The organism is Croceicoccus sp. (genome assembly GCF_983967925.1).
Genome location: NZ_CFETID010000006.1, coordinates 1 through 55,173, shown reverse-complemented (window position 1 = coordinate 55,173; position 55,173 = coordinate 1). Strand labels below are relative to the sequence as shown.

Sequence of the window (55,173 nt, the reverse complement as noted above, 5' to 3'; positions counted from 1 at the left end):
AGGGCAAGAGCAAGCGCTGGAAGGGTGCTCCCTACAAGCGCAGCGACGTGAAAAAGGCGATTGTGACGCTGGCTGAAGGTCAGTCGATCGACGTCACCGAAGGCGTACGGGGCTAATCATGGCACTCAAGAACTACAAACCGACGAGCCCGGCCCGCCGCGGCCTCGTGCTGGTCGACAAGTCGGGGCTCTACAAGGGCAAGCCCGTCAAGTCGCTGACCGAGGGCAAGCGCAAGACCGGTGGCCGTAACAACAAGGGCCATGTCACCTCGCGCGGCATCGGCGGCGGTCACAAGCAGAAGTACCGCTACATCGACTTCAAGCGCCGGAAGTGGGACATGCCCGCGACCGTCGAGCGCATGGAATATGACCCGAACCGCACGGCCTTCATCGCGCTGGTGAAGTACGAGGACGGTGAGCAGGCCTATATTCTGGCGCCGCAGCGTCTGGCTGTCGGCGACACCGTCGTCGCCGGTGAGAAGACCGACACGAAGCCCGGTAACGCCATGTTGCTGAGCCAGATGCCGGTTGGCACGATCTGCCATAACCTGGAGATGAAGCCGGGCAAGGGTGGTCAGATCGCTCGTTCGGCCGGTGCATATGCCCAGGTCGTCGGTCGTGACCGCGGTCTCGTGATCGTTCGTCTGAACTCGGGTGAGCAGCGCTATCTACGGGGCGATTGCATGGGTACGGTTGGCGCGGTTTCGAACCCCGACAACTCCAACCAGACGCTGGCAAAGGCCGGTCGTCGTCGCTGGATGGGCAAGCGCCCGCTGACCCGCGGTGTTGCGAAGAACCCGGTCGATCACCCGCACGGTGGTGGTGAAGGTCGCACGTCGGGTGGCCGTCATCCGGTTACGCCTTGGGGCAAGCCGACCAAGGGTGCCCGCACGCGTCACAACAAGCAGACGGACAAGATGATCATCCGGTCCCGTCACGCGAAGAAGAAGAGGTAAGACCCATGGCACGTTCGCTTCGCAAGGGTCCGTTCGTCGAGCTTTCGCTGCTGAAGAAGGCAGAGGAAGCGCAGGACAAGAACAGCCACGCGCCGATCAAGACCTGGTCGCGCCGCTCGACTGTTCTCCCGCAGTTCGTTGGCCTGACGTTCAGCGTCTACAATGGTCAGAAGTTCATCCCCGTGTCCGTTAACGAGGACATGGTCGGCCACAAGCTTGGTGAGTTCGCACCCACGCGCAACTTCCCCGGCCACGCCGCAGACAAGAAGGGCAAGCGCTGATGAGCAAGCAGAAAGCTCCGCGTCGCGTCGCCGAGAATGAGGCGCTGGCCGTCGGGACCACGATCCGTGGCTCGGCCCAGAAGCTCAATCTCGTTGCGGGCCTGATCCGCGGCAAGAAGGCCGAGGAAGCGTTGAACATCCTCTCGTTCTCGAACAAGGCGATGGCTGTCGATGCTCGCAAGGTGCTCGCCAGTGCGATCGCCAACGCCGAGAACAACCACAACCTGGACGTCGATGCCCTGGTCGTTGCGGAAGCATCGGTCGGCAAGTCGATCACCATGAAGCGTTTCCACACGCGGGGCCGTGGCAAGTCCACGCGTATCCTCAAGCCGTTCAGCCGGCTGCGCATCGTGGTCCGCGAAGTCGAGGAGGCCTGATCATGGGTCACAAAAGCAATCCGATCGGCCTGCGTCTGCAGATCAACCGCACTTGGGAAAGCCGCTGGTACGCCGAAGGGCGCGACTATGCCGGTCTGCTCAAAGAAGACATCGAGATCCGCAAGTTCATCATCGACTCGCTGCCTCAGGCCGCGATCTCGAAGGTGGTGATCGAGCGTCCGGCCAAGTTGTGCCGCATCTCGATCTATGCGGCTCGTCCCGGTGTGATCATCGGCAAGAAGGGCGCGGACATCGAAAAGCTTCGTTCGAAGCTGGCCGCGATGACCGACAGCGAAGTGAAGCTGAACATCGTCGAGATCCGCAAGCCCGAGATCGACGCCAAGCTTGTCGCGCAGGGCATCGCCGACCAGCTCATCCGCCGCGTGGCTTTCCGCCGTGCGATGAAGCGGGCGATGCAGTCGGCCATGCGCCTTGGCGCCGACGGCATCAAGATCATGTGCGGTGGCCGTCTAGGCGGGGCCGAGATCGCCCGCGTCGAGCAGTACCGTGAAGGTCGTGTGCCGCTGCACACGCTTCGCGCCAACATCGATTATGCCGAAGCCGAGGCGCTGACCGCCTATGGCATCATCGGCATCAAGGTGTGGATCTTCAAGGGTGAGATCCTGGGTCATGATCCGATGGCGCAGGACCGCCTGATGATGGACGCCCAGACCTCCGGCGTGCGACCGGCTCGCTAAGGACAGGCTAAGGTAAGAGCAATGCTGCAACCGAAAAAAACCAAGTTCCGCAAGGCGTTCAAGGGCAAGATCCATGGCAATGCCAAGGGCGGCACCGATCTGAACTTCGGCTCGTACGGGCTGAAGGCGATGGAGCCTGAGCGTATCACCGCACGCCAGATCGAAGCGGCTCGCCGTGCGATCACGCGTCACATCAAGCGCCAGGGCCGTCTCTGGATCCGCGTCTTCCCGGACGTGCCGGTTTCGAAGAAGCCTGCCGAAGTCCGTCAGGGTAAAGGCAAGGGTTCGGTCGAATACTGGGCTGCTCGCGTGAAGCCGGGCCGCATCCTGTTCGAACTCGACGGGGTTGCCGGTCCGCTGGCTGCCGAAGCGTTCGAGCGCGCTGCGATGAAGCTGCCGATCAAGACCAAGGTCGTTGCCCGTCTTGGCGACACCTCGCACCTCGGAGGCGAATAATGGCCAACAAGACCGAAGACCTGCGCGCCAAGACCGACGATCAGTTGACCGCTGATCTGACGGATCTCAAGCGCGAGGCGTTCAACCTGCGCTTTCAGGCCGCGACCAATCAGATCGAGCGTCCTGCTCGGATCCAGGAAGTCCGCCGCCAGATCGCGCGCATTAAGACGCTGCAGGGCGAACGCGCCCGCGCAGCGAACTAAGGAGCCAACCGATGCCGAAGCGTATCCTGATCGGGACGGTTGTTTCCGACAAGACCGACAAGACGGTGGTCGTGAAGGTAGAGCGTAAGGTGAAGCACCCGCTCTACGGCAAGATCATCCGCCGTTCGAAAAAGTATCACGCGCACGACGAAGACAACACCTATCGCCCCGGCGAATGGGTGCGGATCGAGGAAACGGCGCCTATGTCCAAGCTGAAGACGTGGAAGGTCATCGACCGCGTCGGTGGCAAGGCGGATAGTGCGTTTGAAGCCGATCTGGACGTCGAAGCCGCGGGCAACTGAGCCCGCATTAGAGTTTTGGAACTGCCGGGCGGAATGTCCCGGCAAGCCGAGAAGAAGGAACCGGATCGATGATCCAGATGCAGTCAAACTTGGATGTCGCTGACAACAGCGGCGCCAAGCGCGTCCAGTGCATCAAGGTGCTGGGCGGATCAAAGCGCCGCACCGCGAGCGTTGGCGATGTCATCGTCGTCTCCGTCAAGGAGGCGCAGCCCCGTGCCAAGGTCAAGAAGGGCGACGTTCATCGCGCCGTGATCGTCCGCACCCGTAAGGACGTTCGTCGTCCCGATGGTAGCGTGATCCGCTTTGACTCGAATGCGGCAGTCCTCGTGAACAAGTCCGAGGAGCCGATTGGCACTCGTATCTTCGGCCCTGTCGTGCGCGAACTGCGCGGCAAGGGTTTCATGAAGATCATCTCGCTTGCTCCGGAGGTGCTGTAATGGCGTCCGCAAAGATCAAGAAGGGTGACAGCGTCGTCGTGCTTTCGGGCAAGGACAAGGGCAAGACCGGTACGGTCGCCCAGGTCATGCCCAAGGACGGCAAGGTCGTGGTGGAAGGCGTGAACGTCACCACCCGCCACCGCAAACCCACCCAGACGAACCCGCAGGGCGGCATTGACCGCGCGCCTGCGCCGATGGCGATCAGCAAGGTCGCCGTTGCCGATCCGAAGGATGGCAAGCCCACCCGCGTCCGTTTCGAAATGAAGGACGGCAAGAAGGTGCGCGTTGCTGTCAAGTCCGGAGAGACGATCGATGGCTGATAAGTACACCCCGCGTCTTCGCGCGAAGTATGACGAGGAAATCGTCAAGGCCATGACCGAGAAGTTCGGTTATGCGAACCGCTACGAAGTGCCGAAGCTGGAGAAGATCACGCTCAACATGGGCGTGGGCGAGGCGAGCCAGGACAAGAAGAAGGTCCAGACCGCCGCAGCCGAGATGGAACTGATCGCCGGCCAGAAGCCCGTGATCACCAAGGCGAAGAAGTCGATCGCGCAGTTCAAGCTGCGCGAGGGCATGCCGATCGGTTGCAAGGTGACCTTGCGCCGCGAGCGCATGTACGAGTTCCTCGACCGCTTGGTCACCATCGCAATGCCCCGCATCCGCGACTTTCGTGGTCTGAACCCGAAGTCGTTCGATGGTCGCGGCAATTACGCGATGGGTCTGAAAGAGCAGATCATCTTTCCCGAGATCAGCTATGACCAGATCGAAAAGGTGCGTGGCATGGACATCATCGTGACCACCACTGCAAAAACCGACGACGAAGCCCGCGAGCTTCTGCGTCTGTTCGGATTCCCGTTCCCGGCCCCCGAGACTGAGGGTGCGTCGGAAGAGAAGGAAGCGGCGTGAGCCGCCCCGGAAAGAGAGCTTAAGTCCATGGCGAAACTGAGTTCCGTGAACAAGAACGAGCGTCGCAAGAAGCTTGTGAAGAAGTACGCGAACCGCATCGCGAAGCTGAAGGCGATTGCCGACGACGAGTCGCTTGATGACGGCGAGCGTTGGCTTGCCCGCCTGAAGCTGGCCGAGGTGCCCCGTAACGGCAACCCGACCCGCGTGCGCAACCGTTGCACCACGACCGGCCGACCCCGCGGTTACTACCGCAAGTTCGGTCTCAACCGTATTGAGCTGCGCGATCTGGGCAACAAGGGCCTGATCCCGGGCCTGACCAAGTCGAGCTGGTGAGGAATTAACCTATGGCGATGACCGATCCCCTGGGTGATATGCTCACCCGTATCCGCAACGGCCAGCAGGCGAAGAAGGATTCCGTCCTTTCGCCGGCGTCGAAGCTGCGTGCGAACGTACTCGAAGTGCTCCAGCGCGAAGGCTACATCCGTGGCTACAGCGAAGATGCTTCGGGTAAGCACCCCGCGCTGCGGATTGAACTGAAGTATTTCGAGGGCGAGCCTGCGATCAAGCATCTCGCTCGCGTCTCCAAGCCCGGTCGCCGGGTCTATTCGGGCTCGAAGGAGCTTCCGAATGTCCGTGGCGGTCTTGGCATCACCATCGTCTCCACGCCGAAGGGTGTGCTCTCGGACGCCGAAGCGCGCACCGAGAACGTGGGCGGCGAAGTGCTGGCGGAGGTGTTCTAATGAGCCGCATCGGTAAAAAGCCGGTCGCGATCCCCAACGGCGTCGAGGCGAAGATCGCCGACAACGTCTTGAGCGTGAAGGGTCCCAAGGGCACCCTGACCATGGGGCTGACCGATCAGGTTACCTATGAAGTCAAGGATGACGCTATTGCCGTCACTCCCGTCAACGACACCAAGAAGTCTCGCTCGTTCTGGGGCATGCAGCGTACGCTGGTCGCCAATCTGATTGACGGTGTGACCGAGGGTTACTCGAAGACGCTGGAGATCAAGGGCGTCGGCTATCGTGCACAGGCTCAGGGCAAGAAGCTCAAGCTTCAGCTCGGCTTCAGCCACGATGTCGATCTTGACGTGCCCGAAGGTGTCGAGGTCAAGACCCCGGACCAGACGACCGTCATCATCTCAGGCATCGACAAGCAGGCCGTGGGCCAGTTTGCAGCCGAGATCCGCCGCTGGCGCAAGCCCGAGCCTTACAAGGGCAAGGGCATCAAGTACCAGGGCGAGTATATCTTCCGCAAGGAAGGGAAGAAGAAGTAAGATGGCCAAGCTTTCTCTTTTCGAACGCCGCCGTCGTCGCGTGCGTACTGCGCTGCGGGCCCGCTCGGGCGGCAAGCCGCGCCTGTCGGTGCATCGTACCGGCAAGCATATCTATGCGCAGATCATCGATGATGCCGAGGGCCGCACCGTGGCCGCTGCGTCCACATTGGGAGCGAAGGCTTCCGGTGCGAATGTCGATGCTGCTTCGCAGGTTGGCAAGGACATCGCCGCCGCTGCCAAGAAGGCGGGCGTGAGCACGGTCGTGTTCGACCGTGGCGGCTTCCTGTTCCATGGCCGCGTCAAGGCGCTGGCCGACGCTGCGCGCGAAGGCGGGCTGGAGTTCTGATGATGGCAGACGAAAACAACAACGAAACCCCGAAGGTCGACAACGCCGGTGAAACGCCGACCCCGACCCTCGCCAGCACCGAAGCTGCCGACAACCAGTCGACTGCGGCCGGAGATCCTTCGCAGCCCGCAGAGCGCGAGGGCCGCGGCGGTCGTCGTGAACGTGGCGACCGTGGTGGCCGTGGCCGTGGACGAGGTGGTCGTGACGATCGCCGCGGTGGTCGTGGCCAGCGCGAGGATGATGGCGAAGAGCTGATCGAAAAGCTCGTCCACATCAATCGCGTCTCTAAGACCGTGAAGGGCGGCAAGCGCTTCGGGTTCGCCGCCCTGGTCGTCGTCGGTGACGGCAAGGGCCGCGTGGGCTTCGGTCACGGCAAGGCTCGCGAAGTGCCGGAAGCGATCAACAAGGCCACGGCTGCTGCGAAGAAGAAGATGGTCCGCGTTCCGCTGAAGGATGGCCGCACGCTGCACCATGACGGCAAGGGTCGTTTCGGTGCCGGCAAGGTGAACGTCCGCACGGCTCCTCCGGGTACCGGCATCATCGCCGGCGGTCCGATGCGCGCTGTGTTCGAAAGCCTTGGTGTTGCTGACGTGGTGACCAAGTCGGTCGGCACTTCGAACCCCTACAACATGATCCGCGCCACTTTCGACGCGCTGACCAATCAGACTTCGCCGAAGTCGGTTGCGCAGCGCCGTGGCAAGAAGGTCGCTGACCTCTTGGGTCGCGGCGGCGCGAGCGAGGCCGAGGCGGAAGCCGACGCCGCCGCTTTGGTGGAGTAAACGATCATGGCAAAGGCAAAGACCATCAAGATCAAGCAGATCGGTTCGCCGATCCGTCGTCCGGAAAGCCAGAAGAAGATTCTGGTCGGCCTCGGCCTCGGCAAGATGCATCGCGTCGTCGAAGTGCAGGACACTCCGGAAGTGCGCGGCGCGATTGCCAAGCTGCCTCACATGGTGGCCGTGGTCGACTGATCCGTCAGCCGCAAGGCAGGCGACACTTGACATAAGGCGGCCCGGGCGCGTACCGGGCCGCCTTCATTTGGGGCCTGACTGAAGGCCCCGCATGTTCAGCGCGAAGAAAAGCGAAAGCGAGTGCGATTATGAAACTGACTGATATCCGCGACAACGAAGGTGCTCGTCATCGCCGCATGCGCATTGGCCGTGGCATTGGCTCGGGCAAGGGCAAGACCGGCGGGCGCGGCCAGAAGGGCGCGAAGGCGCGTTCGGGCGTTTCCATCGGTGGCTTCGAGGGCGGTCAGATGCCGCTTCACATGCGGTTGCCGAAGCGCGGCTTCAACAATCCGTTTGGCAAGGATTATGCGGAAGTGAACCTGGGCATGATCCAGAAGTTCATCGACGCAGGCAAGCTCGATGCCGGTAATACAATTGATCATGCCGCACTGAAAGCGGCCGGCTTGGCCAAGGGTGGCAAGGACGGCGTTCGCCTTCTGGCAAAGGGTGATCTGACCAGCAAGGTCAGCTTCAAGGTCGCCGGCGCATCGAAGGGCGCGGTTGCCCAGGTCGAAAAGCTGGGCGGTACCGTCGAGACGACTGCCCCCAAGAAGGCGGCCGCCGAATAATCCGCAATGTTTGTGCCGGCGGGGGTGTTCGCAGTCCCGCCGGCACTCTATATGCGCGGGCGCAAGGCCTGATGGTCTTGCAGGAGGGGCGCGTCACCTGTTAGCGCGTTCCGGTCCGTCTGGCCTCGCTTGCTGGGCCAGCCCGTCACCTGCATAGGTAATGTCTTCCAATGGCTTCACGCGCCGATAATATCGCAAGCTCGCTCAGTCTCTCGAATTTCTCGAAGGCGACGGAGCTCAAGCAACGCATCTGGTTCACTCTGGGTGCACTGGTCGTGTTTCGGTTTCTTAGCTTTGTGCCGTTGCCGGGCGTCAATCCGCTGATCCTTCAGGACCTGTACGAGCAGACCCGCGGCGGCGTGCTCGATCTCTTCAACACGTTCTCGGGCGGCAGCCTTGAGCGCATGAGCCTCATTGCGCTCGGCGTCATGCCCTACATTACGGCTTCGATCGTGGTTCAGCTTGGGGCCGCTCTTCATCCCGCGCTTGCTGCGCTCAAGAAAGAGGGCGAAAGTGGTCGGAAGAAGCTGAACCAGTACACGCGTTACGGGACGGTTGGTCTTACCGCGGTCCAGGGCTATTTCCTTGCGGTAGGACTCGAGACCTATGCGGCCGCAAGCGGGCTCAATGCTGTGGTCGACCCCGGCCTCATGTTCCGGATCGGGGCGGTCATTTCTCTTGTCGGCGGAACGATGTTCCTTCTCTGGCTCGGTGAGCAGATCACTTCGCGCGGTATCGGTAATGGCGTGTCGCTCATCATCATGGCCGGAATCGTCGCGCAATTCCCCACAGTGGGCGCGCAGCTGATGGAAGGTGGTCGCTCGGGTTCGATTCCTTCCTATCTGATCGTAATGCTTTTCGTGACGATCATCGGCCTCATCCTCTTCATTTCGTTCATGGAGCGGGCGCAGCGCCGCTTGCTGATCCAGTATCCTAAGCGCGCTCAGCAGCGTGGCGGAATGCAAGCCGATCGTTCGCACCTGCCGTTGAAGCTCAATACGTCGGGCGTGATCCCGCCGATTTTCGCTAGCTCTTTGCTGCTGTTACCCCTGACCATCACCCAATTCGCCGGTAATTCGGTCACCCCCGATAGCACGATGGGTGGAGTTCTGGTGACGCTCAATCAATATCTGCAGCACGGACAGCCGCTTTACATGCTGCTCTACGCGGTCGGCATCATCTTTTTCTGCTTCTTCTATACAGCCGTGGTCTTTAATCCCGAGGAAACTGCTGAAAATCTGAAGCGTGGCGGGGGCTTCATTCCCGGTATCCGCCCGGGCAGGAATACTGCCAATTATCTGGATTACGTGTTGACCCGCATTACGGTAATCGGGGCGGCCTATCTTACCTTGGTCTGCGTGCTGCCAGAATATGTTATCGCGCAGACGGGGCTGCCCTTCTTTCTGGGCGGGACAAGTCTCTTGATCGTCGTTAATGTCACCGTCGACACCATTGCGCAGATCCAGAGTCACCTGCTCGCGCATCAGTATGGCGATCTTATCAAAAAGGCCAAATTCAAAGGTCGATTGCGCTAACGTCTTTGCCTAGGGCGTCAGTTCGATCACGGGGAGGACGTGCAGTTGAATATCATACTTCTCGGGCCTCCGGGGGCCGGTAAAGGCACACAATCGCAGAGGCTGGTGGCGCGCTACGGCATGCGCCAGCTTTCGACCGGCGATATGCTGCGGGCTGCTGTAAAGGCGCAGACTCCTGTTGGCTTGCAGGCCAAGGCGGTTATGGACGCGGGTGAGCTCGTCTCGGATGAAATAGTCTCCGCACTGATCTCCGCCGAGCTTGAGAGCATGAGCGATGAGATGGGGGCCATTTTTGACGGCTACCCCCGTACTGCCGAGCAGGCGCATGCGCTCGACGCCATTTTGGACCAGCATGGCCGCTCCCTCGATCACGTGATCGAACTTGACGTGAATGTGGACGCTCTGGTTGAGCGGATTACCGGGCGGTATAGCTGCGCGAACTGCGGCAAGGGCTATCACGACGTGTTTGAGCAGCCCCGACAGCCTGGCATATGTGACAAGTGCGGATCGACCGAATTCAAGCGTCGCCCGGACGACAACGAGGCCACTGTCCGCACGCGCATGGCGGAATATCGCGCGAAGACGGCTCCGATCCTTCCCATCTATGAAAAGCGTGGCATCGTACGACGCGTCGACGGCATGGAAGACATCGATGAAGTGACCGCCGCGATTGCCCGAATTATCGTGTGATGCGTGCCGCCAGTCTCTGATTCATCGACGTTTCGATCCGTGTAACCCTCGCAGTCAATCTTTCTGAAGAGGGTATCTGATGCTCCGCCGATCCTGATCATGGATCGGCAGGCATTCATCTCGGCATCGAATTGGTCGAACGCAGCGCGTAGCGTACCGGTTGGGGGGCACCGGAGCGGTTGATGACGCGCCTGCTTCATCGCAAAGTTCGATGCGATGGCGATCGCGAAGGATCGGGGCCGGATCCTTTATTCAACCGTTGACACGCTGGACGAATCTGCGTAAGCGCGCCCCTCGCTCGTCTTTTTAATGACAGTGGTCCGGCCGGATCGCGTGTTTTGCGCGTTCCCACCCGGGCTTTTTGCCGTTCGGCAGTTTGTCATCTCGAAGGCGGCGATACGCGATGAGATAGGGGCCGCAATCTGCACTGGTGCTGATTTCGCGCAACCCCTGTGGAGCAGGAGAATTTTGTGGCTCGTATTGCCGGGGTGAACATCCCCACCAACAAGCGCGTGATCGTGGCGCTTACTTATATTCACGGTATTGGTCCCAAATCGGCCGTCGACATTGCTGACAAGCTTGGCATCGATCACGCTCGCCGCGTTCAGGACCTGACCGATGCGGAAGTTCTGCAGATCCGTGAAACGATCGACGCCGACTATCTGGTCGAGGGTGATCTTCGTCGCGAAACCGCGATGAACATCAAGCGTCTGATGGACTTGGCCTGCTACCGCGGCCTGCGTCACCGCAAGGGACTGCCCGTTCGCGGTCAGCGCACCCACACGAATGCCCGCACCCGCAAGGGCAAGGCCAAGCCGATCGCCGGCAAGAAGAAGTAATTCGTCAGCCTTTCGGCAGCGAATTCTTCCACTAGATCAGGATACGAGACAATGGCACGCGAACCACAGCGCATTAAGCGGCGCGAGCGCAAAAATATCTCCAGCGGCGTCGCGCACGTGAACGCCAGCTTCAACAATACGATGATCACCATCACCGACGCCCAGGGCAATGCGATCAGCTGGTCCTCGGCAGGTATGATGGGTTTCAAGGGCAGCCGCAAGTCGACTCCTTATGCAGCTCAGGTTGCAGCGGATGACGCGGGCAAGAAGGCCGCCGAGCATGGCGTTCGCACCCTTGAGGTCGAAGTCAAGGGACCCGGTTCGGGTCGCGAAAGCGCACTTCGTGCGCTGCAGGCGGTTGGTTTCACCATCACCTCGATCCGCGACGTGACGCCGATCCCGCACAATGGCGTGCGTCCGTCGAAGCGTCGTCGCGTCTGATACAGGAATGCGAGGCGAAGGATCCCGCCTCGCATATCCGACCTGCCCAAGGCCCATGCCGCGCCCTCACGCGGGATCGGGCCGCCCAAGAACAAACCCCAGGGGAAGCCCATGTCCGTCAATATGAAGAACTGGCAGGAACTGAAGAAACCCAATAATCTCGAGATCAAAGGGCAGGGCGACGCCAAGCGCCGCGCTACCTTCGTGGCCGAGCCTCTGGAGCGTGGTTTCGGCCTTACGCTCGGCAATGCGCTGCGCCGCGTTTTGCTCTCGTCGCTGCAGGGAGCCGCGATCACTTCGATCAAGATCGACAACGTCCTGCACGAGTTCTCGTCGCTTGCCGGCGTTCGTGAAGACATCACCGACATCGTGCTTAACATCAAGCAGGTCGCTCTCAAGATGGAAGGCGAGGGCGTCAAGCGGCTCAACCTATCCGTCACCGGGCCTGCTGAGGTGACGGCTGGCGATATTCAGGTAACGGGCGATATCGAGGTTCTGAACAAGGATCTGGTGATCTGCCATCTCGACGATGGTGCGACGCTCAACATGGAACTGACGGCCGATACGGGCAAGGGCTACAGCCCCGCCGTGGCGAACCGTCCGGCCGATGCGCCCATCGGACTTATCCCGATCGATTCGCTGTATTCGCCGGTTCGCCAAGTCAGCTACAAGGTTGAGAATGCGCGTGTCGGACAGGAACTCGATTACGACAAGCTGTCGCTGACGGTCGAAACCGACGGTACGGTAACGCCCGAAGACGCAGTGGCATACGCCGCCCGGATCCTGCAGGATCAACTCGCTCTGTTCGTGCATTTCGAGGAAGGCATTCCGCAGGGTGCTCCGCAGACCGCTGGTACAGCCGCTGCCGCCCCCGAAGAGTCGGATGCGAACCAGCTCAATCGGTACCTGCTCAAGAAGGTGGATGAGCTCGAATTGTCGGTCCGTTCGGCAAATTGCCTCAAGAACGACAACATCATCTATATCGGCGATCTGGTGCAGAAGACCGAGGCGGAAATGCTCCGTACCCCGAACTTCGGCCGCAAGTCGCTTAACGAAATCAAGGAAGTTCTCTCCTCAATGGGTCTGCGCCTTGGCATGGACATCCCGGGCTGGCCGCCCGAGAATATCGAGGAAATGGCCAAGAAGCTCGAACAGGAACTTCTCGGCTGACGCCAGAATTCCCGCCTCGGCGACTGCCGGGGCGGGAAACCGGGTACGGGCTGAACCCTGATCAGCCGGCTCTGGGCTACCTGGAACGGGCCCTTATCGAACGAAGGAAGAAATCATGCGTCACAAGATTTCGGGGCGTAAGCTCCAGCGCAAGACCGGCCACCGCAATGCGATGCTTCGCAACATGGCCGCAGCCCTGATCAAGCACGAACAGATCAAGACCACGACGCCCAAGGCGCGCGAATTGCGCCCCTATGTCGAGAAGCTGATCACGCTGGCCAAGCGCGGCGGTCTGTCGAACCGTCGTCTGGCGCACAGCCGTCTTCTCGACGATGCGCAGCTGACCAAGCTGTTCGACGTTCTCGCGGAACGTTACGGGGATCGTGAGGGCGGTTACACCCGCATCATCAAGGCGGGCATCCGCGCATCGGACGCCGCGCCCATGGCGATCATCGAACTGGTTGATCGCGACGTCGAGGCCAAGGGTCAGGATAGCGGCCCCGTCATGAATGACGAGGACGAGTACGAAGACGCCTGAGGGGCACTTCGATAGAGAAAAAAGGGCGCCAGCAGCATCAGCTTCTGGCGCCTTTTTTCATATGTGATCCAGTCGCTCTCAATCAGGCGATTTTTGCGTTCATCGCGGCAGAATGGCTGCGGATAAGATCCAAGGTCGACCGGTCATCGTCAAATACGCTGTACCAACCCTGCGGTTCATGGGGCGGATCGCCTACCAATCGTGACGGGCCGGGGGAATAGCGATGGTCTGGCCTCTGGCCGCGTCCGCCTTCGCCGCCCCACGCCCAAAAGTTTGTTCCCGCGATGACCGGATTGGCTTCGGCTGCATCGAAGATCTGGCGATAGAACCGGTCGCGCCACTTGGTCGTTGATCCCGCATCATAAGATCCGGCGTCCCGCGGGAAACCGAACTCCTCGATAACGAGTGGTTTTCCTAGCTTTTGCGCCAAGGCAACGTGCTTATCGAGGTAGTCTCGCGTCCGCTCGCGCCCATTCTCGAAGGTGCCGGAAAGATTTTTGGCATCGACCCAGCTCCAGTTTTCGGGCCAGATATGGGCGGTCAGGTAATCGATATCGTCGGATCCATGCGCGGTCAGTACGCAATCGGGATCGTTGATACAGCCTTGCAGTCCCTCGCTGCCGGTTGAGACCATGTGATTGGCGTCCAGCGATTTGATGTAGGAGGCGGTGTCGTTCACCCACGAGTGAAAGGCTGGCATCGCGCGGCGGGCTACGTCCTCGCTGCCGCCCGGCCGCGGCTCGTTCGCAAGTTGCCAAGACATGATCGCGCGATCTTCGGCATAAGGAATGCCGGTTACCGTATTCGTACGCCCCACGACCGCCCGGACATATCTGCGATAATCGGCAAGCGCAGCTTCGTTGGTATAAAAGCTGGCATTGAAATCGGCGAAGGCAGGCCAGGGATGAGCCGGGTCATTCATATCGATATATTGGCCGCCGTTATGCCAATATAGATAGGTCATCATTCCTCCCGACCATTCCCAGAAGTTGGTCAGGTACAGCACGGCGCGCAAATCCCTCTTGGCCATCTCGGCAAGAGTGAAGTCCAGGCCGACCAACAGAGATTCATTAAAGCCGGTGCTGTCCCGAAAGGATGGGCTGACCGAATTCTTCAGGGGCGATTTTTCCGAGGATGCGAGAATTCGCAGGTTGGAGATGCCTGTGTCGGCCAAGTGATCGAGCTCGCGGACCAGGCGCTCTCGCCCGGCGGATACGCCCTCTGCACCAAGATAGGCGGCGTACCACATGTTGGCCCCGACATATCGATGAGGACGCCCGTCTAGAATGAACCGGTTCCCCTCGCGTCTTACATATGGCGATTTTTTGCCCGACACGCCGGTGACGCAGGCGGCGGTCAGGAGGCTGGCCGATCCCAGCATGAAAAGGCGGCGGTTTGGCATCTGCTCTCGATTTGTCCGATGTTGTTGATCGTAACGGCGCGACAATGACCGCCTCTTGCAGCGCCGTCGAGCCTGAAAGCATTATTCATACCAATGGCCTATTCAATGAACAAATCCTGACGGTAGGGTTCAGAGCCGTCTCATTCGTCATTTGATATTCTCATGATCACCTGATCGATAATGCTCGGACCAAGGAAGGATCGCCTGCCATGAAACCAATCGCCAAGACGCTGATCGGCCTGACCGCCGCTTGCGCCACGACACTGGCTGCGGCCACCCCGGCGTTCGCGGATCCCTATGACCGCGACGATGATGGTATCGGCGTTGGGGAGATCATCGCCGGTGCGCTTGTGATAGGGGGCGTGGCTGCTTTGGCAGGAGCATTCGACAACGACCGCTACGATGACCGATATCGTGACCGCGATCGCTATTACGATGACCGCAATTATCGCCGGATCGGTTCGCGCGCCGCGGTAGAATCCTGTATTCGTACTGCCGAACAGAGAGCTTATCGAGCGGGCTTCAGGCGCGTGAAGGTGACCGATATCCGAGATGTCGACAGAAAGAGCTATGGCTACAAGGTCAAGGGCCGCATAGCAGTCGACAACGGGTTCCGCGGCGGTCGGTACGGACGCGGTTGGGATCGCGATTATCGTGGCTGGAACAATTCGATGCAGGGCTGGGACAGCGGAAAGTTCTCATGCAAAATCGATGGTCGCGGTGTGCGCGAGATCGATTATAGCGGCGTGCGTGGACTTCGCTGAGCGCAGCTAAGGCTGGACGGTTCAGCGGATATCAAGACAAAATGTTTAGGCTGTGAGCTTGGGCCTCTATACTAGGTCCCGCGCAATTGACGGAAGGGTGGGAAATGACGAAACGCGGCATTCTGATCGTACCATCCATTCTGGCTCTCATCGGTTTTGCCGGCCACAGCCCCACTGCAAGCGCCGCCCAGTTGCATTCGTCCAGCCATCAGGCTTCGTCGATCCTCTTGTCGACGCTCGACACATCGAACCGGGCAGACGGTTGGGATCGCGGATGGCGCTATCGGGGATATCGTCACGGCCATCGGCGATATGACGACAACATCGATGCTGGCGACGTGATCGCAGGTGTGCTTTTGATCGGAGGGGCGCTGGCGGTCGTAAATGCGATCTCCAATAGCGCCGACAATAATCGCGATCGTTATCCCTATCCGCGAGAAACGCGGGACTATCCGGACGAGCGCTATCGGGCATCGCCAGTCGGTGGGCCGATGTATAGCGACGGCATGCAGCGTGCCATAGAGGGCTGCGTGTCCGAGGTTGAAAGAACGTCACGCATAGCCACGATCGATACGGCATCGCGCAGCGGCGCTGGCTGGTCGATCGGCGGCGAACTGCGCGATGGTGAGAGTTTTCGTTGTGAGATCGATGGATCGGGCCGGATTCGGGACGTCGATTTCGGTCGAGGCCCCATGCGCGATTATGATGATCGCCAGCACTATTCCGTCAATTACGACCGGCCCAGCGACGATTATTACGCGCAAGCGCGATCTCGGTATGGTACCGGATCGCCGGACATTCGTACACAAGACGGCGCCCCTGCAACCTCATGGGACGAAGGCGAAGAGGTCCGCGGTTGGGAGCGGGGTGAGGGCGATGACCGCTATGATACCGCCGACGGTCCCACTGTGGCCAGTGCCGACTGATTACTGCGGATCGCGACTGCTGCCAGCATAAGAGGGCAATTCGATGCGCCAGATCATCGCGGCACCTCTCAAGCCGAAACCCGCAGCGGTGCCGAGCAGCAAAGCAAGGAATCGCGGCGCTCCCACCTCCAGTGCGATAAGGCTGATCGAAGCGGCGAGCGCCGCGGCCGTGACATAGAGTTCCGGTCTCATCAGAATGGAGGGAACGCCCGCGAGTACGTCGCGAACGATCCCGCCGACGCAACCAGACACGACGCCAAGCACGATTGCAGGCACCGGCTGTACCCCATATTCAACCGCCTTTGCCGTGCCCAAGGCCGCGAATGCCGCCAGTCCGGCCGCGTCCGCCCATTCGAGCACGCGTTCCCGCCACCATCGGCCGGGTGTGAACCAGACCGCCAGGGCCGATACCAGAATGACCACGGCGACAAGCCGGTCCTCTAGCCATTCGGCCCGTACTCCAAGCAACAGGTCGCGCAGCGACCCGCCGCCGACGCCGGTAACAAGCGCGAAAAAGCAGGCCGTGACGAAGGTCTGCCGCAGCCGCGTTGCGACCAGCGCACCCGAAACCGCGAATACCGCGACGCCGGCGAGCTCAAGAATGGTAGCCGGAGCGATCATCTTGCTCGCCGGGCGCGTCGTCTGCGAAACATCAGCACGCATCCCAGAACGCTCATGATAAACCCTAGTGTCGCAAAACTGATGAGGATCGGGTGATGGGTATCTTCCCGCGTCTCCAGATCCATGATGTGAAGACCCCACATGAAATCGAATATTCGCCACCAGCGGGTACGGACCGCCGCAATATCACCCGTGTCCCGGTTGACATAGACATGGGTGCCGTCGGTCAGTTCGACCTGCCACACAGGTTCCGGTCTGCGAAAGTCGAATGGAGCGGAAGCTGCGGGAAACGCGCGGATCTGGGTGACCGCCTCGCCCCCCGCGATGGATCTCGCCACGATGGCTTTCGCCTGCCGGGACGAAACGGGCGGCAATCGTATGCCCGTCACGGTATCAAACCGCTTGATCGAACCGTCAGCATATTGTGCAGTCATGACCGTTCGGTTTTGCCAATCCATACGGAATGAGATTTCGACAGGGCGTTCAGTGTCCTGCGCCAATGCGGAAAAGCCTGGTGCCGGGTCCAAACTGTCTAGCGGTGCCGCCGCTTGCTCAATCCGCAGATGCGTGCCGCGAACCTCTTCGATCGGTCTCGCCACCATGATGAGACCGGTGAGAGTCCACATGACAAGAGGCAGCCCCGCCAGCCAGCCGAGCCAGATGTGCCACCGTGCAAATCTAAGCATTTGGCTTGGCATCACCACCCTTGTCTCCTTGCCGAATACGAAAGCCCCCGCGGGCCATGTCGGCCTGCGGGGGCATGTTCATCGAGAAACGTCAGATCATCAAGTGGCTCACCCGGCGAGGAGAGGCCATCGATGGACGCGACGCATCAGATATGGATAGGCAGCCCCTTGACGCCCATGGCGGCTTCCTTGACCGCTTCGGAATGGGTCGGATGGGCGTGACAAGTATAGGCGATATCCTCGCTCGTCGCGCCGAATTCCATCGCCTGAGCGACCTGTGCAACCATCGTTCCTGCCAGGCTTGCGATCATCCACGCGCCAAGCACGCGATCGGTTTCGGCATCGGCGATGATTTTGACAAAGCCATCCGGCTCGCGATTGGTCTTCGCACGGCTGTTGGCCATCATCGGGAACTTCGAAGTCTTGACGCTATGCCCGGCTTCCTTCGCGGCAGCCTCGGTCATGCCTACACCGGCTATTTCCGGCATGGTGTACACGACATTCGGAATCACGGCGTGGTTCACGATACCCACTTCGCCAGCGATATTCTCGGCCACGGCAAGGCCTTCGTCCTCCGCCTTGTGTGCCAGCATCAGGCCGGGAACGCAGTCGCCGATCGCCCAAACACCCTCGACCTTGGTCGCGAAATCGTGATCGATCTCGATCTGGCCGCGCTGATTGGTCTCAAGCCCGATCGCCTCGAGGTTGAGGCCGTCGGTATTGGGGCGCCGTCCGATCGATACGAGAACGGCATCGGCCTCGATCGTCTCGGCGTCGCCGCCTGCGGACGGTTCGATGGTCAGCGTCGCCTTGCCATCCTTCACCGTCGCACCGGTCACCTTGGTGGACAGTTTCAGATCCATGCCCTGCTTTTTGAAGACATTGGCCGCTTCCTTGCGAACATCGTCGTCCATGCCGGGAAGAAGCTTGTCGAGGAATTCGACGACGGTCACCTTGGCACCCAGTCGGCGCCACACGCTGCCCAATTCCAGGCCGATCACGCCGCCGCCGATCACCACCATGTGCTCGGGGACCTTCGGCAGTTTCAGCGCGCCCGTGCTGTCGACGATAATGCCGGCATCATTGTCGACCTCGACCCCGGGAAGGGGGGTGACCGACGACCCCGTGGCAATGACGATATCCTTGGCGGTGTAATCCTTACCGTCAACCTTGACGGTCCCGGCATCGACAAAGCTTCCCTTGCCTTTGAGCCACGTCACCTTGTTCTTCTTGAACAGGAACTCGATGCCACCGGTCAGTTCCTTAACCGCGGTGGACTTTTCAGCCATCATGGCGTCCAGATCGAGCGTCACATCCTTGGCGATGACCCCGAACTTGGCCATCGTGCCATGCGCGGCTTCGTCGAACAGCTCAGAGCCGTGTAGCAATGCCTTCGAAGGGATGCAGCCCACGTTGAGGCAGGTGCCGCCCAATGTCTCCCGGCTTTCGACGCAAGCGGTCTTCAGCCCCAGCTGCGCGGCGCGGATGGCGGCCACATAACCGCCGGGGCCGGCGCCGATCACGATAACGTCGAAGTCTGTTTCAGCCATGATTTCAGTCTCTTTTGTCGTCTGGCTATCAAAGGTCGATCAGAAGGCGCGTCGGATCCTCGATCGCTTCCTTGATGATTTTGAGAGCAGTCACTGCCTCGCGGCCATCGATGATACGATGGTCGTATGACAGGGCGATATACATCATCGGGCGAATTTCGACCTTGCCATTGATCGCGACCGGTCGATCCTCGATCCGGTGCAAGCCGAGCACCGCGCTCTGCGGCGGGTTGATGATCGGAGTCGACATCAGCGAGCCGAAAACGCCGCCATTGGAAATGGTGAAGGTACCGCCCTTCATGTCTTCCATCGTCAGCGAGCCATCCTTGGCGCGCGCGCCAAAGTCGGCGATGTCCTTCTCGATCTGGGCAAAGCTCTTCTTGTCGGCATCGCGAAGAACCGGAACGACCAGGCCGTTGGGGGCCGACACCGCGACCGATACATCGACGAAATCGTGGTAAAGAATCTCGTCGCCCTCGATCTGGGCGTTGACGCTGGGAACGTCCTTCAGCGCGAGGCAGGCCGCCTTGGTAAAGAAACCCATGAAGCCGAGCCGCACGTCATGCTTCTTGGCGAACAGGTCCTTGTACTTCGACCGTGTTTCCATGACCGCGGTCATGTCGACATCGTTGAACGTCGTCAGAAGAGCCGCCGTATCCTGCGCACTCTTCAGGCGTTTCGCGATCGTCTGGCGAAGCCGGGTCATCTTCACCCGTTCGACATTACGACCCGCCGACGGTGCCGCGGACGGCGCAGGCGCACTGGTCGAGGGCGCAGGTGCTTCCTTCTTGGCCTTGGCGGCAGCCAGCACGTCTTCCTTCGTCAGACGGCCATCCTTGCCGGTGCCCTTGATGGTTGCCGGATCGATCCCATGCTCGAGAACGGCACGCCGCACTGCGGGAGAGAGCACGACCGCGTCGCTGTTTTCCTCGCCTGAACCGCTTGCGGCCGAAGGCTCGGGCGCTGGGGCGGGCGAAGGCGAAGGAGCGTCTTCGGTCTTTGGCGACGATTTCGGTGCCGCTGCGGCGCCAGATCCTTCTTCGATCGTGGCAATAAGCGCACCGACCTCGACATTATCGCCCTCGGCCACAAGGTGTTCGCCCATCACGCCCGCCGATGGAGCGTTGACGTCGACGGCGACCTTGTCGGTTTCCAGGCTGCAGATCGGTTCATCAGCCGCGACGGCCTCGCCGGGCTGCTTCAGCCATTCGCCGACTGTCGCTTCGGTGATCGATTCACCCAGTACGGGGACCTTGACTTCGGTGCTCATTTCAATGCCGTCCTTTTACGGTATTCTCTGGGCTGCGGATCACTTCTTGTCCGCGGCGATCATGTCTTCGACCGACAGGCCAAGCGCGTCCGCGACAAGGGCCTGCTGCTGCGCGATGTGACGCGAAGCAAGTCCGGTCGCGGGCGAGGCAGCGGGTTCGCGCCCGGCATAGCGAGGCCTGGACACAGATGCTTCGGCTTCTGCAAGCGCCTGCTCGATCTGGCTCTCGACAAAGAACCATGCCCCGTTGTTGCGCGGCTCTTCCTGACACCAGACGACCTTTTTGAGGTTCTTCATCCGGCTCATCCGCAGGGCCAGCGGCTCTCCGGGGAACGGATAGATCTGTTCGATCCGCACGATGCTGGTGTTGTCGAGGCCGGCCTTGTCGCGGGCTTCGATAAGGTCATAGGCGACCTTGCCCGAACACAGCACAAGCCGCTCGATCTTGTCGTCCGGAATGTCGGCGGTGTCCGACATGATCCGGCGGAAATGCGAGTCCCCGAGGAAATCTTCCTTCGGCGATTTCGCCATCGGATGACGCAAAAGAGACTTCGGCGTCATGATCACAAGCGGCTTGCGAAAGCTGCGCAGCATCTGGCGGCGCAGCACGTGGAAATAGTTCGCTGGCGTCGTGATGTTGCAGACCTGGATATTGTCGCCCGCACACAATTGCAGGAAACGCTCCAGACGGGCCGAAGAATGCTCGGGTCCCTGGCCTTCGTAGCCATGCGGCAGTAGCATCACGAGACCATTCGCGCGCAGCCATTTTGCCTCGCCCGCTGCGATGAACTGGTCGATCATGATCTGCGCGCCATTGGCGAAGTCGCCGAACTGCGCCTCCCACAGCACGAGCGACTTAGGATCGGCCAGCGCATAGCCATATTCGAAACCCAACACGCCGTATTCGGAAAGCGGGCTGTCATAGACTTCGAAATGTCCATGCGGGACATGGCAGAGTGGGATGTATTTCTGCTCGGTTTCCTGGTCGACCCAGACGGCATGGCGCTGAGAAAAGGTTCCGCGGCCCGAATCCTGTCCGGACAGACGAACGGCAAAACCCTCCGCCAACAGCGCGCCGAAGCCCAGCGCCTCTGCCGTGGCCCAGTCGAAACCCTCGCCTTCCTCGAACATCTGCCGCTTCGCGTCCAGAACGCGGTTCAAGGTCTTGTGAATGTTCACGTCATCAGGAACGGTGGTGAGCGTGCGTCCAAGGCTGTCGAACAGCTTGGGTTCGATACCCGTTTTAAGGTTGCGACGCGCGGTTTCGGGATCTGCCGGCTTGTTCAGCCCGGTCCAGCGTCCGCCGAACCAGTCCGCTTCATTGGCCTTGTAGTTCTTGCCCGCTTCGAACTCCTGCTCGAGTTCGTGGTGGAACGCGTCTTCCTGGCCCTTCAGATAGCCCGGCTCGATCACGCCTTCCTCTTCAAGGCGCGTTGCATATAGCGCGCTTACACCGGGGTGCTTGCGGATCTGCTTGTACATAAGGGGCTGCGTGAAGCTGGGCTCGTCGCCTTCGTTGTGACCAAAGCGGCGATAGCACCACATGTCGATAACGATGTCGCGCCCGAACCGCTGGCGATATTCGATCGCCAGCTTGCAACAGAAGGTCACGGCCTCGGGATCGTCACCGTTCACATGCAGGATCGGCGCCTGGACACCCTTTGCCACATCCGAAGGGTAGGGCGAGGAGCGCGCGAACTGCGGGCTGGTGGTAAAGCCGATCTGGTTATTGATCACGAAATGGATGCAGCCACCCGTGTTGTAACCGCGAATGCCGCTGAAGCCGAGGCACTCCCAGACGATCCCCTGGCCTGCGAAGGCCGCGTCGCCATGGATCAGCACAGGCAGGACCTGCTGGTGCTTGCCTTCGCCGATGTCGTCACGGAACTGCTGCTGCGCGCGGACCTTGCCAAGCACGACCGGATCCACTGCCTCCAGGTGCGAGGGGTTGGGGACAAGGCTCATGTGAACCTTCACCCCGTCGAACTCACGATCGGTGCTGGTGCCGAGGTGGTACTTCACATCGCCCGAACCACCCACGTCTTCCGGGTTTGCCGAGCCGCCCGAGAATTCGTGGAAGATCACCTTGTAGGGCTTGCCCATCACGTTCGCGAGCACGTTCAGGCGGCCGCGATGCGCCATGCCATAGACGATTTCGCGCACGCCCATGGCGCCGCCGTATTTGATAACCGATTCCAGCGCCGGGATCATCGCCTCGCCGCCGTCGAGGCCGAAACGCTTGGTGCCGACATATTTCTTGGCGAGGAACTTCTCGTACTGCTCGCCGCGGATCACCGCGCCCAGGATCGCCTTCTTGCCCATGATGGTGAAGTCGATCGACTTGTCGGCGCCCTCCATCTTCTCCTGAAGAAAGCGCCGCTCCTCGACATCGGCGATGTGCATGTATTCGAGGCCGACCTTGCCGCAGTAATTTGCGCGCAGGATCTCGACCAGCTCGCGCACGGTCGTCCATTCAAGGCCCAGATTGCCACCGATATAGATCTTGCGGTCAAGGTCGCCGGGCTTGAAGCCGTGATATTCGGGCGTCAAATCCTTGGGCAATTCGCGATTGGACAATCCCAGCGGGTCCAGGTCTGCCGCCATGTGGCCCCGCACGCGATAGGTGCGGATCAGCATCATGGCGCGAACGGAATCGTCAGCCGCGGCCTCGATCGCCTTTTCGTCGACCGGCGCGCCCTTCTTCTTGGCCGCTTCCTTCAGCGCGGTCTTCATCCGCGTCGGATCGAGCGCCAGCGTCAGGTCGTCGAAGCCGTCCTCACCGGTCAGCGGCCAGCTTTTGCGCTGCCACGATGGACCCGGCTGGGCCTCGCCAGGCTCCATTTCGGGGAGGAAACTCTGATGCTCTTTACCCATGGGTATCTTCCGGTGTCTGCCCGATCAAACGGGCTTTGTATTCAGATCCGCGAACCACCTTTCCCTCCCCAAGAAAGGCGGTTCGCGGGATCAGGATCAGGCGAGTTCCTTGAGGAGCCCGTCCAGCGTTTCGCCCAGCAGCGAGGGCGAGGGCGAGACGCGGACGCCTGCCTCTTCCATCGCCGCGATCTTGTCCTCGGCGCCGCCCTGGCCACCCGAGACGATGGCGCCCGCATGGCCCATGCGGCGGCCCGGAGGCGCCGTGCGGCCCGCGATGAAGCCGACCATCGGCTTCTTGCGGCCACGCTTGGCTTCGTCCTTCAGGAACTGCGCCGCTTCTTCCTCGGCGCTGCCGCCGATTTCGCCGATCATGATGATCGACTTGGTCTCGTCGTCCGCAAGGAAGAGTTCGAGCACGTCGATGAAATTGGTGCCGTTGACCGGGTCGCCGCCGATGCCGACCGCGGTGGTCTGGCCAAGGCCGATATTGGTGGTCTGGAACACCGCCTCATAGGTCAGCGTGCCGGAACGCGATACGACACCGACCGAACCCTTCTTGAAGATGGAGCCGGGCATGATGCCGATCTTGCATTCGCCGGGGGTCAGGACACCGGGGCAGTTCGGGCCGATCAGGCGCGACTTCGAACCCTGCAGCGCGCGCTTAACGCGCACCATGTCGAGGACGGGAATTCCTTCGGTGATGGCGACGATCAGTTCCATCTCGGCATCGATCGCCTCGAGAATGGAGTCTGCTGCGAACGGCGGCGGCACATAGATGCACGAAGCGGTCGCGCCGGTCGCGGCCTTGGCTTCGGCAACCGTGTTATAGTTCGGCAGGCCGATGTGGGTGGTGCCGCCCTTGCCGGGGGTTACGCCCGCGACCATCTGCGTGCCATAGGCCAGCGCCTGTTCGGTGTGGAACGTGCCGGTCGATCCGGTCATGCCCTGGGTGATGACCTTGGTATTCTTGTCGACGAGAATGGACATTAAACGCTCTCCTTGTCGGGAGGGGCGGGCGACATGCAGGTCGCCCGGAATGAGTTTCAGGCGAGGTCGCCGTCGATGCCCTTGCAGGCTTCCAGCAGTTCCTTGACCGCGTCGACCGAGACCTGAAGGTTGCCCTTCTCCTCGTCGCTCAACTCGATCTCGACCACCTTTTCGATGCCATCGGCACCGATCACGGCGGGCACGCCGACATACAGACCGTCAACGCCATATTCGCCAGTCAGATGCGCGGCGCAAGGCAGGATGCGCTTCTGATCGCCCAGATAGGCCTCGGCCATGGCGATGGCGCTGGTGGCAGGTGCGTAATAGGCCGAACCGGTCTTGAGCAGGCCGACGATCTCGCCGCCGCCCGAGCGGGTGCGCTGCACGATCTCGTCCAGACGGCTAGCGTCGACGCCCTTGATCTTGGCCATGTCGCCCACGGGGATGCCGCTGATGGTGGAATAGGACAGCACCGGGACCATGGTGTCGCCGTGGCCGCCCAGCACGAAGGCGTTCACGTCCTTGACCGACACCTCGAACTCCCATGCCAGGAAGGTGGCGAAGCGGGCCGAATCCAGCACGCCGGCCATGCCGACGACCTTGTTGTGCGGCAGGCCCGAGAATTCGCGCAGCGCCCACACCATCGCGTCAAGAGGGTTGGTGATGCAGATCACGAAAGCGTCGGGAGCGTTGGCCTTGATGCCTTCGCCGACCGACTTCATGACCTTAAGGTTGATGCCAAGAAGATCGTCGCGGCTCATGCCCGGCTTGCGCGGAACGCCTGCGGTGACGATGATCACGTCGGCGCCGGCGATGTCGGCGTAATCATTGGTGCCGGTGATCCTGGCGTCAAAGCCTTCGATGGGTCCGCACTGCGACAGGTCGAGCGCCTTGCCCTGCGGCATGCCCTCGGCAATGTCGAAAAGGACGATGTCGCCCATTTCCTTCTTCGCGGCCAGATGGGCGAGCGTGCCGCCGATCATGCCCGAACCGATAAGGGCGATCTTCTTGCGTGCCATCGACTCTCTTCCTCTTCTTCTTTCCCGTGGGCGCGTCCGCTCTCGTCACTATGTGGACGCTCTGTCGGGCAAGTGCCGTAGGCCCCGAGATAGGTGATTGCAACCGGCAAAAAAGGGTGTCGCGGGATTATCTTTGATAAGAGTTCGCAATAGCAATTGGGCTTGCAAGATCGCGCCGTCGATGAAGGTTCCGCTTGCCAAACTCTTGATCGCGTGGCTATCAGCCGCGCCATCGTTATGGGTTGACCCGCCGTGCAATGTTTCGCGCGGCTGGTCCTAAGAGGGAAGATCGGTGCGCTGTCCCGTGCGTCAAACGCGTGCGGTCCGGCAATCCCGGCGCTGCCCCCGCAACTGTAACCGGTGAGTGTTCGCCATTCATGCCACTGATCCTGCAAGGGATCGGGAAGGCCGGCGAGACACGCTGACCCGGAAGTCAGGAGACCTGCCTGTAACGGTCGTTCGAGCCGTCGGGCGGGGTGTACCGAAGGCATCGGATAGTCGCGCGCGCCGCGTCTTCCGACAGGAACGGCATTCGTTCTTGTTGGAGGATTTATGCGTCGAATTTTTTGCCTTGCCACATCCGCACTTGCCATCGCGTCTCCGGCCGCCGCGCAGGATACGGACCAAATCGTCATGTTGAACGAGCGCGCTGAGCCGATTACGGTGACCGCGACCGGCCTCGAATTGTCGGTCGAGGATACCGGACAGCCTGTATCCATCATCGAACTGCCTGAAATCCAGGCCGTGCAGGGGGCCGATCTGGCCAGGGTCCTGCGCCGTCTCCCCGGCGTCACGATCAGCCGGAACGGTCCTTCGGGATCGTTCACGGGCGTCCGCGTTCGCGGAGCGGCTTCAGAACAATTGCTGGTGCTGATCGACGGGGTGAAGGTGAACGACGTCGCCGCGCCCGGCGGCGGGTTCGATTTCGCCAATATTCTCGCAGGCAGTGTCGAGCGCATCGAACTCCTTCGCGGACCCAATTCCGTCATCTGGGGATCGGACGCGATGGGCGGGGTGATGAACCTCACCACGCGGCAGGTCGACGGGCTTTCGGCCAGCGCGGAATATGGCGCATTCGACACCGGCTATGCGACGCTTTCGGGCGGCGTCGTGACGGATCGTTTGGAGGCAGGGCTGACCGGGAGCTATTACGACACCGATGGCTTCAGCGCCGCCAGCACTGGCGATGAGGATGACGGTTTCAGGCAATGGCAACTGGCGGGGCGCGGTCGTTTCTGGCTGAACGACAGTCTGTCGCTGACTGCGAACGGTCGATACGCCGATGGGCGGCTGGAGCAGGACGGCTACCCCGCTCCGTTCTATGCCTTCGCCGACACTGACGATCTGCAGGATACCGAGGAATATTCGGGACGCATCGGCGCCGAATACAATGGCGACAGTCTGAACCTGCGGGGCGGCTATGCCATCTCGGACACGACGCGGCTCTACACGGGCGAGAGCTATGGCGATTTCCCCTATGAGACCAAGGGCGGGCTGGAGCGTGCCGAATTGTTCGGCCGGCTCGACTTCACGGAATCGCTGGGTGTCGATTTCGGCGCCGCGCGCGAATGGTACGAATTCGAGGACTCCGGCAGCGACCGCTCGACCACGCTGACCAGCGGGCACGGCCAACTCTCGTGGACGCAGTCTGCTGTGACGCTTGCGGCAGGTGCTCGATATGACGACCACCAGCTGTTTGGCGGCGAGTGGACGTTCGGCGCAAATGGCGCGCTCGCTCTCGGGTCGGGTCTGCGTCTCCGCGCGTCCTATGGCGAAGGCTTCAAGACGCCGACGCTCTATCAGCTCTATTCGTTCTACGGGGACGTCGATCTCTCTCCAGAGCGGAGCGAGGGATATGACGTGGGAATCGAGAAGGGCAGCCGCGACGGCCCCTTCTTCGCCGCGCTGTCCCTGTTCCGGCGGGACAGCACGAACCTGATCGACTTCGATCTCGCCGAAAATGTCTATTATAATGTCGGCAAGGCGCGCGCGCAGGGTGTCGAAATCGAACTAGGTGCGCGTCCCGACGAAAACCTGCGCCTTGGTCTCGTCTACTCCCTGCTCGATACCGAGGACCGGACGAGCGGCGGCAGCTTTGAGGGCAACGATCTCAATCGCCGACCCGACAATGCCCTGACGGCAATGATCGACTGGGCCTCGCCGGTAGGGCTGATGCTGGGAACGGACGTGCGGCTCGTCGGCGACAGCTTCGACGATCGCGGCAATGCCGTGCGGCTGGACGGCTATGTGACCGTCGATTTGCGCGCATCGCTTCCGATCGGAGAGCGGCTGGAACTGTTCGGCCGGGTAGAGAACCTGTTCGATGCGGGTTACCAGACCGTCGCGGGCTATAATTCCGGCGGCGCCGCGGCCTATGGCGGGGCACGGGTAAGGATCTGATGATCGGCAGGGTGGCAGCCGTGTGGGTGGGGGCAGCGATGCTGGCCGCCTGTACGCCTGCCCCCGCCTCGCGATCCGGGTCATACCCTGTGATCGTCTCGATGAATCCGTGCGCGGACGCGATCCTCGCCGATATAGCGCCAGACCATCTCGCGGCCATTTCCCACTACAGCCACGATCCTGCGGGTTCCTCGATGCCGCAGGATTTCGCGTCCCGGTTCCCGGCGGTATCGGGTAACGCCGAGGATGTGGCGGCCTTCGATCCCGACATCGTCGTCGCCAGTACGTTTCTGCCGCCCGCGACCGAAAACGCGCTGCGCGAAATGGGCATTCCGGTGATCAAGACGGGGGGCATCGCCAGCATCGACGATTCCATCCGGCAGATCCGCCAGCTTGCATCGGTGGCGCATGAACAGCGGGCGGGTGAACGCCTTGTTGGCCGGATCGAAAAGGCGGTTCACGAAGCCGCGCGTTCAGGCGAGCCCGAAATGGCCGCGCTCGTGTGGCAGACGGGCGGCCTCGTTCCCGGGGAACAGACGCTCATCAGCGACCTGCTCGGTCACAGCGGCTTCACCAATTGGAGCGCGGGTCGCGGGTTGGGGCAGGGCACCGTCCTGCCGCTGGAACAGGTGCTTGCTGATCCCCCGCCGCTCATGCTTGTCGCTGGTTCGGGTCCGGAAGAGGAAAACCGGAAACTGCATCATCCCGCTCTCGGCTCACTTTCGGCTACGAGGCGGTTCAAGCTGGATCCCACGCTTCTGTTTTGCGGCGGTCCGACGATCCCACGGGCCCTGCGCCGCTTGCAGGATATCAGGAGGGAGAGCGCTTCGTGACTCGCCTTTCCGCCATTCTGATCGCGGCCCTCGCGCTTGCCTTGCCGCTGTCCCTGCTCGCGGGACGCATATGGATCGTGCCCTGGAGCGAGCCGGTGCCCAATGCGTCGGTCATCCTCGCCGAGTTGCGCCTGCCGCGCAGCGTTCTTGCGCTGATCATCGGTGCAGGCCTTGGCGGGGCCGGAGCGGCCATGCAGGGATATCTGCGCAATCCGCTGGCCGATCCCGGCCTGTTCGGCATCGCGCCCGGCGCGGCATTCGGGGCGGTGATGGCCCTGTTTCTGGGCCTCGCCGCCATTCCGTTCATGCTGCCCGCCTTTGCCTTGCTGGGCGCAGGGGGCGCCATGGCGCTGCTGGCCCTGATCGCGGGGCGGACGGGCGGCATCGCTCTGTTCACGCTTGCGGGCCTGATGATCGCAAGCCTTGCCGGAACGCTGACCAGCCTTGCCATCAGCCTGTCGCCCAATCCCTTCGCCATGTCCGAAATCGTGACCTGGCTCATGGGCGCGCTCATCGACCGTAGCTGGAGCGATGTCTGGATCGCGGCGCCCCTGACCCTGGCCGGATTGATCGTTCTGTGGGCGTGCGGCCCTTCGCTCGATGCGATGATGCTGGGCGAAGAGGCCGCCCTCTCGCTGGGAGTCGAGGCGCGCCGCCTGCAATGGGCCATCGTCATCGGCATCGGCCTGACCATTGGGGCCGGCGTGGCAGTGGCAGGCATCGTCGGCTTCGTCGGGCTCATGGTCCCCCATCTCGGCCGGCCTTTCACCGACCGGCGACCGTCCAGCCTGCTCGTTCCTAGTGCATTGGCTGGGGCCTTGCTCGTGCTCGTGGCCGATATTTTCTGCCGCCTCGCTCCCGTGGCCGGCGAGCTGCGTCTCGGCATTGCATTGTCGCTGCTGGGCGCGCCGTTCTTCCTTGCACTCCTGCTTCGCTTGCGGCGGCAACTGGCGTGATGCGGGGCAGCAACATGACCGTCGTGCGTGGCGGATCACCTGTGGTCGCTGGCGCCAGTTGCGTCATCCGGCCGGGCGAAGTGACGGCTATCTGCGGCCCGAACGGCGCTGGAAAATCAACCTTGCTGATGGCGCTGGCAGGGCTGGTCAGCCCAGCCGGGGGCGAGATCGACGTGAACGGCCGGCCACTTGCCGAATTCCAGCCGCGAGAGCGAGCCCGCGTGATCGGCTTTCTCCCGCAGCAATCGGAAGCCGCCTGGGATGTCGATGTCCGGACCCTTGTCGGCCTTGGCAGGCTGCCATGGCGCGCCGTGCCGGGCCGTCCCGTGCGCGCCGGAAAAGAGGCCGATCTGGCCGCAATCGAAAAGGCCATCGCCGACATGCAGCTTGAGCCATTGGCGGACCGGCCCGTTTCGCGACTATCGGGCGGGGAGAAAGCCCGTGCGATGATGGCGCGGGTCCTGGCGGGCGAACCGCAGTACATCCTCGCCGATGAACCTTTCGCCAGCCTCGATATCGGGCATGCCGCTGATCTGGTGCGGCTCATGAAGGAGCAGGCCGCGCGTGGGCGCGCGCTTGCGGTCGTCATGCACGATCTGGCGCTGGCGATGAATCACGCCGACAGGGTCATCGTCCTCGACAAGGGCAGGGTCGCGGCCGACGCGGCTCCCCGGGAAGCGCTCAACGAGGAGTTGATCGCCCGAGTCTGGAACGCGAGTGTACGCTGGATTGGCGACCGCGGTTCGCAGGCGCTGCTGGTCTAGCGCAGGGGATAGGCGACAACCGGATCGTAATGCGCACCCTTGGTCGACAAGGTGCTCTCGAAAAGCATGAATCGCTCGACCGTGAATGGCGCGCATCGCAGCGATGCGTGGGCCGCAAGAAAGGGTGCGATCGGCCCAGCGGACCCCGACAGCCTCGCCAGAGTGATATGCGGCGCGAAAACGCGCGTTTCCGCCGGCAGGCCGACGGACCGGCAAACGCTTTCGATCTTCTTTTGAAGCATGGCCAGGGCAGGCGAGGGACCGATGCCCGCCCACAGCGTATGGGGCCGCCCCTTCTTCTCGAAATGGCCGACGCCCGCGATTTGCAGATCGAACCGCTCAAAACGAACGGCGCTCAGGCCATCGGCAAGATCATTTGCTTGCGGCGTGTCGACCTCACCCACAAAGCGCAAGGTCAGGTGCAACTGCTCCTCCGACTGCCAGCGGGCGTTGTCGATCCCCTCCATCGTGTCGATCAGAATATCGAGCACGTCTTGCGGGGGCTTTATGGCGACGAACAGGCGGTGGGTCATGATCGGGAGCGATCGCAATCCTTCCCGATCGGTTCAAGCTTTCGAAGGGGTCAGCGACACTTGGGATGAGTTTCGATATCGCGAATATCGAGAATCCTGCCATCGGCCGAGGTCGTCTGCACGCACAGCCTCGAAGCCGTATAATAATAGATGCCGTAAAGCGTATCCCCGGAAGAGAACGAGTCCACATTGGTGAAACCGCGCGCCATCAGTTCGTCGAACGCCGCAACGCCGTCCATCCCCTGAATGCCCGAAATGCTGCCTGCATGCGATCCGGTCGCGCCGTGTCCTGCATGGGAACCGCCAGCCGCATGGCCGCTTCCGGTGACCGAGATGGACAGGTTGAACGAACCGCTTTCACCGCGCCGCGCCGTCGACCGCATCTGGTAGACCCGAATCTTGTAGGCCCCCGAGGCGCCCAGCGTGCCCGAGAAACTGTCCCCTTCGGTGCTGCCGATGAAGATCGCCTCGTTATCGCTACCGGGCGGAAGGACGTTGAAATGCACGATCTCCGATCCGCTCATCCGGACCGACATGACCTGACCTTCATTGGCGCGCACGACATAATCCCTGATCTGGTCGCCCGTGATGCTGCCCGACAGGGTCGTGCCGGTCGATCCGGACGGAAACCGGACATCGCTGCTCATGATCTGCGCCATGGCCTGCCAGCCCAGAGGTGCACTCGCCAGAAAACAGCCAGTCAGCACCAGCTTCATCATGCCTTTCATCGTATCCTCCTACAGCCTCGCCAAGCGCCCGGCGCCCGGCGGACCGTCAGCTTAGCGGCAGAATTCAGGCAATCCTAACGAATTGATACGAATTTGAAGATTTGGCGGCAGGCCGCAGGCAGCGCCTATTTCGCCTTGTACACCTGCTCGTCCCCCGGAAACCGGCGAGAGCGTACGTCGGCCGCATATTCCGCCGCCGTGTCCGATATGACGCTGGCGATATCGTTGTAGCGTTTGACGAAGCGGGGCGTGCGCTCGAACATGCCCAGCATGTCCTCGGCGACCAGGACCTGTCCGTCGCAGCGGGCCGAACCGCCGATGCCGATGGTCGGGATCGAGAGCTGCTCGGTCAGCGCGATGGCGATATCCTCGACCACGCCTTCGATCACCACGGCGAACGCGCCGGCGTCCGCCGCCGCCTTGCCGTCCGCGACGATGCGCGCTTCCTCCGCCTCGCTGCGGCCCCGCGCCATATATCCGCCAAGCGCGTTCACCGCCTGAGGCGTCAGGCCGACATGCCCCATCACGGGAATGCCGCGCTGCGAGAGGAAGCTGATCGTCTCGGCCATGGCGACACCGCCTTCCAGCTTGACCGCCGCCGCGCCGGTTTCGGCCATGATCCGGCTGGCGCTTTCGAATGCCTGCTGCGGCGACGCTTCATAGCTGCCGAACGGCATGTCGATCACGACCAGCGAGTGATACGATCCCCGCACCACCGCCGCGCCATGCGCCGCCATCATGTCGAGCGTCACGGGAAGCGTGGAGGGCAGGCCATATATCACCTGCCCCAGCGAGTCCCCTACCAGCAGGATATCGCAATGCGGATCCAGCAACTGTGCCATCCGCGCGGTATAGGCCGTCAGCATCACCAGCGGTTCTTCGGTCACCCCGTCCTTCTTGCGCTGCATCACCTTGGGCACGGTCAGGCGCTTCATCGGGGCGGGGGTGGGATTGGCGCGGCTGGTCGCGGTGTCGAGCTGAAAGGTCGTGGACATGACCCGCGTTCTAGCGGGCGAGCACCGCGCTGGAAAGTCCGCCAGAGGGGGCGCAATGTGGACGCACGCCAGACAGCGGGTTTCCAGCGGGCGTTTCGTGTCTATAAGTCAGGCCGGTTACAGATGAAACGGAGGGATGAATGGCAGGTGCGACTGGACAGGCCGGTGAACAGGGCTGGTCCTCGCGGACGGCATTCCTGCTCGCCGCGATCGGCGCGGCGGTCGGATTGGGCAATATCTGGCGCTTTCCCACCCTGGCGGGAGAGAATGGCGGCGGTGCCTTCGTTCTCGTCTATATCGGCTGCGTGTTCCTGATCGGCCTGCCGCTGGTCCTGTCCGAAGTGATGATCGGCCGCACGGGGCGCGAGGATGCCGCCGGATCGATCGCGCGCGTCGCCGAAAAATCGGGCGTGTCCACCAAGTGGCGGGTCTTTGGCGGCATAGAGATCATCGCCGCCTTTCTCATCCTGTCCTTCTATTCGGTCGTGGCGGGCTGGGCGCTGTATTATGTCTTCGTGATGATCGGTGACGTCGCCTCCTCGATCGGCGCGGGCGCGCCGTTCGGCACTGCCTTCGCGGGCGAGACGCAGGAAATCATCACCGGCCGCATGGGTTCGCTGTTCGGCAACCTCGGCATGATGATCGGGATGCACACGGCGTTCATGGCGGTCACCGTGCTGATCGTCGCCAAGGGCGTGCATGACGGGATCGAAAAGGCGGCCAGCACGCTGATGCCCGCGTTTTTCGTGCTGCTGGTCGCGATCACGATCTATGGCGCGTTCACCGGTGAATTCGCGCAGGCGCTGGCGTTCCTGTTCACGCCCGATTTTTCCGAACTGACGCCTACGGCGGTGAACGAGGCGCTGGGACAGGCACTGTTCTCACTCTCGCTCGGCTCCGCGGCGCTGATCACCTATGGCGCCTATGTCGGCGACGATGTGAAGCTGGCGCCGACCGCGGGCATGATCGCGGCGGCCGATACGGGCGTGGCCCTGCTGTCGGGCCTGATGATCTTTCCCATCGTGTTCGCGGTGGGACTCGATCCCGCGGCGGGGCCGGTGCTGGTGTTCCAGTCGCTGCCCGTCGCCTTCTCGCAGATGCCGGCGGGTTCGCTGATCGGCCTTGCGTTCTTCGTGCTGATCTTCTTCGCCGCGCTCACCAGTTCGATCTCGCTGCTCGAAGGGCCGGTGGCCTGGGTGATCGACCGCTTTCGGCAAAAGCGTCTGGTCGCCGCGCTGCTGGTCGGCGGCGGGGCCTATGTGATCGGCCTGTTCTGCGCGATGGGCTATAATGTGCTGTCCGACGTCAGGCCGCTGTGGTTCTGGGACATCTTCGCGAACAACGACATACTGGATTCGATCGACGGGCTGACGGGCAAGGTGATGCTACCCCTTGCCGCGCTCGGCGTATCTTTGTTCATCGGCTGGAAGGCGGATCGCAGGCTGGTCGAGGCGGAGACGGGCCTGTCGGCGGGTATGTTGACGCTTTATCGCCTCGTCATGGCGTGGCTGGCACCGGTGGCGGTGTTTCTGATCCTGCTGTTCGGCCTGTTCCCCGGCCTGCTGGGATCGGCCTGATCGCATAGGCGCCTGATTGCCTAGGCGAAGTATCGCATAAACGAAGGGGCCGCCTGGAGGGCGGCCCCTTTTGCATTACAGTGTGGTTTCGGCGTGGTTCTCGCCCACATCGTGGGTGACATCCATGCCCAGCAGCATCTTGGCGGTGGTGGTCAGGCCAAGGTCGGCATCCCAGATGGTCGCATCGCCCAGATCCATCCGCATCATCAGCAGGCGGGGATCGGTCTTGCCTTCCGGAAACCAAGCCTCGACCGTATTGTCCCACTGCTTTTCCAGCCGTTCCTTGCTCGTTTCCTCGACAAGATTGCCGTGGAAGCGCGCGAACAGCTTATGGCCGTCCGACGCAAAGCTGGCATTGGCCGGGCCCATCTTGGCAAAATGATTGTCGCGATAGGTGAAGAACCAGATCGCGTGATTGGCGTCTTTGTCCAGCTGCGCCGTCATCGGTGCCGTGCTGTCCGGATTGCTGTCGAGCTGCAACATCACGAAGGGTGAAGAGGCCAGCTCTTTCCAGAACTTGTGCTTCATCTCGTCGGGATTGCCCTGTTCGTATTTCATATGTGTGTCCTTCGGTTTTCGTGTCCTTGTTATCGCAACGGGCAGAACCCGCAGCCGTTCCGTTTTTCCCCATGGTGCATGGACGAGGCGTATGGAACATAATAAGAACACAGGGCGTTTCCGATTCCCGATTCGCCCTCTTATCCGACTGCAAGCAGGAGTTTTGTCATCGCTGTTCCGGGTTCCGATCATGCCGATGCCGCCCTTCCCGAAGGGCTGTTTCCGGCTGCCGAACTGGCGGGTTCGCGCTGGCTGGATGGAAAGGACGGCGCTTCGACGCGGGGGTGGAGCCCGGACATCGCCTTTCGCGGGGCGGGAGAGATCTTTGCGCGGGGCGACGAAGGGGCAGGGGCGGCGCTGGCGCTGGAACTGGCGCGATCCGCGCCAAGGCCGGGGGATCAGCAGGCCCTGACCGAAACCGATGACGAGCGGGCCTTCCTGTGGGTTCAGGACGCGGCGGCCATCCTCACGGGCGGTCGTCCTTTCCTTCCCGGCCTGCCGCGCGATCTTGCGCACCGGCTGATCCATGTCACCGCCAGGACCGCAGAGGATGCGCTGTTCGCTCTGGAGGAAGGCGTGCGCTGCCGCGACCTTGCCTTCGTGGTGGGAGAGATCGCGGGCAATCCCCGGGCGCTGGATTTCACCGCCTCGCGCCGGCTGGTGCTGGCGGCGGAACGCCACCAGGTGCCGCTATGGCTGGTGCGCCTCGATGCAAGGCGCGATCTGGGGGCGGCGCGCATGCGGTGGGACGTGCGCTCTGCCATGTCGCATGCGCCGCGCTGGAATCCGCAGGCGCCCGGCCTGCCGGGCTGGCGCGGGGAATTGTTCCGCGCACGCGGCCTGCGTCCCGGTGCATGGTGGATCAGGCCGGAACTCGCCACCTGTGATGGAGGGGGCCATGGGGAATCGATCCTCTCCGCCCGCCCGATCGATCACGATGCCGCACACCAGCGACCGCACGCCCAACCGGCGCGTGCTGGCGATCTGGTGCGCGCGGCTGGCGATCGATCGCTGGCGGCAGGCTGAAGGGGCGGACGCGGCGGCGGACACCCCCGTCGCGCTGATCTGCGAAACGGCGCATGGCCCCCGCATCACCGCCACCAATCGCGCAGCGGAAATTGCGGGCGTGCGGACCGGCACCATGCTGGCCGATGCGCGCGCCCTGTGTCCCGCGCTGGACGTCCGGCCTGCCGATCCCGCGGGCGATCTCGCCTTTCTGGAAAGGCTGGCCGTCTGGGCGCAGCGCTGGGGACCATGGAGCGCGCTTGATCCGCCCGACGGCGTGATCGTCGACATCACCGGCGCGGCGCATCTGTTCGGCGGAGAGCCGCGCCTGCTGGCCGATGCGTCGCGCGTGTTCGAACGGCGCGGCCTGACGGTACGGCTGGCGATCGCGCCCACCGCCGGGGCCGCATGGGCGCTGGCGCATTTCGCGGCATCATCGGGGCACAAGGGTGGCGCGATCCTGCCACAAGATGGCGATATCGCGGCCTGTCTTGCGCAATTGCCGGTGGCCGCGCTGCGGCTGGACGACGATGTGCTGACGGTGCTGCGCCGTCTGGGGCTGAAGCGTCTGGGCGATCTCGACGACATCGGCCGCGACGCCCTGTCGCGCCGCTTTCGCAACCGCCGTTCGGCCATGGCCAATCCGCTGATGCGGCGCGACCAGATGATCGGGCTCGTCCCCGAACCCATGCTTCCGGTGATCGGCAAATCGCCGGCGATGGTGCAGCTGCGCCTGATGGAACCGATCCGCCATCTGCCCTTGCTGGAAACGGTGCTGGCCGATCTGGCCGCCGCCATGATGCGCGAACTGGAAGGCAGGGGGGAAGGCGCGCGCAGGCTTGAATTCGCATGCTGGCGGGTCGACGGCGAAGTCGCGGTCCGCACGCTCGAACTGGCCGCCGCCACGCGCGACGGGGCCCATATCTGCCGCCTGTTCGCCGAACGCATCGCGACGATCGATGCGGGGCTTGGGATAGAGATGGCGCGGCTGGTGGTTCGCTGGGCAGAGCCGCTGGACTTGGCGCAGGGGGATCTCGAGGCGTCCGCGCAGCAGCATGGCACCAGCCTTGCAGCCTGTGTCGACCGTCTGGCCGCGCGGCTGGGCCCGCAGGCCGTGCGCCGTCCGGTGCCGCATGCCAGCCATGTGCCCGAACGCGCGCAGCGCTGGCAGGCGCCGCTCGACAGCCTGCCGGCCGCGCAGGAGAGTTTTGCCTTCCATGCCCGCCCGCTCAAGCTGCTGGACAAGGCGGAATTGATTTCCGTTCTCTATGCCACCCCCGACGGACTGCCTCAGCGTTTTCGCTGGCGCGGCGGGCTGCACGATGTGGCCCGCGCCGAGGGTCCCGAACGCATCGCGCCCGAATGGTGGCGCGAAAAGGGGGCGGCAAGGCTGCGCGATTACTACCGGATCGAGGATGGCGAGGGGCGGCGTTTCTGGATCTATCGCCTCGGTCTTGCAGGCGACGGCCGGGGCGGCGCGCCCGAATGGTTTCTGCAGGGAATATTCGGCTGAAGTTCCCGAACCCGACCGGATTATTCAGGACCAACCACGCAATTGCAGTGCATCAAGCCAAAGGGCGGCGAAGCCAAAACTCCGCCGCCCCCACACGGAGGCCTTCCGTGCTATTCGACATCCGCGATCCCTGATTTACCGCTTCATCAAGGCATGCATGCCGATGAGCCGTTTCCCCTTTATCTGATCTTATCCTCAAAAAATCCAGCAAATAGTTAACACAGCTTGTAATTCATATGACAAAGACAACTCCACGTTTGAGCCACAAAAGAACACAATATGGTTAACCTTTGGCAGATTCTTGTGAAAATTATGTTCGATTTTTCAGGCTGGCCACCGAGCCTCGAAGAACATATAGTGAACGCAGGAGTCGCGCATGATACAGAAGACCGTAATCGAAAGGCTGAAAGTCCTGGCGGATGCCGCCAAATATGATGCGTCCTGCGCATCGTCGGGCACGAACAAACGCGACAGCCGCGGGGGCAAGGGCGTCGGGTCCACCGAGGGGATGGGCATCTGCCACGCCTATGCGCCCGACGGGCGCTGCATCTCGCTGCTCAAGCTGCTGCTGACCAATCATTGCATCTTCGATTGCCACTACTGCGTGAACCGCAAGAGCTCGAACGTGGAGCGGGCGCGCTTCACGCCGCAGGAAGTGGCCGATCTGACGCTCTCGTTCTACAAGCGCAATTATATCGAGGGGCTGTTCCTGTCTTCGGGCATCATCCGCAATTCCGACCATACGATGGAGCAGCTGGTCGAAACCGCGCGCATCCTGCGCGAGGAGCATGATTTCCGCGGCTACATCCACCTCAAGACCATTCCCGAGGCCGATGCAGAGATCGTGCGCCGCGCGGGGCTGTACGCCGACCGGGTGTCGATCAATGTCGAACTGCCCACCGTGGCCGGGCTGGTGCGGCTGGCGCCCGACAAGAACGCGCAGACCATCGATGGCGCGATGGGCACGATGAACGATGCCATCACCGAGGCGCGCGACGCGAAGAAGCGCTTTCGCCATGCGCCCCGCTATGCGCCCGCGGGCCAGTCGACCCAGATGATCGTGGGTGCCGACGGAGCCAGCGATGCCGATATCGTCAACCGGGCCAGCGCGCTTTACGGCCAGCACCGGCTGCGGCGTGTCTATTACTCGGCCTTCAGCCCCATTCCTGATGCCAGCGCGGTGCTGCCGCTGAAGCGTCCGCCCCTGATCCGCGAGCACCGGCTATACCAGTCGGACTGGCTGATGCGCTTCTACGGCTATTCGCCGGGCGAGGTGGCGCAGGCTGCCGGTGTGGACGGCATGCTGCCACTGGACATCGATCCCAAGCTGGCGTGGGCGCTGAAGTTCCGCGAAAGCTTTCCCGTCGACGTGAACCGTGCGCCGAAAGAGGCGCTGCTGCGCGTGCCGGGGCTGGGTACGCGCGGGGTGGGCCAGATCCTCAGCGCGCGGCGGCATCGCACCCTGCGGCTGGACGATATCGCAAAGCTGACCGTGTCGGTGGCCAAGCTGCGGCCCTTCATCGTCACGGCCGACTGGCGGCCCGTGACGCTGACCGACCGGGCCGATCTCAAGGCGCTGGTCGCCCCCGATGCGGGGCGGCAACTGGACCTGTTCGCGGCATGACGGCGCTTCAGCATGTCAGGCTGGGCGCCTATCACGTGGTGCCGATGGCCGCGCCGGACGATTTCGCCGAATGGCGCGATCATGCGCGGCGCATGGTCATGGCCGACGTGCCGCCCGACCGCATCGCATGGTCCGAACCGGGCGGCCCGGCGGGCAATCTGTTCACCCATGGCGACCGCCGCCTGCCCGTGCCCGACAGGGACGCCGCGCAGCCGCGCGTATCGCGCCGCTTCATGGAAATCGCGAAGACGGTCATCATGCATTCCGATCCGGAACGCTTTGGCCTGCTCTATCGCGTGCTGTGGCGGCTGCAGTCGAAACCGCGGCTGATCGAGGATGCGGCCGATGCCGACATCCGAGCGATGGCCGACATGGCGCGCGCGGTCCGCCGCGACATTCACAAGATGCGCGCCTTCCTGCGCTTTCGCGAGGTCGAGCATGAGGAGGGCGAATATTTCGTCGCCTGGTTCGAACCGTTCCACCACATCCTGCGCCACAACGCGGGGTTCTTCACGCGCCGCTTTGCCAATATGCGCTGGTCGATCCTGACCCCGCGCGGCAGCCTGCACTGGGACGGCGAGACGCTGCGCGAAGGCCCCCCGGCCACGCGCGCCGATGCGCCTACGGGCGATCCGGTCGAGGAGATGTGGCGCGGCTATTACGCATCCATTTTCAATCCGGCGCGTTTGAAGATCGGGGCCATGCTCAAGGAAATGCCCCGCAAGTACTGGAAGAACATGCCCGAGGCGCAGCTCATTCCCGAACTCGTCGCGGGCGCGCAGGCGCGAGAGGCGGCGATGGTATCGGCAGGTGCGATGGATGAGGAAGAGCGGCCCGAAACGCTGAACGCGGTCGACAAGGCGATTCATGCCTGTGCCCGCTGCCCGATCGGTGAACTGCACAACACGGCGGTAATGGGCGAGGGGCCCGCGGGCGCCCCGCTGATGATCGTGGGCGAACAGCCCGGCGATAACGAGGATCTGCAGGGCCGCCCGTTCGTGGGCCCCGCCGGGCAATTGCTGGACGTGCATCTCGAACAGGTGGGGATCGACCGCAAGGCCGCCTATGTCACCAATGCGGTCAAGCATTTCAAATATGTGCAGCGCGGCAAGCGCCGCCTGCACCAGTCGCCCGCCGCCAAGGAAATCGACATCTGCCGCTGGTGGGTAGAGGCCGAGCGCTCGATCGTGAAGCCGCGCCTCGTGCTGGCGATGGGGGCCAGTGCGGCGCGGTCCATGCTGGGCAAGACGGTTTCGATCACCAAGGCGCGGGGCAAGCCGATCGAGCTGGAGGATGGCAGCGAGCTGTGGGTGACCGCGCACCCGTCCTATCTGCTCCGCCTGGAAGGGGCCGCGCGCGAGGAACAGACGCGCCTGTTTGGCGAAGACCTGGCCGCCGTCGCCGCGCGGCTGGAGGCGCTGGCGTGACCCTTGCGCATATGGCCCGCTGTGGAGATCCTGTGGACAAGCCTGTGCGCAGACCTGCGGAAATCCCTGTGGACAGGCCGGGACAGCATGGGGAAACCTGTGCATGCCCGCGCGGCTAGGGCCGTCATGGTGCCGCCATGCCCGACGCCCCGCTTACGCCCGACCGCCGCCGGATCGATGTCGATCCCGATGCGATAGACACGCCCGAAAGAGCTCCTTTCGTCGAGCTGGGGCTGGTGTCGTGCTTTACCTTCCTGCGCGGCGCGTCGGATGCGGTCGATCTGGTCACGACGGCGCGTGCACTCGGCTATGACACGATCGGGATAGCCGATGCCAATTCGCTGGCAGGCGTGGTGCGCATCCATACCGAGGCGGAAACCCTGCGTCTGCGCCCCGTTATCGGCGCGCGGATCGAGACCGTGGAGGGCCTCGCGTTCCTCGCCTATCCCGAAACACGCGCGGCTTATGGCCGGCTGTCGCGCCTGATCAGCCGGGGGCGCATGCAAACCCTGTCCGGCGACTGGCAGGACAAGGGCATATGCGAGATCGATCTGGCGATGTTGGCCGCCCATGCCGCCGACGATGGAGGAGGGGCGCTGCACCTGATCGCCCTGCCGCCGCCGGATCTGGATGCGGACATCACGGTCAGCCTTCCCGGCAATGTCGTTCCGCTGGACGGCAGCGCGCCAGAACCGGCGCAAAGGCGGCTGAGTTTTGCCAGACTTGTGCCGCATCTGGGCGCAATGCTGCCATCCTTGCGCCATCTTGCGGCCAGCCATCTGTATTGCGGCGACGATATCGCCCGGATCGAACGGCTGAACGCGCTGGCGCGGGACAACGGGATGACGATCCTGGCGACCAATGACGTGCATTACCACGCGCCCGACCGCCGTCCGCTGCAGGACGTGATGACCGCGATCCGGCACAAGACCACCGTGGCGAAGGCCGGCTATCTGCTGCACGCCAATGCCGAACGGCATCTGAAGGCGCCGGAAGAAATGATGCGCCTGTTCGCCCGCTGGCCCCATGCGATACGCGCCGCGCGGGATCTGGCGGACAGGTGCCGCTTCAGCCTGAACGAGCTGCGCTATGAATATCCCGAGGAGATCTATCCGCAGGGCCGCACGCCGCAGCAGCATCTGGAAATCCTGACATGGGAGGGGGCAGCGCGCCGCTATCCGCCAGAGGATTATCCCGCCGGCGTGCCCGATCATATCCGCGCCACGATTGCGCGCGAACTGGCATTGATCGAGAAGCTGGACCTGGCCCGCTATTTCCTGACCATCAAGGACATCGTCGACTTCGCGCGCAGCGTCGATCCGCCGATCCTGTGCCAAGGGCGCGGCTCTGCCGCCAATTCGGCGGTGTGCTATTGCCTTGAGATCACGGCGGTCGATCCCGCGCGCCACGCCCTGCTGTTCGACCGCTTCATTTCCGAAGAGCGCAAGGAGCCGCCCGACATCGACGTCGATTTCGAGCATGAGCGGCGCGAGGAAGTGATCCAGCATATCTATGAGAAATACGGGCGCCACCGCGCCGGCCTGTGCGCCACCGTCATCCATTACCGCCCACGCATGGCGATCCGCGAAGTGGGCAAGGCGATGGGCCTGTCCGAGGATGTGACCTCCAAGCTGGCAGGCACCGTCTGGGGCGGCTGGGGACGCGAGATCGGCGAGGCGCATGTGGCAGAGACCGGCATGGACATCAGCGATCCGCATCTGCGGCGGGTGCTGGCGCTTACCCAGCAGATGATCGGCATGCCGCGCCATCTGTCGCAGCATGTCGGCGGCTTCATCCTGACGCAGGGCGCGCTGACCGAGACGGTGCCGATCGGCAATGGCGCGATGCCCGATCGCAGCTTCATCGAATGGGACAAGGACGATATCGAGGCGCTGGGCATATTGAAGGTCGACGTGCTGGCGCTGGGCATGCTGACCTGCATCCGGAAATGCCTCGACGAAGTGGCCGATCACCATGGCCGCGCGCTGACGCTGGCCAGTGTCCCGCGCGAGGATCCCGAGACCTATGCCATGCTGCGGCGCGGGGATTCGCTGGGCGTGTTCCAGGTGGAGAGCCGGGCCCAGATGAACATGCTGCCGCGCCTGCGCCCGCGCGAGTTCTATGATCTTGTGATTCAGGTCGCCATCGTGCGACCCGGCCCCATTCAGGGCGACATGGTGCATCCCTATCTCAAGCGCCGGCGCGGAGAGGAACGCGTGGAAATCCCCGCTCCCGGCCCTGCGCACGGGCCGCCCGATGAGCTGTCCAGCATACTTGGCCGCACGCTGGGCGTGCCGATCTTTCAGGAGCAGGCGATGAAGATCGCGCTGGATGCCGCCAAGTTCTCGTCGGCGGAAGCCAACCGGTTGCGCAAGGCGATGGCGACCTTCCGATCGCGCGGCATGGTGGACGAGCTTCAGGACATGATGGTCGAACGCATGGTGGAGCGCGGCTATGACCGCGAATTCGCGCAGCGCTGCTTCAACCAGATCCGCGGTTTCGGCGAATATGGCTTTCCCGAGAGCCACGCCGCCAGCTTTGCTCATCTGGTCTATGTGTCGAGCTGGCTGAAATGCCATTACCCTGCCGCCTTCGCCTGCGCGCTGCTGAATTCGCAGCCGATGGGGTTCTATGCGCCTGCACAGATCGTGCGCGACGCGGCGGAGCACGGGGTGGAGGTGCGGCCTGCCGATGTGAACTTGTCGGAATGGGATTGCACGCTGGAACCTGCGGAACGCGATGGCGTCGCATTGCGGCTGGGCCTGCGGCAGGTGGACGGCCTGCCCGAACATGTCGCGGCCCGCCTGATCGCCGCGCGCGAGGATCACGGCGCCTTTCCCGATGTGGCTGCCTTGCGCGAAAGATCGGGCATTCCGGCTGCGCATATCGAGCGTCTGGCCCATGCCGATGCCTTCGGCTCTATGCGATTGTCGCGCAGGCAGGCTTTATGGGATGCGCGTTCCATCGTATCGGCCCCGCCGCTGCCCTTGTTCGAGGCGGCAAGGGCCCGCGACGAGGGGGCGGAGACTGCGCCTGCCCGTCTTCCCGCGATGCCCCTGTCCGAGGAAGTGGTGGCGGATTACCAGACCATGCGCCTCTCGCTGAAGGCGCATCCGATGGCTTTCCTGCGCGCCGGACTTGCCGAACGCGGTTTCATCCGCGCCTGCGACCTGCGCGACCGCAAGTTCCGTTCCAACGTGCAGGTTTCGGGCGTCGTGCTGATCCGTCAGCGCCCCGGCAGCGCCAAGGGCGTATGCTTCATCACGCTGGAGGACGAGACCGGCGTCATCAATCTGGTCGTCTGGCCGCATCTGAAGGAGAAATACCGCAAGGTGGTGATGGGCGCGCGGCTGATGGAAGTGCGCGGCCGGGTCGAATATGACGATGACGTGGTTCATGTGATCGTGCAGCACATGGTCGATGCCAATCACGCGCTGCATGCTCTGTCCGACGACATGATGCCGACGGTGCTGGCCCGCGCCGATCATGTGCAGAGCCCGCTCCCCGCCAAGATGAACCCGCGCGACAATCTGCGCGAAGGGGCGGACGACCCCGCGGTTGCCGCTCCGCATGGCAGCGCACCCGACGGTGCGATCCTGCCGATCGATCCGTGGGAGCCGCCGCCCGCCGGCAACCGCGAATGCGGGTTCCAGGGACGGCATCCGCGCGATGTCCGGATCGTGCCCCGGATCCTACCGCCTTCTCGGGATTTCCATTGAAGTGAATATCGAAAAACGCCTGCCGCCCCGCCCCTTCCGCATCGATCGCCTGATCATCGTTCTGTTCGTGCTGCTCGCGCTGGGGGCCGGTGCGCATGGCTGGCTGAAGGCGCATCCGGAACATGATCCGCGCGCGCCGCTCGATCTGAATGGTCCCGAAGGCTGGGCGACGGGGACCAAGCTGGCATCGCTGCGCGGCGATCCCGGCCTGTGCCGCGATGCGCTGGACCGGGCCGGTATTCCCTTCACGCCGCTCGATCCGGCGGGGGAGGGCGCGTGTCGGCGCGAGGACAGGCTTCGGATCACCGATCTCGCGGATCGCGGCCTGCAGCTTTCGCCCTCGGCGCCAGAGGCCAGCTGCGCAGTCGATGCGGCGCTCGTCTGGTGGATGCGGCACCGGGTGCAGCCCGCGGCGGAGCAATTGCTGGGAAGCAGGGTGGCAAGCCTGCAGCACCTCGGCACCTATAGCTGCAGGCGCGTCAATGGCGGCACCACGGGACGATGGAGCGAACATGCGACCGCCAATGCCATCGATATCGCGGGGTTTACGCTGGAGGATGGACGGCAGCTAACCTTGTCAGGCGATTGGGCGGAGGAAGGCTCCGGCAATCCGGAGGCGGCGTTTCTGCGGCAGGTACGGGACGGGGCCTGCGACGTATTCGGCACTGTGCTGTCGCCTGAATATAATGCGCTGCATGAAGATCATTTTCATCTCGACCAGGCGGATCGAGGTTTCGGCAGTTTCTGCCGCTAGGACATCGACTGTTAGGACATCTATGATTAGGATAGGGGCGGGCGCGACCCAAACCCGCCCTAGATCAGTCGCGGAACTTCATCGACCGCAGCAATATGGAACTCGCCACGGTCCTGTATTCCGCACGGTCGCCCGATGCGCTCTGCATCTCGGATTCGGTCATCGCCATGTGCCTGCGATAGGCCTCGGCCCGCGCTTCTTCTTCTTCGGGCGTTTCCCATTCGGTCCAGCGCGTCATCAGATAGACATCGGGCTCGCCCTTGCGCGGGAACGAGTTGATCAGGACTTCGTAACCGGTGATCCAGCCCTGTTCCATTGCGAAGGCCTGACCCTTGCGCCACATGCCGGCCAGATGGTTGGCATAATCCAGCCCATGTCCGTCATCGATCTCGATACCGGATACCTCGACATATTCACCACTGACAAACGGCCATTCGCTTTGGGCCATCGCAAGTTGAGGGCAGGCAAACGCCATCGTCGCCGCGACAAGCGGCGCAAGTAGTCTTGCAGTTTTCATCAGTTTTCCCCTTGTTGGAACCTGCGCGACAGGCGCAGTTTTCCATCGGGCATAACCGGTATATTTTGAACGTCGATGTTATACCCGACAAAGGTCAGGCTGCGCCGGTGTTAATCTTCTGTCAATCTTGCAGCGCAGCAAAAATGACTAGGACGCTTCGAATGCATATCCGGCCGACCGCACCGTCCTGACCGGGTCCTTGCTACCCTCGACGGACAAGCCCTTGCGAAGACGGCGAATATGGACGTCGACCGTGCGCAGTTCGATGTCGCTGCCCGTGCCCCAGACCGCATCCAGCAATTGTCCGCGGCTGAACACGCGTCCGGGATGCTCCATGAAGAATCGCAGCAGGCGGAACTCCGTCGGGCCAAGTTGCAGTGCTTGGCCGCGGCGGGTTGCCTTGTGGCTGGTCGCATCCAGCTTGATATCGCCGACTTCCAGCATCTCGCCAGCAAGCGCCGGACGTACGCGGCGGAGCACCGCGCCGACGCGCGCGATCAATTCGCGCGGGGAGAACGGCTTGGTCACGTAATCGTCGGCACCGGTTTCCAGCCCACGGATGCGATCGTCCTCGCTTCCGCGCGCGGTCAGCATCACGATGGGAACATGCGCCGTTTCCTTGTCGCGGCGCAGGCGGCGGCAGATCTCGATGCCGCTGGTGCCTTCGACCATCCAGTCCAGAATGACCAGATCGGGCGCCTGTTCGTCGGCAAGGATCAGCGCTTCGTCGCCGTCGCCGGTGACATGCACTTCATAGCCCTCGGCCTCGAAGCGATATTGCAAGAGCTCGGCAAGCGAGAGATCGTCTTCGACGAGAAGCAGGCGCGGAGCGGGCAAATCCTCGGATCCTTGTCAGTGGCTGTTCGATCCTCCCATCACACGCTTTTTATTACCGGCATATGACAAGAGATTGATTTGCGTGCGACTGTCCGGCGGGATTTTAGCGCTCGGTATCCTCGCGGTCCGGCGGATAGGAGCCGGTGGCGGAGAAATGCACCATTTCCGCGACATTGGTCGCATGGTCGCCGACGCGTTCGATATTGCGCGCGACGAACAGCAATTGCGCGGTGCTGCCGATCGTGGCCGGGTTTTCGACCATGTGGGTGACCACGTTGCGGAAGATGCTGTCGTAGAATGCATCGACGCGCGCATCGCGGGCGATCACTTCCTTGGCCAGCATGGGATCGCGAGCGGCATAGGCGGTGAGCACGTCGTGCACCATCTCGACCGCGATCTCGCCCATTGCGGGGATCAGCGCGAGCGGCTCGAACCGGCGGCGACCTTCGATCCGGTTGACGCGCTTGGCGATGTTCTTGGCGTAATCGCCGATACGTTCGACCACGCCCGCGATTTTCAGCGCCGCGATCACTTCGCGCAGATCGTCGGCCATCGGCGCGCGCAGCGCGATGGTGCGAACGGCCAGCCGGTCGATCTCCATCTCGAGCGCGTCGATTTCCTTGTCGCGCGCAATGACGCGATTTCCCAGATCCTCGTCGCCATTGACGATGGCGTCGAGCGATTCCTGTACCGAAAGTTCGGCAAGACCGCCCATTTCCGCGACCAGACCGCGGAGGCGGGTGATGTCTTCCTCGAACGCCTTGACCGTGTGTTCCATAATCAGCCGTAGCGCCCCGTGATGTAGTCCTTCGTGCGTTCTTCGCGCGGATTCGTGAAGATGTCACTTGTCTTCCCGTATTCCACCATCTTGCCCATGTGGAAAAACGCCGTCCGCTGCGACACGCGCGCCGCCTGCTGCATAGAATGGGTGACGATCACGATCGCATAGCGGCCGCGAAGCTCGTCGATCAGCTCCTCGATACGGGCCGTGGCAATCGGGTCGAGCGCCGAACAGGGCTCGTCCATCAGGATCACTTCGGGATCGACGGCGATCGCGCGGGCGATGCACAGGCGTTGCTGCTGACCGCCGGAGAGTGCTGTGCCCGAATCCGCCAGCCGGTCCTTCACCTCTTCCCACAGTCCCGCGCGCTGCAGTGATTCCTCGACGATCCGGTCCATTTCCGCCTTGGTTGAGGCGAGCCCGTGGATGCGCGGACCGTAGGCGATGTTCTCGTAAATCGACTTGGGGAACGGGTTCGGTTTCTGGAACACCATTCCGACGCGGGCGCGCAATTGCACCACGTCCATTCTCGATCGGTAGATGTCTTCGCCGTCCAGCAGGATCTCACCCTCGACCCGCGCGCTGGAAATCGTGTCGTTCATCCGGTTCAGCGTGCGCAGGAAGGTCGACTTACCGCATCCGGAAGGGCCGATGAAGGCCGTCACGTAACGCGTGTGGATGTCGATGGACACCTCGTCGATCGCCTTCTTGTCTCCGTAGAACACGGAGACGTCATTGGCCGATATCTTCGGCCTGGCAGAAGCGGTGTGCGTGGCGGCCTCGGCCGTGTTGGGTTCGTGCATGGTCATCTTCATTTGACGGTCTCTGGGTTTACCAGCGGCGTTCGAACTTGTTGCGCAGGTATATGGCGAGGCCGTTCATGGCCAGCAGGAAGAGCAATAGCACGATAATCGCGGCAGATGTACGCTCGACAAAACCCCGGTCGATCTCGTCCGACCAGAGGAAGATCTGGACGGGCAGCACGCTGGACGGCGAGGTAAAGCCGGCTGGCGGGGTGGCGACGAAGGCGCGCATGCCGATCATCAGCAGCGGCGCGGTTTCGCCCAAGGCGCGGGCCATGCCGATGATCGTGCCGGTCAGGATGCCGGGCAGGGCAAGCGGCAGGACGTGATGGAACACGACCTGCACTTCGGATGCGCCGATGGCGAGGGCGCCGTCCCGGATCGAAGGGGGCACCGACTTGATCGCGTTGCGCCCGCTGATCACGATCACCGGCATCGTCATCAGCGCAAGCGTCATGCCGCCGATGATCGGCGCCGAGCGCAGATTGGGAAAGATCCATAGGAAGACGGCGAGGCCCAACAAGCCGAAGATGATCGAGGGCACCGCCGCGAGATTGTTGATCGATACCTCGATGATGTCGGTCCACTTGTTCTTGGGCGCATATTCCTCGAGATACACCGCTGCCAGCACCCCGATCGGGAACGCCAGCACCAGCGTTACGATCATGGTGAGCAGCGATCCCTTGAGCGCGCCCCAGATGCCCGCTTCCTGAGGCTCGGTCGCGTCGGCGCGCGCCAGAAAGCCCCAGTCGATCGCGCGCGACAGAACGCCTTCGTCCTTCAATCGGGCCGCCAGGGCTCGCAATTCGGCAGGGCCTTCACCGCGGTAGGCCGCGGCGAGATCGTCCCGCACCGGCAGGGAAACGGTGACGTCCTGATTGAGCATGTCGGGATCGGACGCGATCTTGGAAGCAAGGTCACGCGAGGCGCCGCCGCCAAGCTGGGCGGCAACCTCGGCGCCATATGCCTGGGTCGCCGCGAACTGCAGCGCATCGTCCAATCCGGCGGAGCGCAGCATCGCCTCGGCCCCCGGCTGTTCCAACTGGCTCTGATCGACGGCAAGGCCCAGTTCGGTGAAGCGGATCGGCACCTTGAGTTCGGCCCGCGTGAAACCCGCGATCCCGTTCGACGTCATCGCGAACAGCAGCACGGCCAGAACCGCAACCGATACAAAAACCGAGAGCATGGCGAGAATGCGGAAACGCTTTTCGGCCGCGTAACGCTTCTTCAACCGCTTCGCGAGCATCGCGTTGCGGTCTGCGCGCTGCCGTTCGATGGCGTCGATGTCCGGGGAAGGGGAGGCAGTGTTCATCGCACGCTTACTCATAGGCTTCGCGGTAGCGCTTCACCACGCGCAGCGCGATGAAGTTGAGCGTCAGGGTAACGGCAAACAGAACCATGCCCAGCGCAAAGGCGGACAGGGTCGCCGGATGGTCGAAACTGCCTTCCCCGGTCAGCATGGCAACGATCTGGTAGGTCACCGTCGTCATGCTCTCCAGCGGATTGGCGGAAAGATTGGCCGACGCGCCCGCCGCCATCACGACGATCATGGTTTCGCCAATCGCGCGCGACACCGCGAGCATGACGCCCGCGACGATGCCCGGAAGCGCGGCCGGAATGAGGACCCGGCGGATCGTTTCCGATTGCGTCGCACCCATGGCCAGGCTGCCGTCACGCATGGCGGCAGGGACCGCGGCAATCGAATCGTCCGCCATGGAGGATACGAAGGGGATGATCATCACCCCCATGATCAGACCGGCGGCCAGCGCGCTTTCGCTGCTGGCGCTGGAAATGCCGATGCCTTGCGCAACGTCGCGGATGAACGGCGCCACCGTCAGCGCGGCGAAATAGCCATAGACCACCGTCGGTACGCCCGCGAGAATCTCGAGAATGGGCTTGAGCCAGCGGCGCAGCGTGGGCGAGGCATATTGGGTCAGATAGATCGCGCTGCCCATGCCCAGCGGGATAGCCACGATCATCGCGATGATCGCCCCGATGTAGATGGTGCCCCAGAACAGCGGCAGCGCGCCGTAATCTTCGCCGCTGGTATAGGCAGGGTCGCGCATGGGATCGGGCGACCAATGCGTGCCTAACAGGAAATCAATCGGATTGACCATGCCGAAAAAGAGCACGGTTTCGAACAAGAGCGACGCAAGAATGCCGAATGTCGTAAGGATCGCCACCAGCGATGCCAGCAGCAGAAGCCCCATGACCATGCGCTCGACCCTGGTGCGCGCGGTGAAGTCGGGACGCAGTTTCAGGAAGGCAAACGCGCCCCCGGCAAAGCCGGCGATCAGCGTGATCGCAAGGCCGATGAGCCCATAGCGGGAGATGGCATCGCGCGCCGGTTCGACGAGGCCCTGCGCGCGCGGATCGAACACCGCCTGCATGTCGCCATTCGCGACCGCGATCGCCTCGCCAAGGATCGTATTGCGCGCGAGGCCGAAGGGCGGCAGCGCATCGGCCGCGGGATGCGACAGCATGGCCTGCAGGATGAGCTGCGGGCTCACCACGCTCCACACCAGTGCGAACAGAATGGCCGGTACGAAGGCCCAGAGCGCGACATACCAGGCGTGATAGCTGGGCAGCGAATGCAGGCGAACCGAATCGCTGCCCTTGAAGGCATAGGCCCGAGAGCGAGCCGCCAGCCACCCGGCCAAGCCAAGGCCGAGTGCAAGAAGAACGAGAATTGCTGGCGACATCGCTAGGGTATCAGGCTCGCTTTATTGCAGATCCGTGGCCTGAATCGTCGTCAGGTTCGTGGCCACTTCGGCGTTGCGGGCTGCCGCCTCGGGCGTGGAGGCGATCATGCCCTTGCTCGTAAGCAGGCCGTCCTTGCCCCAGTTCTCGACCCAAGTCGAGAGATACTCTTTCAATCCGGGCACGGCTTCCACATGCTGCTTCTTGACGTAAATGTAGAGCGGACGGGCGCCGGGATAGCTGCCGCTGGCGATGTTCTCGTAGGTCGGCTCGAAACCGCCAAGGCTCAATCCCCGCAGCGTGTCGGCGTTTTCCTCGAGGAAGGAATAGCCGAAGATACCGATCGCCTTGGGATTGGTGGCAAGCTTCTGGACGATCAGATTGTCGTTCTCGCCCTGCTCGACATAGGCGCCGTCGCTGCGCACTTCGGTGCAGATCTGCTCATAGCGATCCTCGTCGCTTTCCTTCATGGCGGCGATCGAGGGATCGGTCTCGCAGCCCGCGGTCAGGATCAGCTCGGCCAGCGCGTCGCGCGTGCCCGAGGTCGGCGGGGGGCCGTAAACGAGGATCGGCTCGTTCGGGAAGGACGGATCGATGTCCGACCAGTTTTTGGCGGTTTGCGGCTTGCCATAGGGTTCTGCCGCCAGCGCCTCGTACACCTGCGCCGGGGTCAGCGAGAAATTCTGACCCTCAAGCGATTCCGCGATGGCCACGCCGTCGAGGCCGACCTGCAGCTCGACCACTTCGGTCACACCGTTTGCCTGGCAGTTCTCGAACTCCGAAGCCTTCATGCGACGCGAGGCATTGGCGATGTCGGGATATTGGGTGCCGACGCCGCCGCAGAACAGCTTGAAGCCGCCGCCGGTGCCGGTCGATTCGATGATCGGCGAGGAGAACTGCGGATAGCTGCGGCTGAATTCCTCGGCCGCGGCCTTGGCGAAAGGATACACCGTCGATGATCCCACGGCCTTGATCTGGTCCCGTCCGGCGGACTGGGGTCCGCCGCAGGCGGCAAGGGTGGTGGCCGAAAGCGCGGCCAGCAGGAGGGGCTTCATCATGCGCATGAAAAAATTTCCTTTCGAATCGCACGCGCCAATATGGACTGCATATGACAGTTAAGTGACATCGGTACGGTGCAACGGATCTAAATATCTGATTATTAGTGCTTTAGGTGTGGAAGTTTTCGCTAGAAATCCAGTTGGGCCCGTGCGCTGAGGCTGTGGACGCCATAATCGGTGTCACCGCTGGCCGTCGCGAAGACCGCATTGTCGTAATCGATATAGGCATAGTTCATCAGCAAGCGCGTGTGGTCAGTGGGCGTCCACACCAGCGAGGCGCCGTACAGGTTCTGCTCTCCGCCTGTGATATCGGCTTCCTGAAGGTCGAGGTAATCGTAGCGAAGGTTGAACTGCAGGGCGCCGAAACCGCCCTCGTTCAGCGGGTTGGCGGGCCTGATACGCTCGAACACGCCCTTCTTGTAGCCGCGGCGATCGCCCGGCGTCAGGAAATAGCCGATCTCTGCATAGCCACCGAAGAAGGTTGGATCGGCAAAGTCCGTCCGCTCGACATGCTGCCAAAAGGCTTCGCCCGCGACGTGAAGGCGGCCGAAAATGGCGGCGGCTTCGGCGCCGATGCCGGTTTCGCTGTCCGCCGAAAAGACGCCGGTGTCGACGAAACGGGTACGCGGAGGCCGCGCGAGAGGCCGCTGGCTATAGCGCAGATTTTCGGTCAGCCCGTCGAGATCGGTGTAGTGGACCGATCCGCCGACGTGAAGCTGCGTGTTGCCGGCCTTGGGCGTGTAAGCGATCCGCAGGTCGCCGCCCTCGTTCCGGTTGTCGAGCGCTTCGATATTGTCGGTGAACAGCCCGCCCTGAACCACAAAGTCGTCCTCGAAATATTGCGCCGACACGCCGACGCGGCGTTCGAACACGAATGCGTCGGTGAAGGCCGCTCGTTCGATGAAAGACGTGTGCAGGCTGCTGCTCAGCTCTTCCATCGACTGGAAGGTGTTGTGCTGGCCAACCATGAAGGTAACCGGACCGCTGCGATGGCTGATCGTCGCGTCCATCACGACGGCCTCGCCGCTTCCGACCTCTATGCCCAGATCATAGCCGAAATTGCCGGGGACCTCGCCCTCGAACTCGACGCGCAGACGGCGGGCGCCGCTGGAAAATCCTTCATCGCGGCCCGTGCTTTTCGGCGCATCGATATAGGCCGCGTCATAGTTCAACCGGCCGCTGACGCCAAAGCTCCAGCCGTCGGGGTGTGACAATTCGGGGCCTCCGTTCCACGCGATTGTGGTCTGCGGTGCTTCCTCGGCGGGCGCGGCCGCTGCTTGCGCGACGGCGATGTCTGCCCGTTCGGTCGGGACAGCTTCCGCCGGGACCGCTTCGTTCGCGGCTGCTGAACGGGTTCTGGCCAGTTCGCCTTCCAGCTCCTCGATACGCGCATTCATGGCATCCATGGCGGCGCGCATTGCCGAGAGTTCGGATTGCACCGCCTCCATCGCGCGATCGTCCTGCTGCGCATAAGCAGCGGGAGAGGCGGCGATCATGGCAAGACCGGCAAGGGAAACAGTGAGTGGACGATGCATGAAATTACACTTTGATGACAATTAGATGACCATTTGCCGACGCCCCTATGACCGTTCGGTGACAGTTTTGTTACAACGCATTTCTCAGGCACCAGCAACCGCGCCCAAACGGCGGAACTCTGCGAAAACTTTTCGTAAAAAAATTTCTCGCGGCAGATGCTTACCTGCGCTCAGGCGACCGTTTTTTTCACTCGCTGCGATTCGTCTTCCACATGCCGCGGCAATCTTACCGTGATCGTGGTGCCCACGCCCAGCTCGCTGGCGATATCCAGCCGACCGCGATGACGCTCTACGATGTGTTTCACGATAGCAAGGCCAAGCCCGGTTCCGCCCGCTGCCCGGCTGCGACCGGGATCGGTACGATAAAACCGCCGGGTGAGGTGGGGCAAGTGTTCGGGCGCGATACCCTCGCCGCTGTCCGCGACCGTCAGTTCATAGCTGGCTTCGCCATCTTTCGCGGTGACGCGCACCGGTTCGGACTTCGATCCGTATTTCATCGCATTGTCGATCAAATTGCGCATCAGCTGATCGAGTTGCTGCGTATCGCCGCGTACGGGCATGGGGTGCGGGTCGGCGTCCAGGACGATGCGATCCTTTCCGTGAAGCGAGGTCATGCCAGATACGACCTGTTCGGCCAGTTCCCGCAGGTCCAGCACGGTTGGTGGCAGCTCGTGCTTGCCCGCCTCGACGCGCGACAGACTCATCAGGTCTTCGACCAGTGCCTGCAGGCGTCTCCCTTCCTTCGCCACGACTTCCAGGAACCGATGGCGCGTCGCCGGTTCCATCGGCCGGCCATCATCCGCGTCCGCCTCCAGCATGGTTTCGACATAGCCGATGATCGAGGACAGGGGCGTGCGCAGTTCATGGCTGGCGTTGGCGACGAAATCGGTATGGGCGCGGCTGATATCCGCTTCCGCCGTGCGATTGACCAGTTCGATCGTGATGCGCGCATCGTCGACCGGACGCACCGATACGTTCCAGATCGAACGCGGACCCGACAATCCCCTGATGGTCGCGGTGCCGCCGCCCTTGCGGTCGAGAAGGCGAATGGCCTCAGGGTGGCGGATCGCGACGCGTGCATCCTGACCGACGATATGCGGTCCCAGAACCTCGCGCGCGGCACGATTGGCGATGCTGATCCGGCCCTTTTCCATCATCAGATAGGGCTGGGACAGGGGCTCGATCAGTTCGCGTGTCTGCTCCGGCCCAAGCGTGCCTCGCGCAGGCGGCTCCGGAGGCGGGGGCGGTTCGCGGCGGCGCAGCAGCAGCGAGCAAATCCACACCAGCAGGATCGCGCCTGCAAGCGGCGCGTCATAGGTGGTGAACCAGATCGCCAGGGCGCCCAGCGCCGCGAGGGCCATCCCGCCCCATGGAAAGCCGGCCAGGTTCATCTTCCGGCCCTGGTGAATCGATACGCGGCGCTCAACATCGCGACTTCGATAGTCACGCGCTGGCCAACGCGCCAGTCCGAAGCGGGCGGTTGTCGTCCGGCGGTCAGCTTTCCGTCTTTAGCGGAACAGGGTGGGGTTGTCCGCCAGCACCAGGGCAAGGGCGAGGACAAGCGCGATGCATCCTCCGATCGCGACCCGCCCGGTGCGCGAGTTGGCGAATGCCGCCATCAGCCGAACCGCGCCCGGACCCGCCGCCAGAACGGCGCCGCAACCGGCAACGGCTATACCCATCGTCTGGAGAGCGAGTTCATCTCCGCTGTGACCGACGATGGCCAGCAGGCCGCCCAGCAGGATCAGGAAGGCGCTTGCGCTGCGCCTCCACGCGGCCCCCCGCGGGCTGCGGCTGACGACTAGCCCGGCCTCGCGCATGGCCGCATGCAACCGGTCCGGCGATGTCTGACGGCCGCAATGCGAACAAATCGCATCGCTTTGCAGACCCATCGGGCAACGACAATAATTTGCGGATCTCATCGCAATCCCCTGGCACCGTTCACGCCGATTCGCGTGAGAATTAGACAGGAGCGCCCGGCGATCCGGCAATATGCTACAAGGAATCATGGCGGGTCGCGGTTGAAGCGCGCTTGAAGCGTCGCAGGCACCGGGAATGGGTCCTTCCGATTCGTTAACGGCCTGATAGCGGCAGATATTCGCGTTCGGTTGCGGCGGGGATCGCTCGCGGCGTCGCAAACCGGACCGTTAATACCCAAGGATTAACCAATACGTAGAGCAAGGCCGGGAAGGCCTGTTGCCTGCAACCGGCGCCAGCGACGAGCACGTCGAAAAAATCGGGTTTCTGGGAAAGGTCTGGTGACCCCTACGGGAATCGAACCCGTGTTTCAGCCGTGAGAGGGCCGCGTCCTGACCGCTAGACGAAGGGGCCATGCCGTGAAGGCAAGGCCGCACCTTGGTGACCCCTACGGGAATCGAACCCGTGTTTCAGCCGTGAAAGGGCCGCGTCCTAACCGCTAGACGAAGGGGCC

Annotated in this window: 59 protein-coding genes, 2 tRNA genes and 1 riboswitch (1 of these 62 only partly in view); of the genes, 37 read left to right on the top strand and 24 right to left on the bottom strand. The window is 62.7% G+C overall.

Annotated features, from left to right (window positions below; genetic code table 11):
• The 24 genes from AC4FIJ_RS05345 to rplQ all read left to right on the top strand — a co-directional run.
• Window positions 1-116: the end of a 50S ribosomal protein L23 gene (locus AC4FIJ_RS05345; RefSeq protein ID WP_066843144.1), read on the top strand. The gene continues 196 nt to the left of window position 1, outside the view; 116 of the gene's 312 nt are visible here — the last part of the coding sequence; the start codon falls outside the window, past its left edge; it ends in the stop codon at window positions 114-116.
• A gap of 2 nt (window positions 117-118) precedes the next feature.
• Window positions 119-955 (top strand): 50S ribosomal protein L2, encoded by an 837-nt coding sequence (rplB, locus tag AC4FIJ_RS05340; RefSeq protein WP_490335679.1) that lies wholly within the window; start codon window positions 119-121, stop codon window positions 953-955.
• 5 nt (window positions 956-960) lie between these two features.
• Window positions 961-1,236, top strand: a complete 276-nt coding sequence (gene rpsS, locus AC4FIJ_RS05335; RefSeq protein WP_066843146.1) for a 30S ribosomal protein S19 — start codon at window positions 961-963, stop codon at window positions 1,234-1,236.
• Window positions 1,236-1,613, top strand: coding sequence for a 50S ribosomal protein L22 (gene rplV / locus AC4FIJ_RS05330; RefSeq protein WP_490335678.1), 378 nt, complete (start codon window positions 1,236-1,238; stop codon window positions 1,611-1,613). Before rpsS ends, rplV begins: the two co-directional genes overlap by 1 nt.
• A 2-nt stretch (window positions 1,614-1,615) precedes the next feature.
• A complete protein-coding gene (gene rpsC / locus AC4FIJ_RS05325; RefSeq protein WP_490335677.1) occupies window positions 1,616-2,311 on the top strand; it encodes a 30S ribosomal protein S3 in 696 nt (231 codons plus the stop codon).
• 21 nt (window positions 2,312-2,332) lie between these two features.
• Window positions 2,333-2,767: a 50S ribosomal protein L16 gene (gene rplP / locus AC4FIJ_RS05320; RefSeq protein WP_066843149.1), complete on the top strand. Its 435-nt coding sequence runs from the start codon at window positions 2,333-2,335 to the stop codon at window positions 2,765-2,767.
• Window positions 2,767-2,970: a 50S ribosomal protein L29 gene (gene rpmC / locus AC4FIJ_RS05315; protein ID WP_490335676.1), complete on the top strand. Its 204-nt coding sequence runs from the start codon at window positions 2,767-2,769 to the stop codon at window positions 2,968-2,970. The genes rplP and rpmC overlap by 1 nt, the downstream gene beginning before the upstream one ends.
• Before the next feature lie 11 nt (window positions 2,971-2,981).
• The gene (gene rpsQ, locus AC4FIJ_RS05310; RefSeq protein ID WP_490335675.1) at window positions 2,982-3,272 is read left to right on the top strand and encodes a 30S ribosomal protein S17; all 291 of its coding nucleotides are present in this window, start codon (window positions 2,982-2,984) and stop codon (window positions 3,270-3,272) included.
• A 68-nt stretch (window positions 3,273-3,340) separates the two neighbouring features.
• Complete coding sequence (gene rplN, locus AC4FIJ_RS05305; RefSeq protein WP_066843161.1) at window positions 3,341-3,709, top strand: 50S ribosomal protein L14; 369 nt, start codon at window positions 3,341-3,343, stop codon at window positions 3,707-3,709.
• Complete coding sequence (rplX, locus tag AC4FIJ_RS05300) at window positions 3,709-4,029, top strand: 50S ribosomal protein L24 (RefSeq protein ID WP_490335674.1); 321 nt, start codon at window positions 3,709-3,711, stop codon at window positions 4,027-4,029. The genes rplN and rplX overlap by 1 nt, the downstream gene beginning before the upstream one ends.
• Entirely contained in the window at window positions 4,022-4,615 is a 594-nt protein-coding gene (gene rplE, locus AC4FIJ_RS05295) for a 50S ribosomal protein L5 (RefSeq protein WP_490335673.1), read from the top strand. The genes rplX and rplE overlap by 8 nt, the downstream gene beginning before the upstream one ends.
• Before the next feature lie 27 nt (window positions 4,616-4,642).
• Window positions 4,643-4,948 carry a 30S ribosomal protein S14 gene (gene rpsN, locus AC4FIJ_RS05290; RefSeq protein WP_230280793.1) on the top strand — a complete coding sequence of 102 codons (306 nt, stop codon included), beginning with the start codon at window positions 4,643-4,645 and terminating at the stop codon, window positions 4,946-4,948.
• 11 nt (window positions 4,949-4,959) lie between these two features.
• Entirely contained in the window at window positions 4,960-5,355 is a 396-nt protein-coding gene (gene rpsH / locus AC4FIJ_RS05285) for a 30S ribosomal protein S8 (protein WP_185883843.1), read from the top strand.
• On the top strand, window positions 5,355-5,888 hold the full coding sequence (gene rplF / locus AC4FIJ_RS05280) for a 50S ribosomal protein L6 (RefSeq protein ID WP_490335672.1): 534 nt from the start codon (window positions 5,355-5,357) through the stop codon (window positions 5,886-5,888). The genes rpsH and rplF overlap by 1 nt, the downstream gene beginning before the upstream one ends.
• A gap of 1 nt (window position 5,889) precedes the next feature.
• On the top strand, window positions 5,890-6,234 hold the full coding sequence (gene rplR, locus AC4FIJ_RS05275) for a 50S ribosomal protein L18 (protein WP_490335671.1): 345 nt from the start codon (window positions 5,890-5,892) through the stop codon (window positions 6,232-6,234).
• Window positions 6,235-6,236: 2 nt separating this feature from the next.
• Complete coding sequence (rpsE, locus tag AC4FIJ_RS05270; protein ID WP_490335757.1) at window positions 6,237-7,013, top strand: 30S ribosomal protein S5; 777 nt, start codon at window positions 6,237-6,239, stop codon at window positions 7,011-7,013.
• 6 nt (window positions 7,014-7,019) lie between these two features.
• Complete coding sequence (gene rpmD / locus AC4FIJ_RS05265) at window positions 7,020-7,205, top strand: 50S ribosomal protein L30 (protein ID WP_230280797.1); 186 nt, start codon at window positions 7,020-7,022, stop codon at window positions 7,203-7,205.
• A gap of 128 nt (window positions 7,206-7,333) precedes the next feature.
• Entirely contained in the window at window positions 7,334-7,813 is a 480-nt protein-coding gene (gene rplO, locus AC4FIJ_RS05260) for a 50S ribosomal protein L15 (protein ID WP_490335670.1), read from the top strand.
• A gap of 170 nt (window positions 7,814-7,983) precedes the next feature.
• The gene (gene secY / locus AC4FIJ_RS05255) at window positions 7,984-9,348 is read left to right on the top strand and encodes a preprotein translocase subunit SecY (protein ID WP_490335669.1); all 1,365 of its coding nucleotides are present in this window, start codon (window positions 7,984-7,986) and stop codon (window positions 9,346-9,348) included.
• Between the two features lie 45 nt (window positions 9,349-9,393).
• Window positions 9,394-10,038, top strand: coding sequence for an adenylate kinase (locus tag AC4FIJ_RS05250; RefSeq protein WP_490335668.1), 645 nt, complete (start codon window positions 9,394-9,396; stop codon window positions 10,036-10,038).
• Window positions 10,039-10,508: 470 nt separating this feature from the next.
• Window positions 10,509-10,877: a 30S ribosomal protein S13 gene (gene rpsM, locus AC4FIJ_RS05245; protein WP_490335667.1), complete on the top strand. Its 369-nt coding sequence runs from the start codon at window positions 10,509-10,511 to the stop codon at window positions 10,875-10,877.
• Window positions 10,878-10,928: 51 nt separating this feature from the next.
• A complete protein-coding gene (gene rpsK, locus AC4FIJ_RS05240; protein ID WP_057884041.1) occupies window positions 10,929-11,318 on the top strand; it encodes a 30S ribosomal protein S11 in 390 nt (129 codons plus the stop codon).
• A gap of 111 nt (window positions 11,319-11,429) precedes the next feature.
• A complete protein-coding gene (locus AC4FIJ_RS05235) occupies window positions 11,430-12,488 on the top strand; it encodes a DNA-directed RNA polymerase subunit alpha (protein WP_490335666.1) in 1,059 nt (352 codons plus the stop codon).
• Window positions 12,489-12,603: 115 nt separating this feature from the next.
• Complete coding sequence (gene rplQ / locus AC4FIJ_RS05230) at window positions 12,604-13,026, top strand: 50S ribosomal protein L17 (RefSeq protein WP_490335665.1); 423 nt, start codon at window positions 12,604-12,606, stop codon at window positions 13,024-13,026.
• Between the two features lie 82 nt (window positions 13,027-13,108).
• On the opposite strand, the gene AC4FIJ_RS05225 is transcribed toward rplQ, so the two are convergent.
• Window positions 13,109-14,473 carry a glycoside hydrolase 5 family protein gene (locus AC4FIJ_RS05225; protein WP_490335664.1) on the bottom strand — a complete coding sequence of 455 codons (1,365 nt, stop codon included), beginning with the start codon at window positions 14,471-14,473 and terminating at the stop codon, window positions 13,109-13,111.
• A 164-nt stretch (window positions 14,474-14,637) separates the two neighbouring features.
• Between AC4FIJ_RS05225 and AC4FIJ_RS05220 the strand changes: the two genes are divergently transcribed.
• A complete protein-coding gene (locus tag AC4FIJ_RS05220; protein WP_490335663.1) occupies window positions 14,638-15,192 on the top strand; it encodes a hypothetical protein in 555 nt (184 codons plus the stop codon).
• Between the two features lie 104 nt (window positions 15,193-15,296).
• The gene (locus AC4FIJ_RS05215) at window positions 15,297-16,118 is read left to right on the top strand and encodes a hypothetical protein (protein ID WP_490335662.1); all 822 of its coding nucleotides are present in this window, start codon (window positions 15,297-15,299) and stop codon (window positions 16,116-16,118) included.
• Here the strand turns inward: AC4FIJ_RS05215 and AC4FIJ_RS05210 are convergent, their stop codons facing one another.
• The 7 genes from AC4FIJ_RS05210 to mdh all read right to left on the bottom strand — a co-directional run bounded on the left by AC4FIJ_RS05210 (window position 16,119) and on the right by mdh (window position 25,125).
• A complete protein-coding gene (locus AC4FIJ_RS05210) occupies window positions 16,119-16,739 on the bottom strand; it encodes a trimeric intracellular cation channel family protein (RefSeq protein WP_490335661.1) in 621 nt (206 codons plus the stop codon).
• A complete protein-coding gene (locus tag AC4FIJ_RS05205) occupies window positions 16,736-17,365 on the bottom strand; it encodes a PepSY domain-containing protein (RefSeq protein WP_490335660.1) in 630 nt (209 codons plus the stop codon). Before AC4FIJ_RS05205 ends, AC4FIJ_RS05210 begins: the two co-directional genes overlap by 4 nt.
• A gap of 206 nt (window positions 17,366-17,571) precedes the next feature.
• Window positions 17,572-18,975, bottom strand: a complete 1,404-nt coding sequence (lpdA, locus tag AC4FIJ_RS05200) for a dihydrolipoyl dehydrogenase (RefSeq protein WP_490335659.1) — start codon at window positions 18,973-18,975, stop codon at window positions 17,572-17,574.
• 28 nt (window positions 18,976-19,003) lie between these two features.
• Window positions 19,004-20,245: a 2-oxoglutarate dehydrogenase complex dihydrolipoyllysine-residue succinyltransferase gene (odhB, locus tag AC4FIJ_RS05195; protein ID WP_490335658.1), complete on the bottom strand. Its 1,242-nt coding sequence runs from the start codon at window positions 20,243-20,245 to the stop codon at window positions 19,004-19,006.
• 39 nt (window positions 20,246-20,284) lie between these two features.
• Window positions 20,285-23,119: a 2-oxoglutarate dehydrogenase E1 component gene (locus tag AC4FIJ_RS05190; RefSeq protein WP_490335657.1), complete on the bottom strand. Its 2,835-nt coding sequence runs from the start codon at window positions 23,117-23,119 to the stop codon at window positions 20,285-20,287.
• Window positions 23,120-23,215: 96 nt separating this feature from the next.
• Window positions 23,216-24,106, bottom strand: a complete 891-nt coding sequence (gene sucD / locus AC4FIJ_RS05185) for a succinate--CoA ligase subunit alpha (protein ID WP_490335656.1) — start codon at window positions 24,104-24,106, stop codon at window positions 23,216-23,218.
• 56 nt (window positions 24,107-24,162) lie between these two features.
• Window positions 24,163-25,125: a malate dehydrogenase gene (gene mdh, locus AC4FIJ_RS05180; protein ID WP_490335655.1), complete on the bottom strand. Its 963-nt coding sequence runs from the start codon at window positions 25,123-25,125 to the stop codon at window positions 24,163-24,165.
• A gap of 222 nt (window positions 25,126-25,347) precedes the next feature.
• Window positions 25,348-25,589: riboswitch (cobalamin riboswitch) on the top strand.
• Between the two features lie 169 nt (window positions 25,590-25,758).
• Here mdh and AC4FIJ_RS05175 point away from each other — a divergent pair.
• Genes AC4FIJ_RS05175 through AC4FIJ_RS05160 form a run of 4 tightly spaced genes read left to right on the top strand, consistent with a single transcriptional unit; the run spans window position 25,759 to window position 30,078 of the window.
• Complete coding sequence (locus AC4FIJ_RS05175; protein ID WP_490335654.1) at window positions 25,759-27,525, top strand: TonB-dependent receptor plug domain-containing protein; 1,767 nt, start codon at window positions 25,759-25,761, stop codon at window positions 27,523-27,525.
• Window positions 27,525-28,358 carry an ABC transporter substrate-binding protein gene (locus AC4FIJ_RS05170; protein ID WP_490335653.1) on the top strand — a complete coding sequence of 278 codons (834 nt, stop codon included), beginning with the start codon at window positions 27,525-27,527 and terminating at the stop codon, window positions 28,356-28,358. The genes AC4FIJ_RS05175 and AC4FIJ_RS05170 overlap by 1 nt, the downstream gene beginning before the upstream one ends.
• Complete coding sequence (locus tag AC4FIJ_RS05165) at window positions 28,355-29,314, top strand: FecCD family ABC transporter permease (RefSeq protein ID WP_490335652.1); 960 nt, start codon at window positions 28,355-28,357, stop codon at window positions 29,312-29,314. The genes AC4FIJ_RS05170 and AC4FIJ_RS05165 overlap by 4 nt, the downstream gene beginning before the upstream one ends.
• A 14-nt stretch (window positions 29,315-29,328) precedes the next feature.
• A complete protein-coding gene (locus AC4FIJ_RS05160) occupies window positions 29,329-30,078 on the top strand; it encodes an ABC transporter ATP-binding protein (protein ID WP_490335651.1) in 750 nt (249 codons plus the stop codon).
• Here AC4FIJ_RS05160 and thpR read toward each other — a convergent pair.
• The 3 genes from thpR to panB form a co-directional block, all read right to left on the bottom strand.
• Window positions 30,075-30,611: an RNA 2',3'-cyclic phosphodiesterase gene (thpR, locus tag AC4FIJ_RS05155; protein ID WP_490335650.1), complete on the bottom strand. Its 537-nt coding sequence runs from the start codon at window positions 30,609-30,611 to the stop codon at window positions 30,075-30,077. The two genes, AC4FIJ_RS05160 and thpR, sit on opposite strands and share 4 nt — an antisense overlap.
• 50 nt (window positions 30,612-30,661) lie before the next feature.
• Window positions 30,662-31,339 (bottom strand): hypothetical protein, encoded by a 678-nt coding sequence (locus AC4FIJ_RS05150; RefSeq protein WP_490335649.1) that lies wholly within the window; start codon window positions 31,337-31,339, stop codon window positions 30,662-30,664.
• A 125-nt stretch (window positions 31,340-31,464) separates the two neighbouring features.
• On the bottom strand, window positions 31,465-32,334 hold the full coding sequence (gene panB / locus AC4FIJ_RS05145; protein WP_490335648.1) for a 3-methyl-2-oxobutanoate hydroxymethyltransferase: 870 nt from the start codon (window positions 32,332-32,334) through the stop codon (window positions 31,465-31,467).
• A 140-nt stretch (window positions 32,335-32,474) separates the two neighbouring features.
• On the opposite strand from panB, the gene AC4FIJ_RS05140 reads away from it, so the two are divergent.
• Complete coding sequence (locus AC4FIJ_RS05140; RefSeq protein ID WP_490335647.1) at window positions 32,475-33,911, top strand: sodium-dependent transporter; 1,437 nt, start codon at window positions 32,475-32,477, stop codon at window positions 33,909-33,911.
• A 75-nt stretch (window positions 33,912-33,986) separates the two neighbouring features.
• On the opposite strand, the gene AC4FIJ_RS05135 is transcribed toward AC4FIJ_RS05140, so the two are convergent.
• Complete coding sequence (locus AC4FIJ_RS05135) at window positions 33,987-34,469, bottom strand: pyridoxamine 5'-phosphate oxidase family protein (RefSeq protein WP_490335646.1); 483 nt, start codon at window positions 34,467-34,469, stop codon at window positions 33,987-33,989.
• Between the two features lie 576 nt (window positions 34,470-35,045).
• Between AC4FIJ_RS05135 and AC4FIJ_RS05130 the strand changes: the two genes are divergently transcribed.
• The 6 genes from AC4FIJ_RS05130 (at window position 35,046) to AC4FIJ_RS05105 (ending at window position 44,511) form a co-directional block, all read left to right on the top strand.
• Window positions 35,046-35,495: a hypothetical protein gene (locus tag AC4FIJ_RS05130; protein WP_490335645.1), complete on the top strand. Its 450-nt coding sequence runs from the start codon at window positions 35,046-35,048 to the stop codon at window positions 35,493-35,495.
• Window positions 35,407-36,987, top strand: a complete 1,581-nt coding sequence (locus tag AC4FIJ_RS05125; protein ID WP_490335756.1) for a DUF6504 family protein — start codon at window positions 35,407-35,409, stop codon at window positions 36,985-36,987. Before AC4FIJ_RS05130 ends, AC4FIJ_RS05125 begins: the two co-directional genes overlap by 89 nt.
• A 376-nt stretch (window positions 36,988-37,363) precedes the next feature.
• Window positions 37,364-38,611, top strand: coding sequence for a putative DNA modification/repair radical SAM protein (locus AC4FIJ_RS05120; RefSeq protein ID WP_490335644.1), 1,248 nt, complete (start codon window positions 37,364-37,366; stop codon window positions 38,609-38,611).
• On the top strand, window positions 38,608-40,038 hold the full coding sequence (locus AC4FIJ_RS05115; RefSeq protein WP_490335643.1) for a UdgX family uracil-DNA binding protein: 1,431 nt from the start codon (window positions 38,608-38,610) through the stop codon (window positions 40,036-40,038). Before AC4FIJ_RS05120 ends, AC4FIJ_RS05115 begins: the two co-directional genes overlap by 4 nt.
• Window positions 40,039-40,175: 137 nt before the next feature.
• Window positions 40,176-43,757, top strand: a complete 3,582-nt coding sequence (locus AC4FIJ_RS05110; protein ID WP_490335642.1) for an error-prone DNA polymerase — start codon at window positions 40,176-40,178, stop codon at window positions 43,755-43,757.
• A 1-nt stretch (window position 43,758) separates the two neighbouring features.
• Window positions 43,759-44,511: an extensin-like domain-containing protein gene (locus AC4FIJ_RS05105; protein WP_490335641.1), complete on the top strand. Its 753-nt coding sequence runs from the start codon at window positions 43,759-43,761 to the stop codon at window positions 44,509-44,511.
• Between the two features lie 64 nt (window positions 44,512-44,575).
• On the opposite strand, the gene AC4FIJ_RS05100 is transcribed toward AC4FIJ_RS05105, so the two are convergent.
• From AC4FIJ_RS05100 to AC4FIJ_RS05045, 12 genes are all read right to left on the bottom strand, one after another.
• A complete protein-coding gene (locus AC4FIJ_RS05100) occupies window positions 44,576-45,028 on the bottom strand; it encodes a hypothetical protein (RefSeq protein ID WP_490335640.1) in 453 nt (150 codons plus the stop codon).
• A 147-nt stretch (window positions 45,029-45,175) separates the two neighbouring features.
• Window positions 45,176-45,865, bottom strand: coding sequence for a phosphate regulon transcriptional regulator PhoB (phoB, locus tag AC4FIJ_RS05095; protein ID WP_490335639.1), 690 nt, complete (start codon window positions 45,863-45,865; stop codon window positions 45,176-45,178).
• Between the two features lie 103 nt (window positions 45,866-45,968).
• Window positions 45,969-46,649, bottom strand: coding sequence for a phosphate signaling complex protein PhoU (gene phoU / locus AC4FIJ_RS05090; protein WP_490335755.1), 681 nt, complete (start codon window positions 46,647-46,649; stop codon window positions 45,969-45,971).
• Window positions 46,646-47,455 (bottom strand): phosphate ABC transporter ATP-binding protein PstB, encoded by an 810-nt coding sequence (gene pstB / locus AC4FIJ_RS05085; protein WP_490335754.1) that lies wholly within the window; start codon window positions 47,453-47,455, stop codon window positions 46,646-46,648. The genes phoU and pstB overlap by 4 nt, the downstream gene beginning before the upstream one ends.
• 22 nt (window positions 47,456-47,477) lie before the next feature.
• Window positions 47,478-48,761 carry a phosphate ABC transporter permease PstA gene (pstA, locus tag AC4FIJ_RS05080; RefSeq protein ID WP_490335638.1) on the bottom strand — a complete coding sequence of 428 codons (1,284 nt, stop codon included), beginning with the start codon at window positions 48,759-48,761 and terminating at the stop codon, window positions 47,478-47,480.
• A 7-nt stretch (window positions 48,762-48,768) separates the two neighbouring features.
• Window positions 48,769-50,151 (bottom strand): phosphate ABC transporter permease subunit PstC, encoded by a 1,383-nt coding sequence (gene pstC / locus AC4FIJ_RS05075; RefSeq protein WP_490335637.1) that lies wholly within the window; start codon window positions 50,149-50,151, stop codon window positions 48,769-48,771.
• A gap of 21 nt (window positions 50,152-50,172) precedes the next feature.
• A complete protein-coding gene (locus AC4FIJ_RS05070; RefSeq protein ID WP_490335636.1) occupies window positions 50,173-51,213 on the bottom strand; it encodes a substrate-binding domain-containing protein in 1,041 nt (346 codons plus the stop codon).
• Window positions 51,214-51,335: 122 nt separating this feature from the next.
• Window positions 51,336-52,742: an OprO/OprP family phosphate-selective porin gene (locus tag AC4FIJ_RS05065; RefSeq protein WP_490335635.1), complete on the bottom strand. Its 1,407-nt coding sequence runs from the start codon at window positions 52,740-52,742 to the stop codon at window positions 51,336-51,338.
• A gap of 170 nt (window positions 52,743-52,912) precedes the next feature.
• The gene (locus AC4FIJ_RS05060; protein ID WP_490335634.1) at window positions 52,913-54,133 is read right to left on the bottom strand and encodes a sensor histidine kinase; all 1,221 of its coding nucleotides are present in this window, start codon (window positions 54,131-54,133) and stop codon (window positions 52,913-52,915) included.
• A 117-nt stretch (window positions 54,134-54,250) separates the two neighbouring features.
• The gene (locus AC4FIJ_RS05055; protein ID WP_490335633.1) at window positions 54,251-54,562 is read right to left on the bottom strand and encodes a hypothetical protein; all 312 of its coding nucleotides are present in this window, start codon (window positions 54,560-54,562) and stop codon (window positions 54,251-54,253) included.
• Window positions 54,563-54,998: 436 nt separating this feature from the next.
• Window positions 54,999-55,073 (bottom strand) — tRNA-Glu (locus AC4FIJ_RS05050).
• Window positions 55,074-55,098: 25 nt separating this feature from the next.
• Window positions 55,099-55,173, bottom strand: a tRNA-Glu gene (locus tag AC4FIJ_RS05045).

Excerpts from the sequence above, each read along its gene's own strand:
- rplB (WP_490335679.1), top strand. The coding sequence starts at position 119 with ATGGCACTCAAGAACTACAAACCGACGAGCCCGGCCCGCCGCGGCCTC.
- rpsS (WP_066843146.1), top strand. The coding sequence starts at position 961 with ATGGCACGTTCGCTTCGCAAGGGTCCGTTCGTCGAGCTTTCGCTGCTG.
- rplV (WP_490335678.1), top strand. The coding sequence starts at position 1,236 with ATGAGCAAGCAGAAAGCTCCGCGTCGCGTCGCCGAGAATGAGGCGCTG.
- rpsC (WP_490335677.1), top strand. The coding sequence starts at position 1,616 with ATGGGTCACAAAAGCAATCCGATCGGCCTGCGTCTGCAGATCAACCGC.
- rplP (WP_066843149.1), top strand. The coding sequence starts at position 2,333 with ATGCTGCAACCGAAAAAAACCAAGTTCCGCAAGGCGTTCAAGGGCAAG.
- rpmC (WP_490335676.1), top strand. The coding sequence starts at position 2,767 with ATGGCCAACAAGACCGAAGACCTGCGCGCCAAGACCGACGATCAGTTG.
- rpsQ (WP_490335675.1), top strand. The coding sequence starts at position 2,982 with ATGCCGAAGCGTATCCTGATCGGGACGGTTGTTTCCGACAAGACCGAC.
- rplN (WP_066843161.1), top strand. The coding sequence starts at position 3,341 with ATGATCCAGATGCAGTCAAACTTGGATGTCGCTGACAACAGCGGCGCC.
- rplX (WP_490335674.1), top strand. The coding sequence starts at position 3,709 with ATGGCGTCCGCAAAGATCAAGAAGGGTGACAGCGTCGTCGTGCTTTCG.
- rplE (WP_490335673.1), top strand. The coding sequence starts at position 4,022 with ATGGCTGATAAGTACACCCCGCGTCTTCGCGCGAAGTATGACGAGGAA.
- rpsN (WP_230280793.1), top strand. The coding sequence starts at position 4,643 with ATGGCGAAACTGAGTTCCGTGAACAAGAACGAGCGTCGCAAGAAGCTT.
- rpsH (WP_185883843.1), top strand. The coding sequence starts at position 4,960 with ATGGCGATGACCGATCCCCTGGGTGATATGCTCACCCGTATCCGCAAC.
- rplF (WP_490335672.1), top strand. The coding sequence starts at position 5,355 with ATGAGCCGCATCGGTAAAAAGCCGGTCGCGATCCCCAACGGCGTCGAG.
- rplR (WP_490335671.1), top strand. The coding sequence starts at position 5,890 with ATGGCCAAGCTTTCTCTTTTCGAACGCCGCCGTCGTCGCGTGCGTACT.
- rpsE (WP_490335757.1), top strand. The coding sequence starts at position 6,237 with ATGGCAGACGAAAACAACAACGAAACCCCGAAGGTCGACAACGCCGGT.
- rpmD (WP_230280797.1), top strand. The coding sequence starts at position 7,020 with ATGGCAAAGGCAAAGACCATCAAGATCAAGCAGATCGGTTCGCCGATC.
- rplO (WP_490335670.1), top strand. The coding sequence starts at position 7,334 with ATGAAACTGACTGATATCCGCGACAACGAAGGTGCTCGTCATCGCCGC.
- secY (WP_490335669.1), top strand. The coding sequence starts at position 7,984 with ATGGCTTCACGCGCCGATAATATCGCAAGCTCGCTCAGTCTCTCGAAT.
- rpsK (WP_057884041.1), top strand. The coding sequence starts at position 10,929 with ATGGCACGCGAACCACAGCGCATTAAGCGGCGCGAGCGCAAAAATATC.
- AC4FIJ_RS05235 (WP_490335666.1), top strand. The coding sequence starts at position 11,430 with ATGTCCGTCAATATGAAGAACTGGCAGGAACTGAAGAAACCCAATAAT.
- rplQ (WP_490335665.1), top strand. The coding sequence starts at position 12,604 with ATGCGTCACAAGATTTCGGGGCGTAAGCTCCAGCGCAAGACCGGCCAC.
- AC4FIJ_RS05220 (WP_490335663.1), top strand. The coding sequence starts at position 14,638 with ATGAAACCAATCGCCAAGACGCTGATCGGCCTGACCGCCGCTTGCGCC.
- AC4FIJ_RS05215 (WP_490335662.1), top strand. The coding sequence starts at position 15,297 with ATGACGAAACGCGGCATTCTGATCGTACCATCCATTCTGGCTCTCATC.
- AC4FIJ_RS05210 (WP_490335661.1), bottom strand. The coding sequence starts at position 16,739 with ATGATCGCTCCGGCTACCATTCTTGAGCTCGCCGGCGTCGCGGTATTC.
- AC4FIJ_RS05205 (WP_490335660.1), bottom strand. The coding sequence starts at position 17,365 with ATGTGGACTCTCACCGGTCTCATCATGGTGGCGAGACCGATCGAAGAG.
- lpdA (WP_490335659.1), bottom strand. The coding sequence starts at position 18,975 with ATGGCTGAAACAGACTTCGACGTTATCGTGATCGGCGCCGGCCCCGGC.
- odhB (WP_490335658.1), bottom strand. The coding sequence starts at position 20,245 with ATGAGCACCGAAGTCAAGGTCCCCGTACTGGGTGAATCGATCACCGAA.
- AC4FIJ_RS05190 (WP_490335657.1), bottom strand. The coding sequence starts at position 23,119 with ATGGGTAAAGAGCATCAGAGTTTCCTCCCCGAAATGGAGCCTGGCGAG.
- sucD (WP_490335656.1), bottom strand. The coding sequence starts at position 24,106 with ATGTCCATTCTCGTCGACAAGAATACCAAGGTCATCACCCAGGGCATG.
- mdh (WP_490335655.1), bottom strand. The coding sequence starts at position 25,125 with ATGGCACGCAAGAAGATCGCCCTTATCGGTTCGGGCATGATCGGCGGC.
- AC4FIJ_RS05175 (WP_490335654.1), top strand. The coding sequence starts at position 25,759 with ATGTTGAACGAGCGCGCTGAGCCGATTACGGTGACCGCGACCGGCCTC.
- AC4FIJ_RS05170 (WP_490335653.1), top strand. The coding sequence starts at position 27,525 with ATGATCGGCAGGGTGGCAGCCGTGTGGGTGGGGGCAGCGATGCTGGCC.
- AC4FIJ_RS05160 (WP_490335651.1), top strand. The coding sequence starts at position 29,329 with ATGACCGTCGTGCGTGGCGGATCACCTGTGGTCGCTGGCGCCAGTTGC.
- thpR (WP_490335650.1), bottom strand. The coding sequence starts at position 30,611 with ATGACCCACCGCCTGTTCGTCGCCATAAAGCCCCCGCAAGACGTGCTC.
- AC4FIJ_RS05150 (WP_490335649.1), bottom strand. The coding sequence starts at position 31,339 with ATGAAAGGCATGATGAAGCTGGTGCTGACTGGCTGTTTTCTGGCGAGT.
- panB (WP_490335648.1), bottom strand. The coding sequence starts at position 32,334 with ATGTCCACGACCTTTCAGCTCGACACCGCGACCAGCCGCGCCAATCCC.
- AC4FIJ_RS05140 (WP_490335647.1), top strand. The coding sequence starts at position 32,475 with ATGGCAGGTGCGACTGGACAGGCCGGTGAACAGGGCTGGTCCTCGCGG.
- AC4FIJ_RS05135 (WP_490335646.1), bottom strand. The coding sequence starts at position 34,469 with ATGAAATACGAACAGGGCAATCCCGACGAGATGAAGCACAAGTTCTGG.
- AC4FIJ_RS05125 (WP_490335756.1), top strand. The coding sequence starts at position 35,407 with ATGCCGCACACCAGCGACCGCACGCCCAACCGGCGCGTGCTGGCGATC.
- AC4FIJ_RS05120 (WP_490335644.1), top strand. The coding sequence starts at position 37,364 with ATGATACAGAAGACCGTAATCGAAAGGCTGAAAGTCCTGGCGGATGCC.
- AC4FIJ_RS05115 (WP_490335643.1), top strand. The coding sequence starts at position 38,608 with ATGACGGCGCTTCAGCATGTCAGGCTGGGCGCCTATCACGTGGTGCCG.
- AC4FIJ_RS05110 (WP_490335642.1), top strand. The coding sequence starts at position 40,176 with ATGCCCGACGCCCCGCTTACGCCCGACCGCCGCCGGATCGATGTCGAT.
- AC4FIJ_RS05100 (WP_490335640.1), bottom strand. The coding sequence starts at position 45,028 with ATGAAAACTGCAAGACTACTTGCGCCGCTTGTCGCGGCGACGATGGCG.
- pstB (WP_490335754.1), bottom strand. The coding sequence starts at position 47,455 with ATGACCATGCACGAACCCAACACGGCCGAGGCCGCCACGCACACCGCT.
- pstA (WP_490335638.1), bottom strand. The coding sequence starts at position 48,761 with ATGAACACTGCCTCCCCTTCCCCGGACATCGACGCCATCGAACGGCAG.
- pstC (WP_490335637.1), bottom strand. The coding sequence starts at position 50,151 with ATGTCGCCAGCAATTCTCGTTCTTCTTGCACTCGGCCTTGGCTTGGCC.
- AC4FIJ_RS05070 (WP_490335636.1), bottom strand. The coding sequence starts at position 51,213 with ATGCGCATGATGAAGCCCCTCCTGCTGGCCGCGCTTTCGGCCACCACC.
- AC4FIJ_RS05065 (WP_490335635.1), bottom strand. The coding sequence starts at position 52,742 with ATGCATCGTCCACTCACTGTTTCCCTTGCCGGTCTTGCCATGATCGCC.
- AC4FIJ_RS05060 (WP_490335634.1), bottom strand. The coding sequence starts at position 54,133 with ATGAACCTGGCCGGCTTTCCATGGGGCGGGATGGCCCTCGCGGCGCTG.
- AC4FIJ_RS05055 (WP_490335633.1), bottom strand. The coding sequence starts at position 54,562 with ATGCGCGAGGCCGGGCTAGTCGTCAGCCGCAGCCCGCGGGGGGCCGCG.